Genomic DNA, 56,679 nt, shown 5'->3' with positions numbered 1-56,679 from the left:
TGAAACGACTCCGGTAAAGTACCCTGCACCAAGCGATCCAGCAACGATCCAAACGTAGTAAATCAAGGGCAGGGTGAGGGCCAACAGTGTCAACCTGAGCACTCGGTCTTTTTCGAACCAATGTGGTCGGAGCAGCGGCACTGCGACTGTACAAAATAGCGACAACAGGGCCAGAATCGTCAGTGGTTCGGCCCAGTTCGACTGTTCAGAATTCATGGAAACAGCCCAAGCCCGAATGAAATAAAGGACAGCCGCAGCAAGCGGTATCAAAATAGGAATAGGACGCAGCGCCACAGCAGTGAGCCCCATAGCCAACCCCATCGCACTGAGCCCAAAAAAGGAAACCGCATCCCATCCCGTTGCATTTCCCACCGCAAGCCAACCAAATCCTAAAAGCCCCAAGGCGGCTATGATATCCAGATCGGGGTACTTACTGTCACAAGGAGAAGCGGTACGCGCCCAGCCGTGTGCGGCAAGAACCATGATCGGCAGTACTGTGTTCTGCAGTTTTGCGGCGGCCAGCAGCAAAAAAACCGCGACAACATACACACGGGTCGCATGTTTGCTCAGGCCCAGTTTGGTTCCCACCACGCCAAAACTGGCAAGGGCGGCAAAGAACATGGCGGCCAACAGGGCGAGCTCTGCCAAAGAGCTGAAATAGTGGCCGTTTAGGAAAATCAACAAGCCAAGCGGCAGGAAAAGGTTGTCAAACCCGCGCCAGCTTTGTGCTTCGACCAATGTGCCAAAAGCCGCAACCATAAGGCACAACATCATGATGTTAGATGGCGGGAGTTTCGATAAGAACAAGAAGCAGATGATCGCAACCAATAGCGTTACGACAAAAAACACCACGGACCCTTCTAAGCTCTTGTCGCCATCTTCTACCACGTAGCGTTTGGTTCCATACGTAGTCCCGGCAAGCGCAGCGGCTGCATCCGCCAGTGTTAGAACGGCGATTGGCAGGATGTAGAACAGCGTGTTTTCCCCGGCTAGCAGAAAGCATAGCCCAACTGACAGGGCGAGCAGAAAGTCGCCGTAGGACGTACGATCCACACCATGCAAAGTTGCACCCAGACCCGACGAAAAACGAGGCAGGCGCAGCACCAGCATCACCAGGATTGTGGCCGCAATCAGCATGTAAACCGGCCAGCGATCGGGAAACAACCAGGGCAGCAGCAACGCAAAGAGGCCGGTGCTGACATGCATAAGCTTGCGCTGCACTTCGGGTTTCAGGCCCGCTGTATTGGCCAGATTGCGTATGACCATCATTACGCCGACCAGAGCCAGCACCGACCCCGCCGCCAGCAGAATCTGCCCAATAACAGTCACGGTTGAAACTCTTCGACGACGAAATCCGAATAGAAGAATGCCATGTCGCGGGCCTTCTGCTGTGTTTCGATGTCGGTCAGGGTTTCAACCTTGTTTCTGAATTCCGGCGGAACCCTCCGGGGTGCCATCATGTTCCAATAGACTAGTCGGGCATTTGGCTCCGCAGCGGTCAGGATCGACCCGTAAACCTGATGGAAGGTCTCGGGCGACATGTACTCGAAGATGTCGGACAGGTTGAATCCTCTGGCTTTTTCGTCGGTCGACACAAAAGCCTCAAGCGATCCAAGGCGGATGTCGAGACGATCCAACCGGGATCGGATTGTCTCATAATGCTCGGGACGCCACGCCATTGGCAGCGCGTCGCCATGATCGCCTTTGAGAATCCAGTGCAGATAGGGATTTTGCGAGGGATCGGTGGTGACTCCCGCATGACGGATGCGGCGGGAGACATGTTGGGCCGGGCTACCCTCTACATGGTCGAAAAACGCACTGTCCCGGCCCATGCGACCCATGACGAGGCGAGAGAAGAAGATGTTCAGCAAAAGACGCCATCGCACCGTGTTGAACCGCGTGTCGAAGAATGTCAGTCGCTCTTCGGGCGAGCGGGGAACAAACACTGCGTCGATGGTTCGGCGTGAATGCACAAGAGGCAGTAGCCAAGTTCGAAAGATGCGAAAATAGCGCTCGAACTTGCCGACGCCACCGATGCCGTGTTTTTCGACATCCGTGATCAGAGTCCGCCAGAAAGCGCGCGTTTCGGCATCTGTGGCTTCCAAAACCTGGTTCAGCAATGCGCCCCGTCGGGTACTTCGCCGCGAGCCGGTGAGTTCAATGAATTCGGGATGGGTCAGCATTTTATAGGCCGCGATCCTGAGCTTAAGGCAGGCGATCTGGGCCGGTGAAAGATCCAGAACGACAATGCGCGCGGGATCGAGTGTCAGCATTGCCAGCGCATTATCCCCGGCAGAGCAGATGGAGACCAATGTCTTGCCCGCACAATCACCCAGGGCGGAGGTGAGAACATCCGCGTCTTCCCACAGTTGGGCATAGCGGATATGGTCGAAATCCGCCTTTTTCTCAATCTCACTGCTATCCATCGCACCGCTCCACCGCGCCGCTTGCCCCGTCGACCCGGATCATCTCACCATCTTCGATCCAGTTGGTTGCGCCTTTCAAGCCAACCACGCAGGGGATACCCAGTTCGCGTGCGACAATCGCAGAATGTGACAACAGAGACCCCCGTTCGACGACGATGGCGGATGCGTTCGAGAATACGGCGATCCAGCCCGGATCGGTGTGGCGCGCCACGAGTATATCTCCGGGGTTTAAGGCCTCGGTGCGCGGGTCGCGGATCACGCGCGCGCGCGCCTTGATCTGACCTGCAGAACAACCTGTGCCGTGCTTCATCCGTGCAGGGTCCACCTCGGCTTCTGCGTTCTCGGACCAAACCGGGGCGATGGCGGGGCCACGGATTTCGATGCGTTCCGGCGGATCTGGGCGTCGGGACGAGGCTTCGTCTTCCAGTTTGCGCTGCGCAACGATGCCTTTCAGATCAGGTGACAGGCTATAACCTTCGACTGCTCCGAGAGCTTCATGTGTTGTCAGGAAGAATACATCCTTTGGCGATGAAAGCAGGTCACGCGCAGCGAATTCGCGGCCGATGCCCAGAAACACGCGCCGCGCATAACCAAATATGCGCGTGCGTTCAAAGCGCAGGTTTTCACGGTCGCGCACCCGCGCCTTGGTCCAGCCCAAAATCCATTTGGCGAAGTACCGTTTGAGTGGGTTTGACGGAAACAGAGCCTTCCAGTCCGGTTCATCGCCGTCCTGACGCCCGGAAGGTGGACGTTCAGCGCTGGCTGCAATGGCCAGCAACAGACTGGTCGGGTCGTCGCGCAACGGAACGCTTTCCAGCTTGAGCTCTTCCGTACACCGGTCGCCGAACTTCTCAAGATACGCATCAACCTCGGCTTCGATTTGCCGGTGTCCTGACAAAACCGACAGATGTGCATTGGCCTTCAAAGGAGCGGCAAGCCCTGCCTGCCGAACCAACTCTCCCATCCGGGCGATGCGTTGCGCGGGTTCCGCCGAAACGATATCGCCTTGCCCGATCATGAGGTCGTTGTGCAAGGTCAACCCGGCCTCGCCCAGCCACTTTTGCAGCAGGTTGCGCGAGCCGCCAAAGGCAATCATGCACAGGAAATCGTTGATCAGCGGGGCATCCCACCGATCCAGCAGAGTGCTTTCAATGCGCCGGTATTCCGCAGCCAGTTGGGTCGCGTTAGAGGCATCCACGTTCAGCCCCGTCTGTAATATGTCGTTCAGCCTGCGGTAAAAATCACGCCGGGTCTGCGGTAGGCGGATGGCCTGCCAAATCAGGCCGCCCGCAACCTTGGCCAGTTTCGCGTACTCCACGATCTTGCGCCAGCCGGTGGTGGGGGGTGGGGCAAGAGCATCCGTGACCTCACGCGGCATCGGTTCAGAAACGCCCATCATCGTTTCCATATAGTCGCGGTTCAGTGAAAACCCGGGCAACAGTGCCAGCGCGCAATACCAGTTGATCAGATTGTAATAGGCGCGCCCGTCCACCCGCCCCAGTAAATTGTCAAACACAGTGGGGTTCAGCGCGACCGTGTGCCGGGACACGCCCAGCAGCCTAACGAAAGCGCGATATACCTGAGAATACACGTGCAGGGCAAAGGAATAAGTCAGCGGGCTGACGATGCCCGGATAGCTTTCGACGATATTGGAATTGTCGAAAATGGTAAGCGTCTGATCTTCGAGCGGGGCAGGGCGCAGGGCCGTGGTGATCGGGCGGGCCTGCAGAATATGCAGCCCTTGCGCATCAATGGCCCATTCGATGTCCTGAGGAGAACCGAATAACGCCTCGGCCTTTCGGGCGAGGGCCGCGATGGATCGCGCCTCCGTGACGGTCAAATGTGCAGGGGCGTCAGGAGCGCTTTCCGGTACGCCATCTGCATCAATGACCCAGTCTTCTCCGTCCGCTTCCCCTGACACAAGCTGCTCTGCAAGCCCGTCAATCGCTGAGATCACGACCACATCGCGCCGGCCACTGACCGGATCGGCGGAAAAGGCTACCCCGGCCGCTTTGGCATCGATCATGCGTTGCACGATGATTGCGGGGGCCTCGGCCTCGCCACCGGATTTGACCGCGCGGTAGGTTTCGACCGTTGATGAGAAACCGGATTGCCAAACCTGCTTGGCCGCCGCGATCACACTCTTGCCGGGAACATTCAGGACCGTTGCGAACTGTCCTGCATGGCTGTGGTCCACGCCATCTTCGGACTGGCCAGAACTGCGTACCGCGTACGGCCCGGACCCGAGTGTTTCAAGCGCGGTGGACACAGCCTGTCGCAGGCCTTTTTGCGCGATCGGGCCCGATTGCCCCATACGAAACGCGTCATTTGTGATGACAAAGAATGCGGGCGGGGAAAACCCGTGCTGTGACAGTTGCGACAGGGCTGCCGCTTTGCCTCCAACCACAGAGATGTCGTTGGCATCCATTTGGTCGACGATGAAAGTCATGCTACGGCTCCGATCAGGTAGGGTAGGAAACCAGCCGTGGCATAGCAGAAAAATACCCACAGACCGGAAACAGCGTCCATCCTGTTTTGTGCTTTCACAGTGGGTGCCTGACCGTAGTGGAATGCAGCAACCCCGCAGGAGACCAGCGCCAGCGCGCCGATCAGGGCGCTTGGCCAGCCAACTCCGGTGGCGCGTCCTGTGCCGACGAGAAGCGCGTAGGATAGCAGAACGCAGCCGATCCAGATACGTCCCGCCATACGCGGACCCCATTTGGAGGAATAGGTGTCGACCCCTTCAATCTCGTTTTCGGGCGCCCACAATTTCCGCCCGATCTCAAGGACGCATCCATTCGCAAAGGACAACGCCAGGAACAGCCATAGTGAGGGTGCTGCGCCGCCTGCCGGCAGCCATTCGAGGCCAGTCAGCAATAGATCGATCAAAGGCATGATTGCCATGTGGCTTAGCAGGTACAGAACCGGCCGGGCCTTCAGCCAGGCCGGGACACCGAATTCAGCTGTCATCGCAGCGAGCCAGATCCAAACCGCGCCCAACAGCCACAAAACCGACGGGTGCCAGAACCAGGAAGCCGCAAGAGCAAGTGGAATGGTCAATAAGCCCAAGCTCAAAACTTCGCCTGGTGAGACCAATCCGCGTGGGATTGGCCTGTCGGGCCGGTAACGTCGGTCATCCTCGGCGTCCTTGAACTCGTCACAGACCCGCATCTGGAAGAACAGCGCCATGGCCAGCACAAAACCGGCGGCAAAGGCAGGCCACTCGGGCAAGGGGCGGTCTGCCAGACGGGCAGACACACAAATGCTGGCCGAAGAAAACACCAGCAGCAGGGGGACGGTTTTCTTAAGCGGAAAGCGCTCGGATTGGTAAATCCAAAATCGGTTCTGAAAGCTCATCTGTGGCGGGCCAGACTTTCATGGGCGCGGGTGAAATGACCGGCAGCAATCGCGGCGACAATGGAGATTTCGCCGCATAAGCACGTGGCCGCAGCAACTTCGGCCAAAGCCGTGCCACACCCGCTGCCCCGTAGACCGAGTATGTTCAGCGCTGCTGCCTGGCTTGGCAAACCGGTTCCGCCGCCGACCGAGCCGACAAGGATATTCGGAAGCGTAACCGAGCAGAATAGATCGCCGCCCCTAGGTTCCATACGCGTGACGCCCATTGCACTTTCGGCAACGCAGGCCGCGTCTTGTCCGGTTGCGATATAGAACGCAGCCAGCCCGTTGGCATAATGCGCCTGTGCGCCAAACTGGCCAGACAAATGTGCGCCCAGATTGGCGACACGGCCATAGTCCAGCATCGCCTCGACCGTTGTGCCCAGCGTCTTTTCGACAATCTCAGCAGGAAGCGTAACCGAGGCGCTGACCTTACGCCCGCGGCCCGTCACCAACCCCAGCGCCGAGGCCTTTTTGTCGCCCGAGAAATTACCTTCGACATACCAGTTCTCAATCGCAACAGGACAGCTATCCGCGATTGCGTAGCAAAGGGCGTCGGTGGCGATGGTCACCATGTTCTGACCTGCAGCATCACCAGTGGTATAGCGGCAAATCAGGAAAACGACGTTGGTGTCAATGAAAGGCTCCAGCGATACAAGCTTGCCATGACGGGTCGTCGCTTCGGCCGCAGATTTGAGCCTGTCAACATTGGTCACCACCCAATCCACAAATTGCCCCGCTCTTAGCAGGCTATCGAACACAAAGGCCGGGGTCCGCAGCACGCCTTCGTATAAAACAGCGGTACTGATACCGCCCGACCGAGTGGCGGCGTAGGCGCCCCGGGCATAAGATGCGACCAGCGCTGCCTCGGTTGTTGCGAGGGGGACATGAAAGTCGCCGTTGGCGTTCATTCCGTTCAGGCGCAAGGGGCCAATAACCCCGACTGGAAGCTTAACCGTCCCGATGAAATTCTCGATATTGGCGCCATAGGTTTCGGCATCTTCGATAGCCGCCAAATCTGCAATTTGTGCCTGATCCTTGTCGCTGGCCGTTGGTTTCAACTTTTCCCAGAATCGTGCGACCATCTCCTTGGTCGGCTTGCGAGATGGGCGTAAGGTTGAAAACTCAGCATCGCTTGGCGCCATCTGCTGAGGTATCTGGTCAGCATCAAATCGTGCTTTTATGCGTTGAAGCATTTCCCGGACATGAAACGGAATTACCAATAGCGCGCTCCAATAGATTTTCTGTGCAACGCTGTTGCAACCAAAAACCGCTGCGAGGCAAGTTATCAGTCGTTTGATCGAAATCCAGTCAAATGTTCATCGATCAAGTGTTTGATCCTAAAGGGTCTCGCATTTGTCGCAGTTGAAAGTACCGGTAGGCCTGAGGACGATGATCTTGGCACGACACGCATCGCCAATGCGGGCCCCCAACTCACGCGGGGCCGGCACGTTTAGTGAACATCTCAGTCGCAGCAAAAAGGATGCGGAAAACCTACATTCGCAGCAATTTTAAATAATGTATTTCAATCCTGATAGGGGCCGGATTTGTCAAAAACGAAACAATTCAAAGGATTATCGGAAGCTCAAGCGTAACGCTCGCTCCTCTTTCGACTTGGTTGATTAAGACTGATCCTTCGTGGCGCTGCGCCACCGCAGAGACGATTGACAAACCCAGGCCACTGCCTTCGGAATATTCCAACTGGGAGAACCGACTAAATGCAGCTTCGCTTTGGTCGGGCGAAAGGCCAGCGCCGTCATCAGCGACAGTAAGCCTAACGTTTCCGCCGTCAGAACGCAGGACGACTGAAATGCGGCTTAGTTTAGCGCCACCGTGCTTAACAGCATTGTCTAACAGGTTCTTTAGAGCTTCAGTTAGAAACACCCGATCACCTGATACTATGACCGCCGTCTCGGGCATAGTGACATCAAACTCGATGCCTTTTGCAAGAATGTGAACTCCCATTTCTGCGCAGGCTTCTTCGACAACCGAGCGGAAATCAATTTCAACCATTTGATCTTGGTGCGTCGGTTGCCTGAGCCGTTCAAGTGATAGCAGTTGTTCAGCGACTGTTGCTGAGTTCTTTGCCGCTGCGACAAGCTCGATGATGCGTTTATCGCGGTCTTCATCGGTTTTCGCATCTCGAAGCGCTTCGGCCATCGACTGAACGGCGGCCGCAGGGTTCCGTAGCTGATGTGCGGCTTCGGATATGAACACCTGATGGGCATTGATACTTTTTTCCACCTGTCCAAAGAGTCGGTTCAAGGTTTTGACGACACCTTGAACTTCGACCGGTACAGGGCGTTTGATCTCACTCAGGTCATCTGGGGAGCGCAGGTCGATTGCGTCCTGTAAATCCAGGAGGGGCCGCAGGCCGCGAGCAACTCCGAACCATACCACAAATGCCAGAGTGGCAAGTAGGATTCCCATGAGAATTCCTGCGCGGATTGACAGCTCATTTGCAAACGCGTTGCGATCCGCCATACGTTGCCAAACTGTGACCGTCGCATCTCCTATCAAATTTTCTATGGTCACACGTTCTGTCAGCTTAAGAACTCGCACCGGCTCGTCGCGATAGAGTGCTTCGAAAAACTGCGGCCTGTTCGCCTCTTGTGTAGACGGGTTCGCGGGTGCCGGAGGGTATGCATAGCCAGTCACGTAGATGCCACCCGGGCCCGTAACATGATAAAAGATCTCTCCGCCCGACGCGTCGCGGATCAAGCTGCGCGTGGTGGGCGAAAGTGCGTCACCTCCTGAAATCGCGACATCTCGTGAAATTGCAAGACCGGCAGATAGCAGGCTGTCGTCAAACAGCTCCTGAGCCGTTTCCTGGGCAATCATGAAGCGCCAAAGCCCAAGAAGGATCGCAAGCAACACCAAGGGCGTCAGGATAAGAATGAAGAGTCGTAGCCTGAGGGAGCCGTGCCTGATCACTTCTGCACCTCAAGAAGGTACCCCAGACCGCGCGCTGTCTTGATCTTAATGCCGAGATTCTGAAGGCGTTTTCGTAACCGCGACACATGAGGTTCAACAGCTGAGTCATCGACATCGGCCCCAACGCCATAGACATAATCTGTGAGTTGGCTTTTAGGAACAATTCTGCCCCGACGCTCCAACAGGCATTCAAGCACCGCTATTTCCCGCCGTGGTATATCCATGACTTCGCCCTGAACACTAACCTGACGCGATGCACGGTCGAATTCCAGGCTACCAATGCTCTCCCGCGCTCCGTAGTCAAGCTCTTTGCGCCGAGAAAGCGCTCGGACGCGTGCTTCTAACTCGTCCATTTCGAAGGGTTTGACCAGATAGTCATCTGCGCCCATATCCAAACCGGTCACCCGGTCGCTTGTTTCGGTGCGCGCTGTTAGCAGGATCACGGGCGCACTGTCACCACGTTCGCGAAGCGATCTCAGGATGTCCAACCCTGACCGGCCGGGTAGGTTGATATCCAAAACGATCAAATCCGCGCCTTCTTGTTGAAGGTACAGGTCGGCCGCATCTCCGTCAGTCAGTATATCCGCCGCATGACCTCGGTCACGAAGGCGATAAGCAATGGCATTGGCGAGTGGCTCATTGTCCTCGACTATGACGATCCGCATTAGGTCTCCCGCAAGTTTCGCGCAAGGTTGGCGCTCCATGATTGCCAGATGGGAGGGGGAATCAACCCCACAGTTCTATTTGCGATCACGGTAGCGCCGGGGGCGATGACGTGATTGTCTGGTCAACAGGGAGGAACCAATGACCATTTCCAACTTCACCCGTCGCGCCGTCGTGGGGCTGATCGCCGCCGCCGGTATCGCTGCACCTGCCGCTGCCGAGGTTGATTTCTCTGGCAAGACCATCGAATGGGTCATCCCGTTCTCGGAAACGGGTGGTTCGGCGAAATGGGCCAACTTCTTTGCGCCGCTTCTGTCCGAAGCTCTTCCAGGGCAGCCGACCGTGGTCGTGAAATTCATGCCGGGTGCCGGTTCGACCAAAGGCGCAAACTGGTTCCAGGACCAAAGCCACGATGATGGAACCTTGTTGTTCGGCACTTCCGGTTCAACTCAATTCCCTTATCTGCTGAGCGATCCGCGCGTGCGTTATGAATACAACGACTGGATCCCGGTTATGGCGTCCGGGACGGGAGGTGTCGCCTATCTGAACGCAGAAGATGGTGCCAAGTTTGATGGCTCCGCAAATGCGTTGAAAGACACGAACTTCATCTACGGCTCGCAGGGCGCAACGCGTCTGGATCTCGTGCCGCTGTTGGCATGGCAAATGCTGGGTATGAACGTTGAGCCAGTCTTTGGCATCAAAGGCCGTGGCGATGGTCGTCTGATGTTCGAACGTGGCGAAGCTAACATCGACTATCAGACCTCATCCGGCTACTTGGGTGGATCGGCCCCGCTGGTTGAGGCCGGTCAGGCTGTGCCGATGATGACCTGGGGGGCGCTGGATGCCGATGGAAACATTGTCCGTGATCCGACCTTCCCTGATATTCCAACCTTCAAAGAGGTTTGCGAGGCAACGGATGGCTGTGAAACCAGTGGCGAGGCGTGGGACGCTTGGAAAGCGTTCTTTGTCGCGGGTTTCCCGGTTCAGAAGTTGGCTTTTCTGCCTGGTGATACACCACAGGAAGTGGTCGACGCCTACACCGCAGCGTTTCAGGCTGTGACCGAGCGCGGCGACTTTGCTGATATTTCGTCCAAACGCGTCGGTAAGTACCCGGTATTTGTCGGCGACGGTTCCAAGGCGGCGCTGCAAACCGCGACAAACGTCGACGACAATGCCAAAGGCTACGTTCTGAACTGGCTCAAAGAAGCCTATGGTGTCGAGCTGAACTAAGCCCACACACCACAGCGCGCACCCCAATGTCGGGTGCGCGCTTTTTTAAACACAAGACAGTATATGAAAGGCGGCCGCTATGGAGGTTTTCGCCACCGCTCTTCCTGCGCTCAATGATGCGTGGGGTTTGATCCTGCAACCTATCGTACTGGGATATCTTGTTCTCGGTGTCGTTATGGGACTGGCCGTAGGTGTTTTCCCGGGACTTGGCGGTATTGCCGGTTTGTCCCTGTTGCTGCCTTTCATGTTCGGGATGGACCCAATCCTTGGTTTGGCGCTGATGATCGGGATGGTCGCCGTTGTTCCGACCTCTGACACCTTTGCTTCTGTTCTTATGGGGATCCCCGGCAGTTCCGCCTCTCAGGCAACTGTCCTGGACGGCTTCCCAATGGCGAAGAAGGGTGAGGCTGCGCGGGCGCTATCTGCCGCGTTCGCTTCATCGCTGTTTGGCGGTTTGGTCGGCGCAACCTTCCTAACAATGTTCATTCTGGTCGCGCGGCCCATCGTTCTGGCGTTTGGTCTACCAGAGATGTTGATGATCACCATCCTCGGCCTTTCCATGGTTGCCATTCTGGCTGGGCGCATCCCCTTAAAGGGCGTCGCAGCTGCTGGGCTTGGGTTGATGGTTGGCACAATTGGTGAGGCGGACGCTGGCGGTTCGCTCCGTATGGCAACCTATGACATTCCGTATCTGACAGATGGTTTGAAGCTGGTCATCGTTGGATTGGGCATCTTTGCCGTTCCCGAAATCGTCTCGCTGCTGCGGCAGGATCGATCGATTGCCAAAGGGGCTTCGCTGGGGGCGGGTTGGCTGGACGGCGTCAAAGACTGGGCCGCGAATATCTGGCTGTCTGTTCGCTGCTCGATCATCGGGGTGGTCGTTGGCGTCATTCCCGGCCTAGGCGGTTCGGTCGTCGACTGGATCGCTTACGGCCATTCGGTTCAATCGACCAAAGATAAAAGCAACTTCGGCAAGGGCGAAGTGCGTGGCGTCATCGGGCCGGAAAGCTCAAACAACGCCAAGGAGGGCGGCGGGCTGGTGCCTACGCTACTGTTCGGCATTCCCGGCTCGGGCTCGATGGCGATCTTCATCGGCGCAGTGGCTCTGTTGGGGTCTGGCGACATCGAGGTCGGTCCAAGCATGCTCAAGGACAATCTCGACATCACCTATTCGATCGTTTGGCTTTTGGCGCTTGCTAACGTCGTGGGCACCATCCTGTGCATCGCGGCTTCCGGAGGCATCGCCAAGCTGACAACGATCCGCTTCACCTATCTGGCACCTTTCCTGTTTATGCTGATCAGCTTTGCAGCCTTCCAGTCCGGTCAGAACTTCGAAGACCTTCTGGCGCTGTTCGTGATCGGCCTGATCGGGATCTTCCTGCGCCGGTTCGATTGGTCGCGTCCGGCCTTTCTTATTGGGTTCGTGCTGTCGAACCCGGTTGAGAAGTTTACCAATCAGGCGTTCCAGATCGCCTCATTCCGGTTCCGCAAAAGCTTTGGTGAGGGCATGGAGTATGTCTTCAGCCCGATCGTGATTGTTCTGATCTTGGTCACTGTGGCTTCGGTCATTTTAGGAATTCGGCAGGCTAAGATGATCATGGCCGAAGGTGAAGTCCAGTCTGGCAGCAAGCGCGCGCCGTTGATCTTCCTGCTGGTGATCATGGCCTACCTAATCGCGGCATTGATCAACGCCAACATGATCCCAGACTACAACATGACCGACAAGATCATCCCGTTGGTGATCGGCGGTGTGTCCTTGTTCTGCTGCGTGATCCTGCTGATCCAGATGATGCGGAGACCCGAGGGTGATGCAATCTTTGCCGATAAGGAAATTGCCGGTGAAGATGCGAGCGCTCCGCATGGGCTTTGGTCGACGTTGGCGTGGTTTGCAGGTCTTATCGCGGCAACGTGGGTTGTTGGTTTCATCCTAGCCCTGATCGGGTTTCTGATTGCCTTCTTCCGCATTCGAGCCGGTTCAAGCTGGCAGATGACGCTGATCCTGACAGCCTGCGGCATCGGTTTCATGTGCATCATGGCAGGCGCTCTGAACCGGGATTTCCCACCGGGACTGTTGCAAGACATGGTGAGCCTGCCATGGCCACTGAAATGAATGCTCCACTGAGGTCCGGCCTGCGAAGCAGACAGGTCGGACAAAGCTGAAAACACAACAGTTTTTGACGGTTTGTAGAGGAGGGGTTCGAGATGACCCAGACAGCAATCCCGTATATTTTTATGCGTGGCGGCACTTCGCGGGGGCCCTATTTTCGTCGCTCTGACCTGCCCGTGGATATGGGCACGTTGGCTGATGTGCTGGTCGCTGCCCTAGGGGCTGGGCAGGCGTTTAACATTGACGGAATCGGTGGCGGTACTGCTGTGACGACCAAGGTAGCCATGCTATCTGTCAGCGATGATGAGTGGGCCGATATCGATTATTTCTTCGCGCAGGTTTCGGTTGAGGAAAAGCTGGTCGACTTCAAGCCAACTTGCGGAAACATTCTTTCCGGCGTCGCTCCGGCCGCAATTGAAATGGGTTTGTTTCAGCCTCAAGGCGATGAGACCGTGGTCCGGATACGCGCAGTTAATACGGGTGCGCGAGTGGTTGCCAAAGTGCAGACCCCGGGTGGTGAACTGGCCTATGAGGGCGATGCCGAGATTGCCGGAGTTCCTGGGCAATCTGCACCGGTACAACTGAGTTTTATGGGAGTTGTGGGTTCGGCAACAGGTGCATTTCTGCCCACCGGAAATCTGCGCGATACGGTGCATGGGGTCGAACTGACCTGTATGGATGTCGCGATGCCTATGGCTATGGCCCGCGCCACCGATTTTGGACTAACTGGGTATGAAAGCGCGGAAGAACTGGACGCCAACCGCTCTTTCTTTGCCCGGATGGAGGCAGTTCGGATCGAAGCCGGGGAACTGATGGGTATGGGGGATGTATCGAAATCGGTAACCCCCAAATTCGGGCTGTTGGCACCAGCCAAAGAGGGCGGAACCCTTGCAGTTCGGTATTTCATGCCATGGAAAACTCACCCGACAATGGCCGTTACGGGTGCGCAGTGCATGGCGTCTTGTGCTTTGACGCCCGGAACCGTCGCTGATGGGTTGTTGGACCGACCTAAGGCAAGCCCGGCTGAAGTTGTGCTGGAACACGCTTCTGGGAAGATTGATGTGCTGGTGGACTTCTCGAATGACGGGTACTTCAACGTAAACTCTGCTGGTCTGGTGCGGACTGCGCGAAAGCTTGCAGATGGGCATGTTTACATACCCGGATCTGTGTGGAGCGGCAGTTGAAACTGAGATCTCCGTTATGTATACTAAGGTATACAATATGAAGGTGCCACGATGAACAATTATTCTGAATGCCTCGATATTGCGCGTCAGGAACTAAGGCTGGCGCAGTCGGTCCTGCGGCGGGACATCGCGGAATACCCAACACCGATCGCCGGGTGCGATGAGCAGTTCAACCATTTGCTGGATCAAAGCGAGCGGGTCCGCAATGCGCTTGCAGCACTCGATACGCTGCATTTTGTGCCGACGCCAAGAAAACTGAACACCGGGCAGGGTGTGGAAAGTCGATGAAGGTTCACATTCTGGATGATTGGTTTGATACACTGAATGGCTTGCCTTGTTTTGGGAAGCTATCCGACCACGAAGTGAAGATCTGGACAGATCATGTCGAGGATACCGATGAATTGGCGGCACGGTTGCAGGAGGCCGAAGCGTTGGTTCTGTTTCGCGAACGCACCAAAGTTACCCGCGAGTTGATCGAAAAGCTGCCGAACCTGAGATTGATAAGTCAGCGCAGCGTGTATCCGCACGTTGATGTGCAGGCATGTTCGGACAACGGTGTTCTGCTGTGTTCAAACATGCATGGTGGAACGCCTTCATATGCTGCAGCCGAACTCACTTGGGCGCTGATCATGGCCGGGATGCGCGATTTACCGGCGCAGATGGCCTCGGTCAAAGCGGGGCGGTGGCAGGCCGGAGTTGGCAAGACGCTGAGAGGGCGGCAGCTGGGACTGTACGGCTATGGCCGTATCGCACGCGCTGTCGCGGGCTACGCCGAGGCATTTGGAATGAATGTAGTCTGGTGGTCCTCAGATGAAGGTCGGGTTCGGGCGCAGGCAGATGGTGTTCAGGTCGCCGCGAACCGCGAAGCTTTCTTTGCCAACAGCGATGTTGTCTCGATCCATGTACGCCTAAAGCCAGGCACAAACGGCATCATTACTGCGTCAGACTTCGCGCACATGAAGCCGGGATCACTGTTTGTGAATACATCTCGTGCTGGCCTTATTGCAAAAGGGGCATTGCTTGGGGCGCTGAATGCCGGTCATCCCGGGAAGGCCGCAATCGATGTCTTCGATTCCGAACCCCTCAATGATCCGAAAGACCCCTTGCTTTCGCATCCAAATCTGATTGCGACGCCGCATATCGGCTTTGTGACCGAGGATGAGTTCGATCTGCAATTTTCGGACATTTTCGATCAAGTGAACGCCTACGCTGCAGGCGCTCCGGTTCACATGATCAACCCCGAGGTTTGGACCAGCGCAGGATAAGGTTGGCCGCTATCGGCGCACCGATGATTACCAACACGATCCTTGTCAGATGATGCGTGATCACAAAGCCCAGATCCGCGCCTGAGACGATGGCCAGAACTGTCATTTCTGCCTGCCCGCCGGGGGCAAAGGCCAAAAATGCCTCGACCGGTTGCCCCAGCCCCAAGGTGGTGACAACGGCGGTGAATGCGGCTGCCAGAACGGCGAGGACAATGACATAGGCGAATCCCGCCGCTACCACACGGCGTAGTTCGACCCATGTGACACCTACGAATTTCACGCCGATACCGCAGCCGATAAAGAACTGAGCTGCAAGGATGGCCTCGCGAGGCGGTCGGGTGTGAATGAAGTCGCCCAGTGACAACGCAGCCGTCAGGATCATTGGCCCTAGAATCGACGCCCCGAACAAGCCGATCCGCTCACCGCCTTTCCAGCCGACAAAGGCAGCAAGAACCATCAGCGCCAATTCATGTATCGGCAGGTTGCGCGCGGGCTCTCCGATTGGGTTGGTGAGTTGGGCGTCGTAAAACACCGTAAGAAACAGCGGGGCCAGCGTTACAATAATCAGAACGCGGGTTCCGTGGATCAGGGACAGCGTTCGCGGGTTAGCGCCAGCCTCGGCCCCGAAGATGATCATATCCTGCAATCCGCCGGGCATGGCCGCGTAAAACGCGGTCGTGGTATCAAAGCCCCAGACCTTGCGGAAGAATGGCACTCCGACCAGCGCGATCAGCAGGATAAAGAACGGGATCAGTGCAATCGACGCTGCCATCTTCGGCAGTTCTGCAAATAGGGCTGGGGTAATCGAAGCCCCTACGGCCACGCCGAGTATGGTGCGCGCCGCAATCGAGACCTGACCAAAGCCTTCCATTGGAGCATGAGCCAGAGCCGCGACCAGACACGCGCTCATCGGGCCGAACAGAAAAGGCAATGGCAGATCCAACGCCCAGAATAGCCCTGTGCCAAGAAGTGCCAAGCCCAGTGTTAGGGCCCGCTTTGCGAGGAGAGAAGGTGTTTTGTTCTGGGTGGGCAAAGTGCAGCTTCCGACTATATTGACTCACTATGTATCCAAATGTATACAATTGGACTCAAGAAGACAAGTGAGCACGCGATGACCATTCAGGACGACCCCTTACAGCCTGGCCCGCAAGGCAATTCGGCGTATCAACGCCTGTTGGATGAGATTCGCGAGGGCACCCTTCTGCCCGGCGAGCGCCTGCGCGAGATTGAGCTGTCTGAACGGTTGGGTGTCAGCCGAACACCGGTGCGCGAGGCGATCCGGCAGCTGGAGACCGACGGCCTGGTCACGCATGTACCGCGGCAGGGCGCGACCGTCCGCAGTCTGGATTACGCCGAGGTGATGGAACTCTATGAGATGCGCGCAGTGCTCGAGGGCACTGCGGCGCGTCTAGCAGCGCGTGCGGCGTCGGATGTCGAATTGGACGAGTTGGACGTTTTGAATGATCGCTTGGCCGAGGCTGGCACAGGTCCAGACGCGGCTCGGATCAACCGGATATTTCATGCCACACTTTTGGATGCAGCCAAGAACCGTTTTCTCGCGAAATCCATGTTGTCCTTGCAGAAGGCGCTGCTGATCCTTGGGCCGTCGCAATTGTTGGACGGAGATCGGGCCGAAGCGGCAGTCGCTGAACATCGGCGTATCATGGCCGCGCTGAAGGCACGTGATGGCGCGGCGGCCGAGACAGAAATGCGCGGGCATATTCAGGCCGCACAACGAATGCGTATCCGGGCGTTGCAGGAACGCGATCGGACAACCGACGAAAATCACTAGGTAGACAGGATATGGCCACCCAAAAGGAAGCTTACGATATCGCTGTGATCGGTGGCGGGAACGCTGCTTTATGCGCCGCGATAACCGCCGCCGAAGCCGGTGCCCGCGTTCTGATACTGGAAACCGCGCCAAAACCCTATCGCGGAGGAAACTCGCGCCATACGCGCAATTTTCGCTGCATGCATGGTGGCCCTTTGGGCCCGTTGATCGAAGAGTATAGCGAAGACGAATATCTCGCGGACTTGATGAAGGTCACCGGCGGCAAAACTGACGAGCATCTGGCCCGCCTTGCGATCCGCACTTCCGAGGAATGCCTGCCATGGATGGAAGAGCACGGTGTCAGGTTTCAACCCTCTCTTTCCGGAACACTTTCTTTGGCACGGACAAATGCCTTTTTTATGGGAGGCGGGAAGTCTCTGGTGAATGCTTATTACCGAACTGCGGCGGGTTTGGGTATCGATGTTTTGTATGAAGCCGCCGTCACGCATTTGGAGCTGAACGGGGATCGGATCGAATGGGTCGACTATACCTATGAAGGTCAAAACCACCGGATAATGCCAAAGGCAGTCATCGTCGCCTCGGGCGGGTTTCAGGCCGATACGGATTGGCTGACCCGTGCATGGGGTGAGCCTGCAAAAAACTTTCTGATCCGAGGCACTCCTTATAACCGAGGCGTGGTCCTGGCTGATCTTCTGGATCAAGGCGTCGAGAGTGTTGGCGACCCGACCCAATGCCACGCCGTTGCTATCGATGGGCGTGCACCGAAATTTGACGGTGGTATTGTCACCCGTCTGGATTGTGTGCCGTTTTCGATCGTCGTGAACAAGGATGCCGAGCGCTTCTACGATGAGGGCGAGGATGTCTGGCCCAAGCGCTATGCAATCTGGGGGCGCTTGGTGGCAGCCCAACCAGATCAAGTTGGCTATGTGATCATCGACGCCAATTCGTTGAATCTGTTCATGCCGTCGGTGTTTCCACCGCTGAAGGCAGATACGTTGGAAGAACTGGCCGGGATGATGGGCCTGCCTGCCGAAAAGTTGACCGCAACAATCGCTGAATTCAACGCCGCCTGCGGAGACACCAGCGCCTTTCATCCGACAGAGCTGGACGGCGTTTCAACATCTGGCTTGAACCCGCCCAAGACCAACTGGGCGCGTCCGATCACCGAGCCGCCATTTTACGGTTATTCGCTGCGTACGGGCGTAACCTTCACCTATTTGGGCCTCAAAGTCGACGACGCCGCGCAATGTTCGAGCGCCGACGGCAAGATCAAAAACATGTGGGCGGCTGGCGAAACCATGGCGGGCTCGATCCTTGGGCAAGGCTATCTAGCCGGTTTCGGCATGACCATCGGAACCGTCTTTGGACGCATCGCAGGACGTGAGGCCGCCGCTTATGCAAATTGAATTGATACAGGAAGCCCGCCGTCAGGCTGAAATTTGCAACGCCTGCCGCTATTGCGAGGGCTATTGCTCGGTCTTTCCGTCGCTTCATGCGGAACGCGCGTTCTCGGATGGGGACATCACGCAACTGGCCAACCTGTGCCACAACTGCCGCGGCTGCTACTACGCCTGCCAGTACACAGTCCCGCACGAGTTCGACCTGAATTTGCCGAAGGCTCTGGCCGAGGTGCGGAGGGACAGCTGGGAAAGCTTCGCATGGCCGCAGCCGTTGGCGCGCCGATTTCACACCCATGGCGGGGCGATTGCGCTGGCACTTGTGGTCGGATTTGCCCTGTTGTTCTGGGCAATTCGCGCGATAGGTTCCAGCGGAGGGGACGGGTTTTATGCCGTTCTGTCGCATAATGCGATGGTTGCGATTTTTGCTCCGGCATTCTTGCTGCCACTCTTTAGCATTGCCATCAGCCTAAGGCGCTATTGGGCCGAGGTGGGGGGAAAACCCATCAAAATGGCGGACCTGCTGGCCGCCTTCAAACGAGCGGGTAAAATGCAGGATCTTGCCGCAGGTCATGGTGAAGGCTGTAATTTTGAAGACGAAGACCGGTTCAGTCAGGCGCGACGTCATATTCACCACGCGATCATGTATGGCTTCCTGCTTTGCTTCGCGTCGACCTCGATTGCAACGGTTATGCATTATGGCTTTGGAATGCATGCGCCGTACGGGTTCTGGTCTTTGCCCAAACTATTCGGAATCTCCGGCGGTGTGTTGTTGACAGTGGGTTGCTGCGCCATGGCAATTCTCAAGCAAAGGTCCGATCGCAATCTCGGTGATGCTTCGGCATGGGGCGGCGATATCGGTTTCATCCTGTTGCTGGGATTCGTCGGTTTTAGCGGACTTGCTCTTTACGCTTTCGGATCAACGGCTTTGATGCCCGCGTTGCTTGCTATTCATCTTGGATCGGTCCTGACATTCTTCCTGCTGACGCCCTACACCAAGATGGCCCACGGTTTCTATCGGCTTGCTGCTCTTATCAAGGATGCGCAACGGAGAAGAGATAGTTACTAGGCTGCGGCGACCCTGTCGCCCCTTGGGAAGCGGTGGAAAAGTAAAGTTAAATCGCAGCTTGAGGTCTGACTTTGGGATCAGACAGGGCGGTCCCATCTTGGTGTCGTTGAAGCAAATTGCCCTCCTGTATGTAGAGCGCAATCACGATCATGATTCAGCCTAGCGACCGGCACCTCTAGATCGCGCAGCCCGGGCCGATAATGGCCCGGGCCACCCCCAGTTTGCTTTAGCTGGCCAGGCCGCAGGAGGAAGAGTCGCTGTTGTTGGTGGTGTCTGTCTCCGTCACACCATCGGCCGGATTGGCATTGACGGTGATCTTGAAGGGGATCTGCTCGCCACCTTTGACCTCGTCCGGGAATTCGAGCGATAGCGTGGTCTCATCCCCGTTTGGCCCCAGTGCCGGTGTCGGCAGATCGACCACCACGCCGCTCTGGAAGAAATCGACCCGCGTGGTCGAAGGCCCGGCAGCCCCTGCACCAATGTTACGCACGATGATCCTCAACTTGCGCGGCTCCTCACAATACCAAGCCGGGAAGGGTGGCGGGCCGGGAGGGAAGGGCTGCACCGGGATCAGGTCCGGCTTGTCCTCGGGTGGAGGCGGCGGCGGAGGTGGCGGTGGCGGGGGCAGTACCTTTTTGATCAGCCGAGGCACGACTGGTTCGACATCGATGGTTTCCACTTCGCCTTCACCATGGGCAGCGGTGTATACCGCGACCACGTCCAGCGGTGTTTCGCTGTCGATAAAGACAAACCCTTTCAGGAAACAGCATTCGGCCACCCGCAGGTGTCGTGCCACATCCTCGCAATCGATCTCCATCGATTCCCAGGGACCGAGTTTGTTTTTCGTTCTGGCCGAGACATTGCCCGGTTTTTCGTTTGGCAAGGCCGACGACACCCGTTTACGAAAACGCACAGCATCGCCGCTGCCGTTTCCGATGTTGATTGCTGTGTGATAGCGGCCCTGGGACAAAATGCGGCCCTTGGAACAGCCGCAGACGAACTTGACAGCGTAACGATACGTCATCTTCGGTTCTTCCTCCTCGCAGCAAGGGGTGTCATCTTCGGCGCGGTTCACCTCCATTCGGCGAAGGGCGACGTTGTTGTCACCAAGCGCCAGTCGATCGACAGGCAGACTGCCTGCGATCGTTTCGACATTGCTGCGGTCTTCTGGCGTATCCACGCTGGCAAGAATGTATTCCTCGCACAGGTCCTCGGGGCACCATGGGATCGGGCCGACGATCACTTCGTCGCCACAATGCACTGATTGGCCGATAGGTTCGCCTACGATAAGCGGATCCCAGTCATCCGGCCATGTGGTGCCCTTGCCTTCGGTCGCGCGGGCTAATGACAAAGTCACTGATTGGGCTGGGTAGTTGCCGCGATTGCCGATCCGGACATACAGATAATTCTCGACGCAGCGGTGCGGAGTCTCGTGGTCGGTGCCGCCGTCAGGACGGTGCCGATTCCAGATGCCGGGAGCATTGTTGCCCGGTTGGTGCCAAGGGTATTCACCCTGTCGTCCGTCATCAATGAAGACGTCAACATCAGGCGGGGATCCGTTGTAGAGCGCCTGTTTCTCAAAGCCCCAGCGTACCACTTTGTGTGCCCAGCCTCCGGCTGCACCGTCGAATTGAGCAGTGTTCTCGTCTGATTCCTGCAAGGCGCGGGAAAAACCTTCGACTGTGTTGGGCACGATCCCGGCCAAAAGCGGCACCGCCTGCAGGATCAGATAGATCGTGTAGCGGCTGGCATGCAGCCTGTCGTCCAGTTCTGTGGAATCACCTCCAAGAGATCGATAGATTCGGCCCAAAGTAGTGGCATTGATCTCGGTCGACCGATATCCGCCCACGTCCATCGTGCCACCCCAGCCCCAACCCGAGGCGACCGACCGATCCCATCGCCGGGTGATCAGGTTGCTGAAGGGGAAGGTGCGGAAACGATCTGGCGCGATACCCTGCGGATCGTAAAGTATTGCCGCCAGCGCGTCACCAAAGCCATGACAAAAGCCGAAATTAGGCCAATTGAGATGATCCCACAGCACCGCATGCCCGAATTCATGCGCCGATACGCGCGAGTCTGTGGCCATGCCGACTGTGGAGCCATTTGCCGCAAGCGCATAACGAAAGCGTAGTACACCATTGCCTATGGCATTGCCTGGCGCCTGAGCATTCACCGGTCCTGCAATGGGATTGAACCAGCGGTGATCAACATCCACTGGGAAGGTCACCCCGTCGAAATAGCTGGGCAGATCGAAGCCCAAAGACTGGACGAAGCGATACAGGAAATCATGGTTGTAGTACGCACAGACCGCCGCGAAATCGTCGCTGTCGGCGGGATAATCAAAGATCGATGCGGCACCGGCGTTTTCAGTCGGTGGGGCGATGTTCGGTGTGTCGAGATCCCGTACCGCCACCAATTCGCCGCTTAGTTCCACCGGTGCGCCACCGCCCGGTAATATCAACCGTTCCAGCGCCACCAGTTCGCGCTGCGCATCCAAAAGCGCAACCGGGGCCGTCGGATCAAGCTCTGAATCTCCTGAAAGTGATATCGGGTCGTCTGTGAAGACGTAGCCCGAAACACACCCCACCAATGGCCGGATGTAAAGCACCGCGCCGGTCTCCCAATCAACCAGCGCTCGCCAGTTCAGCTCTCCGTAGTCGGGAATTTTGCAGCCAAAATGTACAAGGCTTACGAAACGCCATTCACCGTCCTTGATGCCCTTTGGTACACGACCGATCTCTGGCAGCGGGGTTAACTCGGCCCCTTCGATCTCGCCTGGTTCTTTGTGTGGCAGGCGATGTTCTGCGTCGTAGCGATAGACAAAGTCCCGGGTGTCATTAACCTTAAATTTTGTGAACTTGGCCCCTTTCACAGCTTCGCGCAGAACCGTGCCAGCTTGTTTGTCGCGGCCAGCAGGCGGAGTAGGGGCGTTGCTGAGTTCGATATCGGCAGCAACACTTGAGGACGAACCGGTGACCACATTGTCTGGGCCGGCCATGCGCAGTGTCAGACCGCGCTCCCAGACCGGAACACCGTGATGGGTCTGACGAAATGTGTAGACCAGAAAAGACTGTACTGCCTTGGCTTCTTCCAGCCGTAGCTTGCTGCCCTCCTCGCGATTGTACTTGCCTGAAACACTCTCGCCGAGCCTGTCAAGAAAATCAGGCTTTATCCGGTAAAGCCCCGCCACTTCGGCGGCATAAGCCTGCGCCACATCCAGCGCACTGGTTCCTGTAGAACGCCCTCCAAGAGGGTCGCCATGATGCTGAAGTCCAATGATCGCGCCGTCTGGCGCGCGTTCAAATACTGTTTCGGGCATGTCTGCCTCCGTTCAAAATCATTCTAAAACGCTGGGCCAGAAGCCCTGGATCGCCCGGCCGAACGGCAGAAAAAAGAACTTGTTGTAATAAAAAAGAATAACGAAGCGCGATGGCCGGAGAGACCCAGCGGCGATCCTGCCAACAAAGCTATCGTAGCATTTATTGCCGATTCCCGCAAAAATCTGCCAGCTAAGCCTGAAGGCACGATCACCTTTGTTTTGCTATCGCCGCTCACCCGAGGCTCTCGGTCAAGGCGGAGCTGTAGCTGCAGGTATGTAACGGTTAGGGCCGTACAACTGGCATCGAATTTGCACCGCCATTGCGGATGTAATCACTGTGTTGCCGAAGAAGAGGGTCATCAGACTAGGAAGCCATGAATATCCTCTACGCGGACATTCACATTGATGGCCTAGAATGGTGCGACCGGATTTTCAGGAAATACCGTCCTATCGCACCGCTGCATTGCCTGACCAGTCGTTCGCGACAACGCTTGGCATTTTGGGCGCTATTAGAAATGGTGGCGCGGAATTGCGAGCGCGGCGAGATGAGTTTTCCGCATTCCTGTTGCATAAGCTACATCAGCTTTGTTTGGGCATACCCAAGCAACCATCTTGGGTTGGTGCACAAAGATGGTAACCTGATCTGCAAGACGATTGCAGGAGAAATGCCATGAACAATTCGTCGCAGCTTTGGGGCACCATGTCAGTGCGCGATCATCTTCGACCGAGCGCTTTCGTCGCCGAGTTGGTGCTTTTCGAGACACTGGTGATCCCCCGGCCACCGCAAGGAGCGACCTGGCCTGCAAAATGGAACCCGGTGCGCCAGGACAAGATACTAAGCTGGATTCCCAGAGATCGTTTGATGGAGGTTTCCTGGGACAACGCGCACCACATGGAGTGGAAAAAACGAAAGATCGCTACGGACGCCGAAATGGATGTGGCCGATCTTCAGCAACAGCCCGGATTCGAAGCAGCGCAAAAGGAAGAGGATTTCGATGCGCCTGCGTTTCACCTAACCCGTCGGGTTCTTCAGGATTTCGTGGATGCCAAACGGAACCGGGCGCTGATCAAGGGAATACCTCTCACCGAGGTCGCAGTTATCCCGGCCTATGATGGCCCTCAGGCTTTCCTTGATGACACTCCAGAGCAGGAACCTTTGCTGCGCGCGTTTGGTTGGGAATTTCTGGTTCCACATCACGAAACTGCTGAGGGCAAGACACGCTCTCATCAAGACCAGATCAAGGCCGCGCTTGATCTTTGCGCAATGCCTGAGGTGCAGGAACACCGCAACGCCTTGCGTGCCTGGACATCGGTCGAAGCTTTGAGAGGAACCAGCAAACAAGAGGCGCGCGAGCGCATGGAGACGCTGGTTAAGGCCTACGCAAAGGCTGTTGCAGCCACCAAAATACCAGTCAGATTGAAATGGGGCGCGGGCATCGCTGAATTCATTGGTGCGATCGCAGCTTTGTCCATCAATCCTGCCTTCGCACTGCTCGGACCGGCGATCAAATTGGGCGAAACAGCAGTCGAGCCCCATGTTGAAAAGGCGGCAGAGATTCCCGATGCCATAAAACCCGCAGGATTAATCCATGCCATGCGAGAAGAGTTCACAAATGCTCAGGTCGCACACCTGAACTTTGACGACGCTCAACGGACCAGGATTGAAGATCACTGGCCCAATGGTTCCCCATATCTGTTCCTTTAGCGGATGATGAGAATCCCATCATCAGCATAAAGGCATACGCATTGGGCGTAATCACTGGTCAGTTGCGATAACTCGAAACAGACGAATTGGACTGGTTGACCAGTTTGAAATGCGACCAATCAAACGTGATATTAAAGACAACGTTCCAAAGCATCGCTGCCAAGGAGAAGAACACCCCAAGCATCAGTGATTTCTGCGCGTCGATATGTGTGATTAGCGGAAGTATTAGGGCAATACTTATAAGCGCAAAGATCTCGAACAACACCGCGTGCACAATCCGACCGGCAAAGCTCATGAAAGTTCTCCTCAATTCATATCGTTGGGCAAGTAACGGACTGTTGTTGCGATCCATAAAGCTGCCTACCATACTGATAATAGATAGATGGAAAGAGGGTTCTGATGCGCGCGTCATTCGAGCAGTTGGCGGCGTTCGTTACTACCCATAACGAAGGTTCCTTTTCCGCCGCAGCCAGAAAACGCAACAAAGCACAATCGGTGATCAGCACTTTGGTCGCCAATCTAGAGGTCGATCTGGATGTCGAGCTTTTCGATCGCAGCCGAAGATATCCCTCGCTTACCAAAGCAGGAGAGGCGTTGATCTCACCGGCCGAAATTCTGTTGGAACAGCGCAGCCGTTTTCTAGCGGTTGCAGATGCCTAGTCCATGACATTGGAAAACCGCGTTACCCTCGCCATGGCGCCGCACATCAAACTGGCCAATCTGGGAGAGATCATTCGCAGCTTCAGTGAAGAATTTCCTTCTGTCGATGTGGAGATACGTGCCTTTACTGCCGCTGAGATTCAGCGATTGATCGTCGATGGTGTGGTGGATTTGGGGGTTATTCTGGAACCTGAGGGCATCCCCCAGGCACTAGACTTTTGCGCATTGGGCACGCTCAGGCTGGTGTGTGTCAGCCATCCCGAAGGTCCGCTTGCTCAAATGTCGTCAGTCTCTTGGGAAGAATTGCGACTACATCTTCAGATATTATTGAAGGAAGCCGATAATCCCAACAGCGCTATCCTTAAGGCATCGTCGTCTATTTGGCAGGTCAGCACTGCATCGGAAGCCATTGATCTTGTGCAGGCCGGCCTAGGGTGGTCGGCGCTGCCATTGCACGCGGTGGACGTCTTTGTTCAGACCGGAGCGTTAAAAATCCTGCCACTGCAATTCGAGACCAAGAACTACGCCGAACGCTCGGTGGATATGATCTGGTCTTTCGAAAGGCCTATAGGTCGAGCGACGGTAAGGCTTAAGGAGTTGCTCGCTGAAAAAGCCGTTATTCAAAATTCCAACGTGACTTAAGCCTCATTTCGAAGCTCCTCGGCGAATGAGGTAATGGTGTGTTTTGGCGCTCCAAAAATCCCACGGGTTTCTCTGTCCACTTGCTCTTCCCGCAACTGTTGCACAAACGTCAAAACGTGTTCGATGAAAACGGCCTGCTCTTCCGGCAGCCCCATTTCATCAAGAGCATCCATGGGTAACTCAACCACCTCCGCCTCGGGGGCGAAAGAAGCGAGGAATTCTTTGGCCGCTTCGGTATACATGACGGCCTGTTGACCCTGCACGGCAAATTCCATGTTTTTGGCAGCATCGTTACCGATGGCATTGTGGACGAGTTCTTCAAGATCGCTGGGATTGGTGAACCAGATTGGATGAATGTGATTTCCGATTACGGCCAATTGATTGTCCATCAATAGCTTGGGCAATGAATCCAAAAAAGAAGGAGCAAAAGAAAAAAGTATTAGGAATGCCAGATGCTTTGATGGCATTGATCCCGCCCGTGCGTATCGCGTTGGTGCCATAGGCCATGCCCTCGGTCGAAAACTGCGGATAAGCGTAGTCGACCCCTGCAATTTGCATGATGTGCTGAACATCGACCTCTTTTGCTGCCGCGATAATGTTAATTACGCCTTCCCGCTCTGTGTGGAATGGTGCGGTGGTGTCCAGAGATTCGGCATTCAGCGTAATGTACAGCGTCTCAGTGCCGTGAAGGGCTGATCTCAGGCTGGCCAAGTCCGACACGTCGCCCTGGATAAGCCGAACCTGCGTGGGAAGCATTGATTTTGCCGCCTCAGGATCACGCACGATGGCAGTTACTTCTGCACCTTTCTCAACAAGTTTCGCGGTCACGCGATGCCCCAAATGGCCTGTGGCACCGATGATTGTGATCTTCTTGGTCATAGTGGCATCTCCTGTGTTCTGCCACGCTTCGACAAGTCAGGATGCGATGTGTTTAGTTATGATCTATCTAGATGATAGATACTATTCACAGGGCGATAAGACGAAACCAGCAGCGCCATCGCGTTAGTATCGGTCACTAAACTCTTGAACATCCGTTCCGACCAATGCAGCGCGCCGGAAGTCAAAAGAAAGACCTCGGGAACAACGATCCATTCCCCAATCCAGACGCCACCGGATCGTTCATGCTCATGATGGGTCAGTTCACCTATTTGTCCGGCCCGTTGGCGTCCCAGCCGAGCGACGGCCTCCCCAAATTCCGATGCGCGTTGATTTCGTTTGTGGGTCATCGCTGAAGACGATCCTTTGCCAGGTTCATGAACTTCGGCGAATTCACCGATGTCGGATGATGACAGTTGATTGACGTTGTGGGCGATTTTGCACAACGTCCCGCAAAGCGAGCCAAGGGCGGTGACGATGTCAGCGATACCGTCACGAGCGTTCTGCCAGTGCGGTTCGACGACGTTCAGACCGAGTGAATGAGCAACATCCTGTTTAATCTGGCGACCAATGCCATTTTCATATCCGCGCAAGTCTCCGACGGGGCCACCAATCTGCACATTCAATCCACGTTTTGCTGCCTCTTGAAGTGCCTCAGACCGCCGACCCAGTTCAGATCTCCAGACTTCAAGCTTCGTCGCAAGGCGAATGGGCACAGCATGCTGACCATTGGTTCTTCCCATCATCATTGTGTCTGGATGGGCGGAAACATGATGAGCGATCGCAGCCATGACATCGCCGAGGGTGCTTTGTATTTGCTCAAGCCCCAGTTTCATCTGCATCGCCAACGCCGTGTCCATCACATCCTGCGTGGTCGTACGATAGTGCACATGGGCCGAGTGTTCTGGCAATAGTTGGCGCAACTGTTTGGCCAGTCCTACGATGGGGCGGCCAACAAACATCATCTCTTTCCGCAATTCTTCATGGTTCAGATCGCAGATCGAAATCTCCTCAATTGCCTCAGCAGCCTCAATCGGGATTAGACCAGCCGCAGCTTGATGCGCCGCAAGAACCTGTTCGACCTTAAGCCAGGCGGATATCGTGGCGTGCTCAGACCAGATCGACCGCATATCGGCGATGGAAAAGCAATCTCGGTAGATACTGTATTCAAGCATCTTCGAGCCCTCCACGAGAGATGCGGCGTTCTTTGACGATACCTCGGATTCGGAACGCCATGGCAGCAAAGCCGACGATGATGAACACAAGAGCTATGGGGCGTTCGACAAATATCAGTGCGCCGCCTTCGGACATCAGTAGGGATTGGCGAAAGGTTTCCTCGGCACCCTTAGCCAGCACAAAGGAAATTACGAACGCTGCAACGTTGAAGTCGTATTTCCGCATCAGCCAGCCGGCGAACCCCGCTACGGTCATGACGGTTACGTCAAACATCGATCCACGGGCTGAATAGGCCGCCACAAACGCGGTTAGGAAGATCAGTGGATACAGCACATTGGTCGGAATCTTCAGGATCAGGCGGGCAACTCGTGTGGCGCCGAAGTAACCGATCAAGCCATAAGCCAGAATACCCAGCATGCCGCATGCAAAAAGTTTGTACACCAGCTCCTTATCCGTCAGGAATAAGGTCGGACCAACCTGAATGCCGTGGATCAGGAAAACGCCCAGCAATATTGCCCCGATGGTCGAACCTGGAATGCCCAGCGTCAGCAATGGAGCCATTGATGGACCGGACACAGCATTATTGGCAGCCTCAGGTGCGGCAACGCCTTCTAGTGCCCCCTTGCCCCACATCTCGGAGTTGTTTGCGCGGCGTTTGCCTTCTCCATAAGAGATGAACGCCGCGATCGCTGATCCCAGGCCGGGCAATACTCCGATGCCTGCGCCGATGAACCCACCACGCAATGCGTGCGGAAGACAGGGTTTGTATTCCGCCCAGGTCAGGCTGTTGCCATCCGCTGTGGTTTCATTCTCTTTGGTCTCTCCGGTAGCCTTGCGGCGGGATTCTAGCTGCGCGAATACTTCGCCCAATACAAAAACACCTATCATCAGGGGTACCAAGCCGATGCCATTGGATAGATCGAACGATCCGAATGTATAGCGCTCTTCGCTCGAAATCGGGTCCAGCCCGACCATGGCGATCAGGATGCCCATCAAGGCCGATACCAGACCCTTGACGATGGAAGTGCCAATGACAGAACCGATTACGACAAAAGCGGCAAAGTAGATGGCGAAAGTCTCAGGCGGGCCGAGTTTCAGTGCGACGGCCGCAATGAAACCTACACCGATGACCAGCAGGACATCCCCCATCAGGTCGCCGATGACGGACGAGATTGTCGCCACTTTCATAGCTTTTCCTGCTTTGCCCGCTCGTGCCAACGGATAGCCATCGATCTGAGTCGCTGCACTGGCCGCTGTTCCGGGTGTGTTGAACAGGATTGCTGCGATCGAGCCGCCGTACCGACCGGACTTGCCGATCACATACAGAAATGCCAACGCAAAGATCGGCGACATATAAAAGGTGATTGGAAGCAACATCGCGATAGCCGCAGAGGCAGTCAGGCCAGGTGTCGCACCAACCACCATCCCAACCGCCGCTGCAAGTACGATGGCAAAGAGCAATGTAGGGTCAGTCACCACCGACAGAAGTGCAGGAAAGATCTCCATGATGTTTTACCCCTGAATCCAGCTGAGAAGGTCGAAAACTTCGCCATAAGGCGGGTACACACCCAGCAGGACAAAAAAGATGAGATGGAAGACCAGCGGGCAAAGAACGATCGACAAAACCAATCCGATCCGACTGCGTACGCCGAAAATGTAGAGGACGATCGGCGTCACGGTCGCAGTCGGCAGCAGGTAGCCGAACCAGCGGAACGACTGCTGGTACAGCATAGCGATGATAAACAGACCTATGATCTGTAAAGTCGCGTTGCTGTCTTGATCGTCACTTGTATCACCCGCCGTCTGGCGCGTTGCGCTCAACACCATAACACCGGACAGAGCAAGTAGAGCGAGAGCGGCGGAGAATGGCACAATCCCGGCCCATGTATCGCCCGGAGATGCGGCCGGTACTTGCCAGGCCCCCCAGATTGCAAAGATTGAGATGAGGGCAAGCACCAGACCTTCTGCATAGGCACGCATGTCTTTCCTCCGAGATATTAACATGAACAAGGGGGTCGGGTGACCATTGTTCACCCGACCATGAGGACATTAGTTGGTCAGGCTTTGGACCAAGGGAGTGGCGTCCTCTTTCATTGCGGATAGGGTTGTTTTTGCGTCCGCTCCATTCTGGTAGACCGGGCCGGTTCCGCGTGAGGCAAGGAGTTCCGCAAATTCTGGCTTGGCGGCAATTTCTTCCAGCGCGGTCTCCAACGCAGCAATCACTTCTACCGGTGTGCCCTTAGGTGCAAAGACGATCACTGGGGATGATACTGCAGCGAATGGAATGCCCAGCTCACCAAACGAGGGGACATCAGTCATGATGCCATCCCGCTCCTGACTGTTGACGGCCAGTGCCCTCAATTGCTCTTGAAAACCAGCAAGTTGCTGAACGCCAAGGAACCCGAAATCAGCCTGCTCGCCGATCAGGGCAGCCCGGGTCGGCCCGCCGCCTTTGAACGGCACATCCTGGGCGTCAATCCCGTTACTGGCCAGAAAGCCCAACCCACCGACGTGGTGGAATCCACCACGCCCAGAGTGTGCCCAACGCAGCTCGCCGGGATTGGCCTTGGCCGCGTCAATTAAATCCTGAACGGTCTGATACGGACTGTTGACTGGCACCATAAGCGACGTCTGCAATTGTCCTACCTGAGCGACAAAATCGAAGCTCTCCAATGCATCAATGTCAGTATCTCGGGTCATCGTCGACAAAAGGAACGATCCTCCGGATGTCATCATCAGAGTATACCCGTCGGGCCGTGCGCCAACCACCGCATTGGCCCCATTCAGGCCGCCCGACCCCGGCTTGTTGACCACAACAACGGGCACATCCAGCGTGCCTTCCGCCGCGGCCGAGATGGCGCGGGCATAGGCGTCAGTACCGCCCCCGGCCTTGTAGGGAACAATCAGGTTGATTGGTCGTTTTGGCCAATCCGCTGCAAAGGTTGCGGTGGCAGTCGTGGTGACGGCTATGGCGGCAATAACAGCACCAAGAAGCGTTCTGCGTTTCATGAGTAACCTCCCAAATTCGCTTGGGATCAAATTACGCGAAAACATCAATTGTAAAAAATGCAAATATGTTATCTACTCTTGCAAAAATTGAAAGTATGGATTGATGAACATCAAGGCCCTACGCGCCTTTCGCGCAACATTGTCCGAAGGCTCGCTAGTTGCCGCATCCGAGATTCTGCACCTTAGCCAGCCTGCGATCAGCCGCTTGATTTCGGGGCTCGAGGCCGAACTCAAGCTGACGCTGTTTGACCGCAGCGGCCGCAATCTGACCCCGACACCCGAAGGGTTGGCGTTCTACCGCGAGGCAGGCCGCATCCTGGACAACCTTGATGAAGTTCCTCGGATCGCTGCCGAAATCCGGGCAGGTCGCACGGAAACTCTGAGGATTGTAACCATGCCCCGAATTGCGCAGTCGCTGTCAGCCCCGGCCGTAGCGCGATTCATGAAGGTCAGCCCCGGCACCAATATCAACCTTGATGTCCGGGCAAGACGTGAAGCGGGGAAATGGTTGGCCGGACGAGAATACGATATCGGTATTGGTGCTTTGCCCGTCGATCATCCGGGCATTGTCACTAAACCTTTGTTGAGAGTGAGAGCACAAGCGGTCTTACCATTGGATCATCCTCTTTCCATCCGAGAAGAAATTACGGCAAGTGATCTCGCGGAAGAAACTATCATACGCTTGATGCACGGTCTGTTGTTGCGCGACCAGTTGGACGATATTTTTCACTCTGCTGGTGTCACACCAAAGCAAACTTGCGAAGTGGCAGCATCTCAACTCGCGTGCTCGCTTGTTGCAGAGGGTGCTGGTGTAACTGTTGCGGACGAGTTGGTCGTCGCCCAAACCAATTCGGACAAACTAGCACTTGTACCGGTGACGCCTGAACGCTGGATGACGTTTGGCCTGCTTTACCCGATCGTGGATGCGAAGTCCGATGCCTTGCTTTCATTCGAAAAAGAGTTGTTTGGCGTGGTCAACGCGTTGGCTCAACTAAGCCCGACGCTTGAACGTGTTCAATGACCCTGTCTGCCGGACTCCATGTTTCGACAGATTGGGACTTACGGGAAAGATGTAATGATTGCAGTTTTCTACCCATTACTTCCCATCAATCAGCTCATTGCTGCCTATCGTGGCGTAACTAAAACTATGACGTGGTTGAACAAATCAGACATTGCTGCAAGGTGCGATACTGTCTGCAAGAAGACTGCGCACATCAAACGAAGGACTGTGAAACTTCGGCGGCACCTGACTTCAGCCGCTCATTTCGACCAGAAAATCGATCATAGCGCGGGTCTTTGCGGGCAGGTTGTCGCGGCTGGCATAGATCACATGGACTCCGATAGAAGGCGGGCTGAAATCGGGTAAGATCGCCACCAATGCCCCGGCATCCAGTTCAGCCTGACAGGAAAGCTGAGGCAGACGTGTAATCCCACGACCAGCAAGGGCTAGCACCTTTTCGGTATGACCATCGTTGCATCGAATACGAGGAGCGATTGGAACCGCGATTGCCTCACCATCTGGTCCTGGGTAGGTCCAGTTTTGGGTGGCCCCGTGAAACGAAAAATCAATTAGTTGATGCCCCTTTAGGTCATCGGGGTGGCGGGGCGTGCCGTTTCGTTTCAGATAGGCGGGGGAAGCCAGTGTAAGGCCTTGTGTGCGAAAAAGTTCGCGTGCAATCAAATCGGACGGAGGCAAATCACCGATGCGCACCAGCAGATCGATACCTTCACCGATCATGTCGGCCCGGCGCTCGGATATGTCAATGTTCAGATCAACTTCGGGGTATCGCTGCAGAAATTCGGGCAACCGATCGTTCAGCCATCCATGTGCAAAAACCACAGGAACGCTCATCCGAAGCTCTCCAAAGGGTCTGTCGCCGATGGAATGCAACCTGTTTTGTACGGCGCGGGCGTCATCCACAATCCGGCGGGCGTTTTCATAGTATATGCGCCCTGATTCCGTCAGGCTGATCCGACGCGTGGTCCGATTCAATAACCGGGCGCCAAGCCGGGCCTCAAGCCGTCCGATTTCTTTACTGACATGGCTAGGCGTATGGCCCAGCAGTTTTGCGGCGGCACTCATGCCTTCCTGTTCCACTACTGTGCAGAACAGAACCATGCCGTCGAACAAATCCTTATTATGATCCATTTGGAACAAATTACCTTCCAGATGAGCTATTAAGCATCAACACAAGTATAGTTACATTGGTTGCAGTGTAATGAAAGGCCAAACCATGTTAGATATAAGAAACTTCGATCACATTGGCATCCGCATCAGCGACCGCGATACATCAGTCGCCTTCTATGAGTTGCTGGGATTCGAGTTGATCGCGGATGGCGGCTATGACCATGGCCATCCGTTGGTGATGCTGCATCCGTCCGGGATCAACATCAACCTGTTAGGCCCCGCTACAGCTAAAGCTGGTGAAAACGTCTTGATGGATGAGGTCGAGAAGTTTCCCGGCATCACGCACCTGGCCGTCAAGTTAAGGGACGCCGAAGCAACCGAGGCCTTTGTTACCGAACGCAGCATAGCCATAACAGGCCGTCGAGAATTTCGCGGTACCAAGACAATTTTCATCCGCGATCCGGATCGTAATGTCCTGGAACTTGTTGGTCCCGGACCATCTGTCGCGCAACTGATCGCCGAGCATGTGCACGGTTGAACCCCCATCATTAATGGAGATGCTCCCATGACCACTTTCATCAAACCGTTCGCCGCAGCCCTGAGCTTGACGATCAGCGCCGTAGCACTCCCAGCAACCGCAGAAATACCTATGATCAAAACAGTGGATGGTGTCGCAACATACCCAGACGGCTATCAAGGCACGCCTGTCCGAGCCGCAGATATTGACCCGTTTCTGTCACCGACCAACTCGGCGCTGATCCTTATTGACTACCAGCCGCCGATTTTGGCTGGGGTTAAGAATATCAACCACGAAGAGCTGATCAACAATACCACGGGTCTGATAAAGACCGCCGTGATCTACGACATCCCGATCATATTCAGCCATGTAGCCGTAGGATTGAACGGCTATGATCCTATGATCGAAGATTTGCGCGAACTGGCCCCGAACGCGGTATTTGTTGACCGGACCAATGTGAACGCTTGGGAAGAGCCTGAATTTGTAGCTGCAGTTGAAGCAACGGGCCGAAAGAAGCTGATAATGGGCGGTCTTTGGACGGATGTATGTCTGGCTTATCCCGCGATTGAGGCCGAGTTGGCCGGATATGACGTCTACGTTCCGGAAGATGCCGTTGGATCGATCACTCAGACCAGCCACGCAAACGGCATGCGCCGCATGATCGAGGCTGGTGTTGAACCTATAACATGGAATGTGGTTCCAGCCGAACTGCAACGCGACCACGCGCGCACCGATAAACTGCAGGCCGTCACTCGCGTTTTTATGGAGCATCTTTTCAAAGTTGACCCGGACTCAACCTGGTAAATTCAACATCTGTCAGGGGCTTCGGTCCCTGACGACGAATTCTGCTTGAAATCAGGCTTTGCCTGTTTGCACTTGAGCAATTTCTAGAAAGCCGGCGTCTGTTACTATGGGGAACCTGATTGGGACAGCTCCCCGCTGCTGATTGCGGTTCAGCAACAACTTGTCCTTCCGGGCGCAAACACCAAAATCGAGAACAGCCCGAACCCACCATTTGCTTGAGGTTGCCATTGTGACGGTTGGGTCCGTCAAATCAGGCATTCGCGACATTGGCAATTTAATGGTCCGAACTCACACCATAGGCAATTTTGCGCACCCTCGGGGCTGTATTCTATATCGGCTGAATGGCGGAAACAGCTGAGCCTTCCACAGTTACTCGATGCATCAGGCGTCGAAATCCGTGATAGTCGTTGATGGCCTTGTGCCATGTCGCTCGGTTGTCCCACATGGTGATGTCTCCAGTCCGCCATCGGACGCGGCATTGGAATTCAGGTTGTTTGCAATGTTCATAGAGCATGGCAAGGATTGCATCGGACTCCTCACGGGAGAGGCCCTCGATATGCGTGGTAAACACCGGGTTCACGAATAATCCGCGACGCCCACTCAAGGGATGCGTGATGACTACTGGGTGGCGTGCGTCTTGAACGGCGTTTTTTGCGTTGCTCAGACGCCCGCTCGTTGCAGCCTCGCTTTCTTGCGCAGCTGCACCAAAGACATGCCGCGATGAATGAATGGCTGTAAGCCCATGCAGAAATTGGCGCACCGGCACGGACAGTGCGTCATAGGCTGCGCCCATTGAAACAAAAAGCGTGTCCCCGCCGTATGGCGGCATTTCGATGGCATGGAGAATAGAACCCATGGCGGGTTCTTGATCGTACGAATGGTCGGTATGCCATCCTTCGCCGACCGCTTCTCTTTGATCCTTTTCCTTAAGCACCATGGCGATCTCAGGATGGCCATCGACAGGTCTGAAGAATCGATTGACATTGATCGGACCGAAGCGACGGGCAAATTCCAGGTGATCGTCTGGGCTGACCTGCTGACCTCTGACGACGATCACTGAGTACTTTGCAAACGCGGCGTGAATATCTTCAAACTGGGTACTGTCGCGGATGTCAGCATCCATGATCTCAGCTCCCAAACCGCCTGTAAGTGGTCTTATGTCCATTGTTCTGCTCCTTGCTCTAGTGGCGGAAGTTTAAGGGTGGCCAATGATCGGAGAAACTGAACTATCTGGACACAGTTTTGTTGGTGCTGCGAAAAACCTGCATTTGAACTGGCTCGATCATTTCGTGTACAGTGCGCTGGTTCAGCATAGGTGCGTTTACGTTGTTCAATCTAAACCTTCGATAACATCAGTCCCCGCATTTCGATCAACCTGCACTACAGATAAGCTTGCCTCTTACCGCAGCGCTAGCACGTTGGTCAGACGAATGCTATTTGCGCGGTCAAATGGACTTTGGCGAGCAAGGATTAGGAAGCTTGCAATTGATGCTCCTTTGCGAAATTTATGGCTGTTTCACTGATCATGGCTGAATGGGTGTGGATCGCTTTGGTGCTGGATCCGGATGATGCCCAGAGGTCTCAAAACTCTGATGTTTCTTATGCAGAAAGGGGTAGGTGATTTGTCGGCAGCGCAAAGGCTCTTTCATGTGCCGTGGTTTTTTGACGGGCTCATTGGGCTTTGAACGGTTTTAAGCTTTCTTGAAACTGTTCGATGAATTCGAGTGTCACCAGTGACGGTTGTTTCAATATTGGGCGCACAAGCGATAGTGTATGTGGAAGCAATGGCTTGAACGGCCTATAGCTCAATCCACGCGTTGAATACTGGATGGCGTCCAACTCGCTTACCACGGAAACTCCGACACCTTTTAGTGCCAACTCACAAGCTGCGGTGAACTGCCTGACTTCGATGTGGGAATTCAACTCTACGTTGGCGCTCTGAAACGCTTTGGAAAGCCGCACAAAAAAGTCGCTGTTGCGTCGTGTATGGATAATTTTAGCATCTTTAATATCCGCTGGTGTCACCTCAGCGAGGCTTTCCAATTCATGTCCGGTGGGAAACACACAAACTGTGCGGACATTGATGTTTCTGCTTTCAACGGCCGGGTGACCGTTAAAGCTGTCTGTGATCCCGAAATCATACTGCTCACCTATCATCCACTCGAGAATCCGTTCCGGTCGGTCTGGTTCAATCGTCAGGGTGACGCCGGGCCGATCCTGCAAAAACTTGGCGACGAAATCGGGAAGATGACTTGTGGCGAATCCCGGTAAGCAAGCGACGCGGATGTGACCCGCTTTGCGCTGTGTGATGTCCTGACTGACATCCGAGATTTGCTTCATCAATTCCAGAACGCGCTCTACGCTGGGTTGCAGATATCGTACCTCCTGCGAGGGCACCAAGCGACCTTCGCGGCGATCAAAAAGCTGAAAGCCAAGTGATTTTTCCAAATCAGAAAGCAGTCTGCTGACTGCGGGCTGACTTATCCCAAGATCCGTTGCCGCAGCAGTGACCGACCCATTGGTGGAAACGGCCATGAGCGCTTCCAATTGCCGGATCCGCAAAGTTTGACTCATTTTTTGAACCTGGTTCATTGTTTGCCTGGCTGGTTTATAATGTAATGTTATGTTTTTCTCAAAAATTAAATGCTTGAATTATAAAATTGTAACGTTAACGTCGTGAAATCGTCATGTGTGCTGATTACGCGTTGCGGTCGGTATTCAACGAAGCATCAACCCCTGATGCATGGGAGGAATCATGAAAAAGAATTTTCTAGGCGCTCTCGCCTTAACAACTGCTCTGTCGCCGGTGGCGGCTATGGCGCAAACCGAAATTCAGTTCTGGCATGCCTTCACCGGTCGACTAGGCGATCTTGTGAAGGCTCAGGTTGAAGAGTTCAATGCCAGCCAAGATGAGTTCACTGTAGTAGAAAGCCATAAAGGCAACTATTCGGAAACCTTGAATGCGGGTATTGCTGCTTTCCGAGCAGGTGAACAACCACATATCCTGATGGTTTTCGAAGTAGGCACGGCAACGATGATGTCGGCCGAAGGGGCTATCAAACCCGTGTATGAAGTGATGGCTGAAAGCGGTGCATCATTCGATCCTGATGCCTACATTGGTGCTGTCAAAGGCTACTATACGACCACTGACGGGGACATGCTGTCGCTGCCCTTCAACTCGTCCACACCCGTTCTCTGGGTCAATCGCGATGCTATGGAAGCGGCGGGTGTTGACCCTGACACGGATTTGTCGACCTGGGAAAAGGTTGGTGACGTTCTTGACCAGCTTAAGGCTGGGGGTGAAGACTGTCCGCTGGTCACTGCTTGGCAAAGCTGGATCCACCTTGAGAACCTTTCGGCCTATCACGACGTCCCATTCGCATCGAAGGACAATGGATTTGCCGGTCTTGATACCGAACTGATGTTGAATGGACCGACGCAGGTGGCGCACCTGACCGCGATGGGTGACTGGGCCAAAGATGGTAAATTCATCTATACCGGCCGCAGAAACGAAGGTGGCGCGAACTTCCGGGCAGGTGAATGCGCGCTATTCACCGAAAGTTCGGCAGGCTATGCCGGCATTAGCTCTGAGGCTGAGTTCGAATTCGACGTGCGCCCATTGCCCTATTGGGAGGCGGTCGTAAGCGAGCCGCAAAACACCATTATTGGTGGCGCTTCGCTTTGGGTGATGGAGGGTCACGATCCTGAAGAATACAAAGGTGTCGGTGAATTCCTGAGCTTCCTGTCGTCTTCGGACGTTCAGGCGAACTGGCACCAGAACACAGGGTATCTTCCAATCACCGCCGAAGCTGGCGTCGCGACCCGAAATGCTGGTTTCTATGAAGAAAACCCAGGTACTGACATTGCTGTCATACAGATGACCGCCAAAGAGCCGACTGCGAATTCGAAGGGTCTGCGTCTGGGGTCGTTTGACCAGATCCGCGGCATCATCGACGAAGAGCTCGAGGCTGTCTGGTCCGGTGAAAAGACCGCTCAGGAAGCAATGGACAGTGCGAAAGAACGCGGCGATGCCCTGCTGCGCCGGTTCGAGTCTGCCAATCAATAAGTCCTAATTCGATGCGGGCCTGTTTCGGGCCCGCATCTTCTTTATTCGGTGGTTTATCGGGATGGAAAAACGCGTCACCTTTCGCGGCTGGCTTCTGCCATTGGCTCTAATCGCCCCTCAGGTCATTATCTCCGCCGTTTTCTTTTTCTATCCGGCCGGGCAGGCGGTGTGGCAGTCCCTGTTCATTCCTGACCCATTTGGGCTGTCGTCCCAATTTGTTGGATTGGGTAACTTCGAGTTTCTGCTGAGCGACAAGTTCTATCGCGCATCTTTCGTGACGACGGCGGTGTTTTCAACGCTCGTAACACTGTGTTCAATGATCCCGGCGTTGTTTCTGGCGGTCATAGCGGACCGCCTGATCAAAGGATCGGGTGTTTACCGGACGCTGCTGATCTGGCCCTACGCCGTTGCCCCCGCTGTTGCAGGCGTGCTGTGGCTGTTCATGTTCAACACGCGTGTTGGTGTCGTGTCGTGGTACCTCGGCCAGCTTGGTTATGACTGGAACCACGTTCTGAACGGCACCGAGGCCATGGGCCTGGTGGTTGTAGCCTCAGCCTGGGGGCGTATCAGCTATAACTTCTTGTTCTTCTTCGCAGCGCTGCAGTCGGTCCCAAGATCGGTGATCGAGGCTGCGGCAATTGACGGCGCGCGCTTCTGGCGCCGGTTCTTCACAATCGTGCTGCCGCTTTTGTCGCCAACCGCGTTCTTCCTGTTAGTGGTGAATGTTGTCTATGCATTCTTTGAGACCTTTGGCGTCATCCACACGATCACTGGCGGTGGCCCACAGCAGGCGACGACCATTCTAGTCTACAAAGTCTTCTCGGATGGGTTCGTTGGACAAGATCTCGGTTCGTCCTCCGCTCAGTCCGTCATCCTGCTTATTGTCGTTGGTCTGCTGACCGTCATCCAATTCAAATACGTGGAAAAAAGGGTGCACTACTGATGGCAGCCCAACAACACGGAATGGTCGAAAAACGTGGCATGGGGATCTGGTTGACCCATGCCATGATGATCCTTGGCGTCTTAATCATCTTTTTCCCGATCTGGCTGGCGTTCGTGGCATCGACTGTGACCCAGCCGGAAATCGTGTCGCCGCCCATGCCCATTCTTCCCGGCGATCAATTCTGGGAAAACTATAAGGCCGCGCTGTTTTCCGGCGTGAACGTCCCGGTCGCCACAATGTTGTTCAACAGTCTCGTGATGGCCATCGGAATCGCAGTGGGCAAGATCATAATTTCGCTGCTGTCAGCTTTTGCGATCGTCTATTTCCGTTTTCCCGGGCGAACGACGTTCTTTTGGCTGATCTTCCTAACGCTGATGCTTCCGGTCGAAGTTCGTATTGTGCCGACGTTCGAAGTTGTCGCCGGGTTCGGCATGCTCAACAGCTACTATGGGCTGATCTTCCCCTTAATCGCCTCGGCCACGGCAACGTTCCTGTTCCGGCAGTTCTTTCTGACGATCCCGGATGAACTGGCCGAAGCTGCACGCGTCGATGGTGCCCGCCCGATGCGGTTCTTCATTGATATCGTGGTCCCCATGAGCCGAACGAATATCGCGGCGCTATTCGTGATCCTTTTTATCTACGGGTGGAATCAATATCTCTGGCCGCTGCTCATCACTACCGATCCTGAAATGAACACCATCGTGATGGGTATCAAACAGATGTTCCCATCCGGCGACGACGTGGCGGAATGGCCGGTCATCATGGCCACTTCGATTTTGGCAATGATCCCGCCGGTCATCGTAGTGGTGTCTATGCAAAAGCTCTTTGTCCGCGGCCTTGTCGATAGCGAGAAATAAAAAATGGCAACAGTAAACTTAGAGAATGTCAAAAAGAGCTTTGGCCCGACGGACGTTATCCATGGCATCGACATAGATATTGCGGACGGTGAGTTCATTGTGATTGTTGGCCCTTCGGGCTGCGGAAAATCCACGCTTTTGCGAATGGTTGCGGGCCTTGAAACCGTAACGTCCGGTGAAATCCGGATTGGAGGAGAACGAGCCAACGACAAAGAGCCGATGGATCGCGATATCGCGATGGTGTTCCAGAATTATGCGCTCTACCCACATATGTCGGTGCGCCAGAACATGGGGTATGGGCTAAAAATCGCGGGGCTTCCAAAAAACCAGATTGACCAGAAGGTGACCGAGGCCGCCAAACTGTTGCAGCTGGAAGCTTTGTTGGACCGCAAACCCCGGCAGCTTTCAGGCGGTCAACGCCAAAGGGTGGCAATGGGGCGGGCAATTGTTCGCGAGCCGGCGGTTTTCCTGTTTGATGAACCACTCTCAAATCTTGATGCCAAGCTGCGTGTTCAGATGCGTTTAGAAATTCGCGAGCTTCAGGAAAAGTTAGGAATTACATCGCTTTACGTGACTCACGATCAGGTCGAAGCGATGACGATGGCAGACAGGATGATCGTGATGAACGGAGGCATCGCTGAGCAGATTGGGACGCCATTGGAGGTATATGAAACACCAGGAACCCTTTTCGCGGCTCAGTTTATTGGTAGCCCTGCAATGAATATCTTTGATGCTCAGCGTGAAAACGGAACGGTTAAGATAGGGGGCTTAGAGATTGGTCCATCCACGGGGCCTGATACCCCACTAAAGCTTGGAATCCGACCAGAGCATCTGTTTCTGGACGACAATGGTCCGTTGGAAGCCGCTATTCAGATGGCGGAACCGCTAGGCGCAAACACCTTATTGCATGGCCAGCTCACGGATGCAGGCGACGCGATTACGATAAGTCTTCCGGGTGTCCACCCAATCGAAGGCCGGCATCCGAGCATGCGGTTCTCAGTTGCCTCAGAGCACATGCATCTGTTTGACCATTCATCCGGCAAGAGGTTGGAAGGCTGATGGTCTTTCCACAGGTTGAAGCCTTTCGTGGTGGCAAAAACCTGATCCGGGTTGTGGGGCATCGAGGTGCGCGGGGTGTGCTGCCCGAAAACAGTATGATTGGCTTTGACTTTTCGCTCTCTATCGGCGTCCCGCTGCTTGAGTTTGATGTTGTCCTGACGGCCGATGACGTACCGGTCATAACCCACAACCATCGGCTGCACGCTCCCAGCTTTCGTGACGCAAATGGCCTGTTTCTGACCGGAGAAGAGCCGAAGGTCTCGTCATTGACGTTCGAGCAAATCCAGCAATTTGACATCGGGCGGTTGGATGGTCATTCGGCTTATGGCCAACGGTTTCCGGACCAAGCTCAACTGGATGGCATCCGTGTTCCAAAGTTGCAGGATTTGCTGGATTTGGTTGATGATCCAAAATACGGCGATGCCTATTTGATGCTCGAACTGAAGTCGGATCCGGATTTGGCTCACGATGCGCTTTATAGGAAGAAATTTGTCGGGCGGGTTCTTCAAGAAGTACGTGACAAAGGATTGTCTTCGCGCGCGGTGCTCCACAGTTTTGATTGGAACCTGTTGGAGGAGTGTCAGCGGCAGGCTCCTGACATGCCGTCTTCCTACCTGACGCAGCTTCCGGAAAACGCGGCGGATGTTGGTGAGGATTCCTCGAAAGCGGTTTGCCCTGACTTTCGTGGTCGTCGTGATGAAATTCCAAATTTGGTCAAGCAAGCGGGCGGTTCGCTTTGGTGCCCATACTACACGGATGTAACGGCTGAAAATGTGGCGCGCGCAAAAGAACTGGGCCTATGTGTTGCCGTGTGGACGGTCAATTCGCACGAAGAAATAGGCAGAATGATCGACCTGCGCGTGGATGCAATTGTATCTGATTATCCTGGGCGGGTTCAAAGGCATCTGTCGGATTTGGGCGTGAGGTGGAGTGTCGATTGCCGGTGAGCACCGCGCCACAAAAGCTGACGCCGTTCATGTTCTTTTCAGTTGCAGTTGGGAAGGATCAGACACATCAACTAGCCTAAATTTGCAAAAGAACCATCGTCTAAAGCACCGTGCAATTGTTAGGTAGCCGCATTGGATCATGCCGAAAGGCTGGCCAATGGATGCGATTAAGATCCGTGTGCAGCAGAAATTGCTTCGCTTGGAGAGGTCGGCGTGAACAGTGTGTTACACTAACAAAAAAACATACCGAGAAAAACAAATCTATCCTTGAAGTGGCGCATTCAACTAGAGGGGCGCAGTTTGTGAAAACTCAGTGTCGTATTGAATTTGCGGTGAATGAGCCGATATCCCCCGCTTCATCGAGATAATAATTTGGACCTGCAACCAACGGAAAACCGGATACTCGGGACAAATGCCCAATCAACGAAGCTTTAGTGTTCAATGTAGGCTGAATGTCCGTCTTGCAACCTGATGAAGCCGTCTTGAGGTTCGTTCAATTCAAATACCTCTTGTGCGGATAGGCCCAGGAATATTCCTCGAAACACGCGGGATGTTAATCCGTGGCCAATAATTATTACTGTTCCTTCGAACGAGCTGCTCGAATACCATGAGGAAACACGATTGTGCACGTCAGCATAGGACTCTCCACCCGGGGGTGGATAATTCCAGCGATCAAAGCATCGCGCTTCCCATTCCTTGGGAAACTGTCGAGTGATCTCTTTTTCAGTCAATCCTTCCCATTGCCCGAAACTGCATTCCACCAAACTGGTCTCGTACTCGATGATTTCTGGCGGCAGACCTAGTTCCTTGATCACGATTGATGCTGTCTGTGCAGCTCGGCCAAGCGGGCTCGAAAATATTGTCAGCGAATGATCGAAAGAAAGGCGGCTTCGTAGTTTACTTGCGTTTGCCAATGCTTGACGAATGCCTCGGTCGGTCAGGGGCGAGTCCCGACGTCCTTGCCTCCGTTTTTGGGAGTTCCATTCGGTCTCGCCGTGACGAAGCAAATAGAAGGTTGGGCTGATGTTCTGGTCTCGCACTTGTTGACTACTTTATTCATCGACGCAAAGCGAAGTAATTCTGATTTTTAGTTTAAGCAGTATCTCGTCTAAGCGGGCAACTATTGTCGAAAAAAGCAACCAATCCTCTGGTTGACACAATTGATAACACGAATGAAGGGCCGCTACACGACCTGTGCGTTAAATGAGGCGTCGCTCATTTTGATCCTTTAAGGGCTCTCCGCCGACTTGGTTTGCGCTTAAATTCGATGACATCTTCTCGGATGCGTGGACATGATGGAAGAACTTATAGGCGAAAATCGCAAAACTTGCGCGTAGTGGGTATTGGGGTCGTATCAAAATCGACGGCTTCGCTAAGGCCGAATGGCTGAATACTGTGTCGCTCGATATTCGTATCGGAGACTGACACTGCTCTGCAAAGCGCGTTCAGAAAAGGGCTCAACTGCGATTGATATATTCCGCGATAGCTGCCCGACTGCCGTGTTTCCAGATCGTAGTTAGCCAGAAGGCAAAAGCTCTGGGAAAGTCTGCGCCGAGGGCGCAAGCATCGCTATAGTGTTGCTGGCCGACCCAGAGTTCTGGATCGTCTTTGGACGCCAGCGAAACTTTCTGTAGACTCTCCCATTGGGGGTCATTGGGGGCGATTTCGGAGCCATCTTCACGGTATCCTGCACACATCCGGCACCAGAAAGCTTCGGCCAGCGCGAGCCCGCTTATGGAAGAGCCTGTCGCAAGTGCATCACGAAGTGACGGCAGCAAGAACCCGGGGTGTCGCGCCGATCCATCGAAAGCAACCCGGCGCGTCGTGTCGTGAATGGCCGTATTTGCAAATCGCGTCTCAACTTGCTCAAGGTATTCATTTGCAGTCGCTCCGGGGACGGCTGCGACATGAGGCAGAATTTCTTCTTCTTGGACCTTTCTGAAAAACGCCAAGATATCCCGGTCCTGCATGCAATCCGAAATTGTCGGGACATTCAGTATCTCGCCGACATTAGCAAGCAACTGGTGACCGCCGTTCAAGATGCGCAGTTTCATCGTCTCATAGCTTTGGACATCACGGGTCAGCGTGACGCCGACCTGTTCCAGGGGTGGGCGCCCGGCGCAGAAATCGTCCTCGATCACCCATTGGCGATAGTTCTCGTGCGATACGGGTGCTTGGTCATCGACGCCAAGTGCGTGGCATTGTGATATCACTTGGTCTGTTGTAGCGGGCACGATGCAATCCACCATTGAATTGGGGAATGCGCCGTTCTGGTCTATCCAGTCGGCCAGAGCAGGGTCAGACAGGCGTGCTAGACCGACAACGCAGTTCCTCAGGATCACGCCATTATCCTTAAGGTTGTCGCAGCTCAGCGCGGTGAAGGGTTTGATGCCCTGCGCCCTGCGCTGCTTGAGCGCCGCAATGATCGCACCGAATACTGTGCACGGCTGGTTTGGATTTGCTGCATCATGAAGAATTTCTTGGTGATCTGTGTCGAGGGCACCCGTGTTGGCATCTCGGTAATATCCACCTTCGGTCACTGTCAAAGACACAATCTTGATGGAAGGCTCGGACATCTTGCGGATCAACGCTGCATTGCCGGCCTCGACCGGAAGATAATCGATCATCGGACCAATTACCTCGGCGGACATCCTTTTCGGGTCCAGTTCGATCAATGTCGTCAAGCAGTCCTGCGCCAGCAGACGCCCTCGCATCTCGGAATCGTAGCTTCGCACACCGGCTCCGATGATTGCCCAGTCGTGGGCCTGACCTTGCTGCATCAACTGGTGGATATACCAAGCCTGATGCGCGCGGTGAAAATTCCCAAGACCGATATGGACAATGCCGGGCGTCAGGTCCGAGCACCTGTAAGATGGGGTCCTGACAGTTGTCGGCAGGTTTGAAAGGTTATCTCGCCTTAGATGTACTGCAGGATTTGCGTTTGCCACAGGGTTCATCAGCTCATCCAGTTTCCGCCATCGACGTTATATGTCTGGGCGACAATGTACCTGGCTTCGTCAGAGGCCAGAAACACAGCCATCCCGGTCAGATCCTCTGCGCGACCCATCCGCCCATAAGGAACAGCTGCCGCCACTTCGCGTTTCTTTTGGCCGAGCGGTTTATCTTCATGTTTTGCAAAGAACGCATCAACGCCGTCCCAATGCTCACCATCAACAACACCCGGAGCAATTGCGTTCACGTTGATCCCATGAGCGATCAGGTTCAGCCCTGCCGATTGGGTCAGCGATATGATCGCCGCCTTGCTGGCGCAGTAAACCGCGACCAAAGGTTCCCCCCTTCGCCCAGCCTGAGATGCCATGTTGATGATCCGACCTTTGGTCCCGTGCTCGATCATGTGCCGGGCGACCGCTTGCATCGTGAACAAAGCACCCGAGACGTTGATGTCAAACACGCGGTTGTAGTCTTCCCGCTCAATCTCAACGATTGGGGCGGCGGTGAAGATTGCCGCATTGTTGATCAGAATGCCGATAGGGCCGAAATGTGTAGCGGCTCTTGCGACGGCCTCATCTATGCTTTCTTGGTTTGTCACGTCCATCTCGATGGCGAATGCAACCTGACCCAATTCTGCGGCGGCGTCTTTCGCACGCTGGATGTCGATGTCGGCGATGGCAACACGCGCGCCTTCTGCAACATAAGCTTTGGCAAAGGCCAATCCGATGCCTCGCGCAGCCCCGGTGATCAGGGCGGTTTTGCCTGCCAAGCGTGTCATTCGATCCGCAAGCCTTTCGCGTCAAACCGATGGATGACATCTGCACGCGGGGTCAGGTGAATTCGATCCCCATGGCGGAAGCCGACCTCACCATCTGCGCGGACGGTAATGGTTTCGGCCAGGCCGGTCTCGTGGACGTGAAAAAAGGTGTCCGATCCCAAGTGTTCTGAAACGCTGACGATCCCGGACCATTCACCTTCAGTCTCCGAAACCGCGATGTGTTCCGGGCGAATACCGATTGTTTGTGCACCGTGTTTCGTCGCCTCTGGTCCTTCGATGAAGTTCATTTTGGGCGAGCCGATGAACCCTGCAACAAATAAGTTGCGCGGCGTCCGATATAATTCAAGCGGGCTGCCGACCTGTTCGATCACACCGGCCTGAAGCACGACGATCTTGTCGGCCATTGTCATGGCTTCAACCTGATCGTGCGTCACGTAAATCATCGTTGTCGCCAGACGTTCGTGCAGTTCGCTGATCTCCAGCCGCATGCCAACGCGCAGCGCCGCGTCTAGGTTTGAAAGGGGCTCGTCGAACAGGAATGCCGCGGGCTCACGAACAATGGCGCGACCAATGGCAACGCGCTGGCGTTGCCCACCTGAAAGCTGCCCTGGGCGGCGGTCGAGATAATCGCTCAGGTTCAGGACGCTTGCCGCGCCTTCGACCCGCTTGTCGATTTCGGCCTGATCCAGCTTGGCCATACGCAAGGGAAAGGCGATGTTCTTGCGCACACTCATATGCGGGTACAGAGCATAAGACTGGAACACCATTGCCAGACCACGTTTGGCGGGTGGTACGTCGGTTGCATCCGCGCCATCAATGTCGATGGAGCCCGAAGTGATGTCCTCTAGCCCCGCAATGAGCCGCAACAGCGTGGACTTGCCACAACCAGAGGGCCCAACGAAGACGGTGAATTCACCGTCCTCGATAGTCAAATCTAGTGGTGGAATGACCTCTACGTCACCGAAGCTTTTGGTCACTGACTTGAGTTGGATACGTCCCATAGTCGTCTTCCTTATTTCACAGCGCCGAAAGTCAGGCCGCGGACAAGTTGTTTCTGGCTGAACCAGCCAAGGATGAGGATTGGTGCGATCGCCATGGTCGATGCCGCGCTGAGCTTGGCGAAGAACAGGCCTTCGGGGCTGGAATAGCTGGCGATGAATGCGGTAAGCGGCGCTGCGTCAACGGCAGTCAGGTTGAGCGTCCAGAATGCCTCGTTCCAGGCAAGAATGAAGTTCAGTAGCACGGTCGAGGCGATGCCGGGCACGGCCATGGGTGTCAACACATAGAGGATTTCCTCTTTCAGCGTGGCACCATCCATCCGGGCGGCTTCCAGAATCTCACCGGGGATTTCACGGAAATAGGTGTAAAGCATCCAGACGATGATCGGCAGGTTGATCAGCATCAGCACCACGACCAGCCCTCCGCGCGTGTCCAGTAGACCCAACCGGATGAACAGCAGATAGATCGGGTAGAGAACACCCACCGCGGGCAGCATCTTGGTGGACAGCATCCACAGCAGGATGTCCTTGGTACGCTTGGACGGCACGAAGGCCATGGCCCATGCTGCGGGCACTGCGATGATCACGCCCAGAATGGTTGATCCACCTGCGATGATCACCGAATTCCACAGGAACCGCATGTAATCCGAGCGTTCCTGTACGATTGCATAGTTCTCGAGCGTCCAATCGAAGTTCAGGAACAGCGGTGGGCTGGCGATCGCCTGAGCTTCGGTTTTGAAGCTGGTCAGGATCGTCCAGAGGATCGGGAAAAAGATCAGCAGACCAACGGCCCAGGCAAGGGCGGTGTTCAGCGATTTACGACGGGATGTGACGGCGCGGGCCATGGTCGTTCCTCCTCACGCGTCCAGGTTTTTGCCGACGATGCGCATCAGGAAGATGGCAACGATATTGGCAAGGATGATGGCGTAGACACCTCCGGCTGATCCAAGGCCGACATTCTGGCTTTCCAGCACGCGCTGGAATATCAGGTAGGTGAGGGTTCGGGTGCCGAAGGCGCCGCCGGTGGTCACGAAGATTTCGGCGAAGATCGACAGAAGAAAGATCGTCTGGATCAGGATCACGATGGTTATCGCGCGGCTCAGATGTGGCAGGACGATGTGATAAAAGCGTTTCAGGACTGGCGCACCATCCATTTCGGCTGCTTCCAGCTGTTCACTGTCCAGTGACTGAATTGCGGTCAGCAGGATCAGTGTCGCGAAGGGTAGCCACTGCCATGAGACGATCATGATGATCGAAGTCATCGAGGCCTCGGATAGCCATGAGATCGGCTCGGCCCCGAAAAAGCGCCATAGATGGGCCAGCAACCCATTCACAGGATCCATGAACATGTTCTTCCACACCAACGCAGACACCGTGGGCATGACAAAGAAGGGAGCGATCACGAGGATACGGACAACGCCCTGACCCCACATGGGTTGATCCAGCAGCATCGCTAGTAGAATGCCTAGAATTACGGTGATCACCAAGACGCCGCCTACGATCATCAACGTCGCTTGCACGGCGGGCCAGAAGGAGCTGGACGAGACGAACCGGACATAGTTGTCGAACCCGACCCAGCCCAAGTCGCCACCGCGAAGGGGCAGATATTTCTTGAAGGAAAAATACAGCGTCATCGTCAGGGGCACGAGCATCCAGCCAAGTAGCAGGACCACTGCGGGTGCCATCATCAGGCGCGCGACGGATCGGGAATGTTGAGTTGCCATGACGCAAACCCTCTCTGTTCAGGCATAACCAAAGCCTGCGAGAAAAACGCGAGTTGTGGAAGGGTAGAGCGGGGGGCAGACCTCTGCCCGCCCGCCGGGGAGGGATGCCTCAGTAGCCTGCGGCTTCCATTTCTTCGGTGGTGAAGGCCTGCGCTTTGGCGAGTGCTTCGTCCACTGACTGCTGTCCGGCATAAACTGCCGAGAACTCCTGACTTACTTGCGTAGCGATGCCGGCAAACTCGGGGATCGCGACGAACTGGATACCCGTGTATGGCGTCGGCTGTGCGCAGCAATTCTGTGGATCGGCCATCAGGATCGACTCTAAGGTCATGTTCGCAAAGGGAACTTCCTTGTAGTTCGGGTTCTCATAGAGCGAGGTTCGCGCGCCCGGCGGCACATTGGCCCAGCCTTCATTTTCGGCCACCAACTCAATGTAGTCTTTCGAGGTCGCCCATTCGATGAATTGCTTTGCCGCGTCCTCTTGCTGCGTGCCCGCTGGGATCGCTAGCGCCCAGGCCCACAACCAATTGGCGCGTTTATCTACGCCTTCCGAGTTCGGTGCCAGTGCAAAACCAACCTTGTCTGCCACTGTCGAGTCGTCAGGGTTGGTCACGAAGGACGCCGCGACGGTTGCGTCGATCCACATGCCACACTTGCCCTGCTGGAACAGCGACAGGTTTTCATTGAACCCATTGGTGGCGAAGCCCGCCGGGCCAGATTCATTCATCATGTCGACGAAGAAAGTGAGCGCTTCTTTCCATTCCGGCTGATCGAACTGGGGCTTCCAATCCTCGTCAAACCAGCGTGCGCCGAAGGAATTGCCTGTCACGGTGATAAAGGCGCCGCCTTCACCCCAACCAGCCTTGCCACGTAGGCAGATGCCGTTGATGTCATTGTCCCGATCCGTCATCGCAGCGGCAGCTTCGCGGATGAATTGCCAGGTCGGCGCGTCGGGCATTTCAAGGCCGGCCTGTTCCATCAGGTCAGTGCGGTACATGATCATCGAGCTTTCACCATAGAATGGCGCTGCGTACAGCGTCCCTTCATGGCTTAGGCCCCCCGCCATTGCGGGCAGAATGTCCCCGACATCGTAGTCTTCGGACAAACCATCCAGCGGAACCAACCAGCCATTCGCGCCCCAGATGGGCGTCTCGTACATGCCGATGGTCATGATGTCGAACTGACCGCCCTTGGTCGTGATGTCGGTGGTGACGCGCTGACGCAGCACGTTCTCTTCCAGCGTTACCCATTCGACGTCGATACCGGTCGCTTCGGTGAATTTGTCAGTATAGCCCTGCATCCGGATCATGTCGCCATTATTCACGGTGGCGATCGTGATAGATTGCGCGTGGGCTGCGGCCGTAGCGACGAATGTCAATGCAGTCGCCGCGCGAAGTGCGTGCTTGAGATACATCCCTGTCCTCCCTGAGCTTGGATGTCGTGCAGAGAGCGTAGAGCGTAAATTGTCGCGCCGTCAATAAAAACTTTACGCGCGTTAAAATTATCGAGTTATGCCGAATTCCTTAATACGAGCCGCGCAGGGAAAAGGGTTTCTGTTCGCGCCTCAAATTCTCCCCCGTTTTCAATGAGTTCGAACAGCGTTTCGACACTTCTTCCGGCCACGTTGTCGTAGTCATGCGCAGCTGTGGTCAGAGAAGGGCAGGTGAATTTTGCGAACGGATGATCGTCATTTGAGGCCACGCGCAGCGTGCAATCGTTCTTGCGTCCGACCCGAATCCCCTGTTCGTAACAGGCCGCAAGAAAGCCAATTGCCAGTCGGTCATTGCTGCATAGAACTGAATTCGTCCTCAATTGACGCTCGTCCAGAACCTTCAACGCGCCCCGGTGACCGATCTCTTCAAATGCCCAGCCTATGCCGTCGACTTTGATGATATGAGGCTCGAAACCGAGACGCTCCATCACCTCAACATAGGCTTTTCGACGTTTGTTGGCGTTCGGATTCGCAGGCGTACGCATTTCAAAGAAAGATGGCGGTTCGCCCGTGCGGGTCATGTATTCGACCGTTTGTGACACAAAACTGAAATTGTCCGATCCAACAAAGGCAGCCCCCAAACCATCCAGGTTACTGTCAAACAAGACCGTTGGCACGTTGGCACAGAATTTCTCGATCGCGGATCGGTCCGAGATACGCCCCAAAGGGGCTAGCAAAACTCCGGCGGGTTTCAGGGATTGCAGGCCGTCCAGAATTTCGTTCTCGAGCTTTTGCTCGCCATGTGAGCTGAAGAGAGACGGTCGATAGCCCGCCGCGATGCAGGATTGTTCCAGATACCGTGCGATTTCTGCAAAGAAAGGGTCAGACAAATAGGGTACGACGATGCCGATATTCTTGGTCAGCTTTCGGTTCTGGTTCACCGCATAAATGTTAGGGCGGTAATCAAACCGTTCGAGCGCTTCTTCGATGCGCGCCCTTGTCGTCGGGCGAACACTTTCGGGATCATGGAAATATTTGGATACTGTGGGCCGCGAAATGCCGCTGAGGGCTGCGAACTCTTCCATGTTCTTAATCTTGGTCATGCTAGTCTGCCTGCGGATCATAGCCGCCTTGATCTTATCGTATCTTTACATATTCTTTGCGCGCGCTAAAAAATCAATAGCCAGACGGTCTCCGAGTAGTCGAATTGGGCGAGGGGTTTGAATGTATCTCGGGATCGATATCGGAACTTCGGCTGTCAAGCTTGCCTACTCGGATAGGGACCGGATTCTCGCGACATCTTCGGTGGGGATACAGACATCTTCACCCCAACCCGGCTGGTCTGAGCAGCACCCGGACCTCTGGTGGAAGGCGACAGTAGACGCTTTGAACCAACTTGTGGGCCGAATTGAGTTGTCCGAAATCAAGGCCGTCGGATTGTCCGGTCAAATGCATGGAGCCGTTTTGCTGGACCGCGATCTGCGTCCGATCCGCCCGGCGATCCTTTGGAATGACAGCAGATCAGCACGCGAGTGTGATGAACTGCGTGCGGCCGAACCAAAGATTGGACAGATTGCGGGTGTCCTGCCCTTGCCAGGCTTTACCGCACCTAAGATTGCATGGCTTAGACAACATGAGCCCGAACATTACGGTCGACTTGCCCATATCCTGCTGCCCAAAGACTACATCGGCTTATGCCTGCATGGAGAATTGGCAACCGATACGTCCGATGCGGCCGGAACAATGTGGCTCGATCAGGCGTCGCGCAAATGGAATGCCGCTGTCACCGAAGCCACATTTGTAAAGCCCGACTGGTTACCGCCAGTATTCGACGGTCAAACGGTTGTTGGGAAAGTGACCGCACGTGCTGCGGCAGAGACAGGGCTGAAACCCGGTATTCCCGTCGTGGCTGGAGGAGGGGACGCGGCAACAGGGGCGGTGTCATTGGGTGCTACCGAGCCAGGGCGTGGGTTCATCTCACTTGGGACATCCGGTCAGCTATTTGTGGCTAATCGAAGTTATAAGCCTAACCCTGAACGCTATGTTCATGCTTTTGCACACACGCTGCCCGATCGTTGGTATCAAATGGCTGCGATGCTGAACGGGGCAAGGCCCATTTCATGGATTGGGGATCAGTTGGGGCTGACTTCTACCGAAGTTGTCGCGCTTGCTGAAACGGTCAACGGTGATCGCGTTCCTATTTTTCTGCCCTATCTGACGGGTGAACGCAGCCCGCACGGAGACCCACGTATTCGGGCCAGTTTCTTTGGACTGGAGGATTCAACAACACGTGCTGACATCTGCCGCTCTGTAGTTGAGGCAATTGCGTTTAGCTTTGCCGATGCAGCGCTCAGTTTTGGTGACACAATTGACGACCTGCCCGAATTGGCCGCCATAGGAGGCGGCAGCCGATCAGAATTGTTGCTTGGTTTGATCGCAACGGTGATTGGAAAACCCATTGTACGATCTGATGGGGCGGATTCCGGTCCGGCATATGGCGCAGCCCGGCTCGCGGCGTGTGGTCTCGGCGCGTTGACGAAAGCCGATTTGGCATATCAGCCGCCCACAACCGAAAGGTTTGAGCCCGTTGAAATAGCTGCACTTTCCGAGCGGTTGATGAAATTCCGCCGACTTTATTCTGCGGTTAAAGGTGTAAATTGATCGCACTAATAATCTTCAGTATTTAGATCGTCCCCCGCGCTAGATGGACCTGCGTTGGTGAAGCAATAGGCATGACATGGATCGACGTATGGGTGATAACTAGGTCTGAGAGGTGCAGATCATGCCGTCAATTTTCGTTAGGATTAGGTGCTGCGGATCTGAGTTTTGGGCTGAGCTATGGCTATCTTGACCACAATGAAATGCGTGATGTCAGCGACCCAGAGCCCCTCAGGAACAAATCTGCACCATTAAAGCAAGAGCGAAAGGGGTTGCGAAGCAAAAACTCGTTATCGGCATAGCCATAGATTAATCCATGTTTCTTGGCGGTTGTCGATAGATACTCGTGGCCTTCAATCTTGTGCTCAGGCGGTAGCACATACTCCCTACCTGCGCGATCCGCTTGCCGTGATTGGTAGTCTTTTCGGGCGCTCGGAAGAACTCTTTCCAACACTTTTGACTGCGAAGCATTTTTTTCGATAGGCAGATTCAATTACTCGACCGAAACGTGTTTCGCACCACAATCAGCGAATCCGCGAATTAGTCTTGCCGCGTCTTCTTCGTTGTCCGGTACAAGCGGCTGCAGCCTCGCCGAGACGGGAATCCCCAGCCTCACGAGTTCAGCCATCGCACTGAGTCGCTCGGAGACCGCCGGAAAGCAACACTTCTCTGCAGCTAGTGGTGATCGAGGTCTTTCGGGACCCGTCGTGTGAAGTAGAAGACCTCTGCATTCACAAATGAGAAGGGAACGGTTTTGTTCTCCAGCATGTACTACGCCCTTGGTCAGCTCCAGTTAAAGCTGTAGGGAAACAGTAGCTTACCTGAGGAAATGGTGCCCGGGGGCGGAATCGAACCACCGACACGAGGATTTTCAATCCACTGCTCTACCCCTGAGCTACCCGGGCACGGGAATGGCGTTTGCCATTGGGTGGAGGCCTTCTATGACTTGCCACAGGCGGTGTCCAGAGGCTTTTTGACATTTTTTCAATGCGGGAGGGACGTGGGGCTTTCGGTTGGTTCCGAGGTCGTGTCGGCGTCTTCTTCACGTTGCGATGGCACCGCATAAGAACCGTTTAGCCATTTTGCCAGATCGATATCCGCGCAGCGTTTGGAGCAGAATGGTCGAAAGGCCTGCTGGGTATCTTCTCCGCAGATCGGGCAGCTCATTTCAGGATCTCCGTCAATGGGATACGACCACGTTTGCGCTGTAGTTCGAAATGGCCAAGCGGGGTCCAACCGGCCAGGATCGTCTCGTCAGGATCGGACTTGAATGCCGACCGCAAGGCCGATTCGAAACCCCTCCGGTCTTTCTTGGGCATCGGTGCAAGGTCCAGAGTGATCTGCCCCCCCAACCCGCGCACGCGCAGGGCGCGCGGCAGGGCTTTGGCGCAGGCGAAGTTAGCTTTGGTTCCCGCTGCGAGAGATGTGTCGGCGCCGGTGTTCACATCCACCGCAACCAGCGCGCGGGTCGGTTGGATATAGAGGTGTCCTCCACCGGGAAGCGTTTCGGAAATCCCCTTTGCTGTATCGAGCGCATCAACGACACCGTGGTCCTCAAATCCACCGGATGCGGTCACGACCTCTGCCGGGTCCGTCCAATCACGCCAGGCCAGGATATGCGGACCATCGCCCTCGCTCAGCAATTCTGGTTCACTGCCCGTATCAACCAATACCTGCTCGGCAAGTGCCAACATGGCTGTGATATCTTCAGCGATTTCATCTGCATCCGCCGTCTGACAGCACGAGCGCAGGATCAGGCCGTGCGTGCTGTTTCCCATTTGCTCATGCGCGATTTCGAGAAGTTGGTCGCGCGTATCTTCATCACGGATACGGCGCGAGATGTTCAGGCCGGGCGCGTCAGGTGTCACGATCGCAAAGCGGCTTTTGAACAAAATACGGTTCGAGACGGGTATGGCTTTGCCGGGCTCGGCATATCCAGTCACCTGCACCAGTAGCAAAGCACCGGGCGCCAACCCTTTGACTTGCCTCAGAAAAGCCGGGCCGTCGGGTGTGGTGAGAAACATGCCGCCCTGACCTTTGACCGGGCGATCGGCGCGGGCGCGGTAGATCGTACCTGGCGCAGGGGCATCTGTGGCGATCAGGAAATCGTCGAGAACACCATCCACCATCAGAGCTGCAGCTTCGCGTCCCTGAATATGATCCAGAATGATGGTACGACCCTTCATGAAACCTCGCGATATAAGGGATAGCCGATGCCTTGCAGCAGTGCAGCAGTTTCGGACAGGGGTAGGCCGACGATACCGGTGAACGAGCCTGAAATCCACGGGATGAACGCACCGGCAGGACCTTGTATTGCATAGGCTCCGGCCTTGCCCTGCCAGTCATCCGTCGCAAGATAGGCATTGATTTCGCTGTCGGACAGACGTTTCACTTTTACCAGAGAAACCACATCACGCTGGAGGATTTTAGCCCCGCGCCGCACAGCGACCGAAGTGATCACCCGATGGCGTCGGCCGGACAGGGCGTGCAGAAACTCAGCAGCTTGTCCCGCGTCTTCGGGTTTGCCAAGAATGCGGCGACCCAGTGCGACCGTAGTGTCAGCACATAAGGTGATATCATCGCTATCAGCTTGAACAGCCTGAACTTTTTTCCGGGTAATGCGGCTGCAATAGGGGGTCGGCAGTTCGCCATTCAGCGGGGTTTCATCGATATCCGGCGGACGGATCGCATCGGGCTGAACGCCAAGCTGCGCCAGCAGGTCCAGCCGCCGCGGGCTGCCCGATCCGAGGATAAACGCCATGTACGAAGCGTTACTTGAAGCGATAGTTGATCCGACCCTTGGTCAGATCATATGGGGTCATTTCGACCTGAACTTTGTCGCCGGCCAGAACACGGATGCGGTTCTTGCGCATCTTGCCTGCCGTATGTGCGATGATCTCATGGCCGTTTTCCAGCTCGACCCGAAACGTCGCATTAGGCAGGAGTTCCTTCACGACACCGGGAAATTCGAGCGTATCTTCCTTGGCCATGTTGTCTCCATCATTAGGTTGCACCTGCAGAATCTGCAGATCGTGCGCTTAAATGAGCCTATTTCGGCCTTATTTCAAGGGCGAAGTCACCTAAAGGGGTGATATTGTGACTGAATCGACCCGAGCGTCTTGCTCGGTCCAGTGCGTGCGGTTCAACACCCACCCGTCTGCGCGGACGTTTGCAATTGTGGACAGGTCGGCCTCGGCATAGGTCCAGCCGGCGGTATTCAGCGTGCCCTCGGCAAGCACTCCCGTCGGTGGGAACCCGATATCGGGCGGGCCAAACACGCCACCCATGCCGGTATTCATGTCGACTGCTTCGGACCATTCATTGCCGCCAACTAACGATGACATTACCGTAACGCATTGATTTTCAAGGGCACGAGACATGGCGCCGATCCGCACACGCCAATACCCGGACAGGGCTTCGGTGCAGGATGGTACGAGGATCAAATCGGCCTCGCTCAGGGCCCGGCCCAAGAGAGGGAACTCACTGTCATAGCAGATCAGAACGCCGATTTTACCCAATGCGGTATCAAACAGTTTCAACGAACCGCCCGGGGCGATGTCCCAGGCCTCGCGTTCAAACCGTGTCATGATCTGCTTGTCCTGATGATCGAGACGACCGTCAGGAGCGTAGAACATTGCGCGGTTCACCGGGCGCCCTGGTCCGTCGATGACCGGGGCGGAAGCCCCCAGAATGTATGTGTTATACATCTTTGCAAGGCGCGAATGCACAACTTGTACATCTTCCATCCGGTCGGAAACCGCCCGGATTGAGCGTTCGAGATCGCCGGCCACCTTAGGGCCGTCGAGCGTCGACAACTCCATTGCGCCATATTCGGGAAAGACCAGAAGGTCGGCACCTTGTCCTGCGGCCTCGGAAACCCATGCCTCAAGCTTGTCTTCATATTGAGCCCAACTATCGAGCCAATCGAGGTCGTAGGCGGCGGTGGCGATTTTCATTCCCAAGTCC

54 protein-coding genes and 1 tRNA gene (2 of these 55 running past the window's edge) are annotated in these 56,679 nt (G+C 55.3%); 21 read left to right on the top strand and 34 right to left on the bottom strand.

The features are described 5' to 3' along the window. Window position 1: a 1-nt sliver of a hypothetical protein gene (locus tag ACR0EN_RS16150; protein ID WP_170818928.1), read on the bottom strand. Its footprint begins 845 nt before the window's first position; a 1-nt sliver of its 846-nt coding sequence is all that appears in the window; its start codon straddles the left edge of the window (only 1 of its three bases is visible, at window position 1); its stop codon lies beyond the left edge, outside the window. Beyond that, a protein-coding gene (locus ACR0EN_RS16145; protein WP_170818927.1) for a hypothetical protein crosses the window boundary here: on the bottom strand, window positions 1–1,329 show its 5' portion. Its footprint begins 3 nt before the window's first position; 1,329 of the gene's 1,332 nt are visible here — the first part of the coding sequence; the start codon lies at window positions 1,327–1,329; its stop codon lies beyond the left edge, outside the window. The genes ACR0EN_RS16150 and ACR0EN_RS16145 overlap by 4 nt, the downstream gene beginning before the upstream one ends. Next, window positions 1,326–2,426, bottom strand: a complete 1,101-nt coding sequence (locus ACR0EN_RS16140; protein WP_170733690.1) for a DUF3419 family protein — start codon at window positions 2,424–2,426, stop codon at window positions 1,326–1,328. The genes ACR0EN_RS16145 and ACR0EN_RS16140 overlap by 4 nt, the downstream gene beginning before the upstream one ends. After that, entirely contained in the window at window positions 2,419–4,875 is a 2,457-nt protein-coding gene (locus ACR0EN_RS16135; RefSeq protein ID WP_480587754.1) for a PEP/pyruvate-binding domain-containing protein, read from the bottom strand. Before ACR0EN_RS16135 ends, ACR0EN_RS16140 begins: the two co-directional genes overlap by 8 nt. Beyond that, on the bottom strand, window positions 4,872–5,783 hold the full coding sequence (locus ACR0EN_RS16130; protein ID WP_170818925.1) for a UbiA family prenyltransferase: 912 nt from the start codon (window positions 5,781–5,783) through the stop codon (window positions 4,872–4,874). Before ACR0EN_RS16130 ends, ACR0EN_RS16135 begins: the two co-directional genes overlap by 4 nt. After that, window positions 5,780–7,018 carry a hydroxymethylglutaryl-CoA reductase gene (locus ACR0EN_RS16125; RefSeq protein ID WP_480587750.1) on the bottom strand — a complete coding sequence of 413 codons (1,239 nt, stop codon included), beginning with the start codon at window positions 7,016–7,018 and terminating at the stop codon, window positions 5,780–5,782. Before ACR0EN_RS16125 ends, ACR0EN_RS16130 begins: the two co-directional genes overlap by 4 nt. A 370-nt stretch (window positions 7,019–7,388) precedes the next feature. Continuing rightward, window positions 7,389–8,699 carry a sensor histidine kinase gene (locus ACR0EN_RS16120; protein ID WP_480587747.1) on the bottom strand — a complete coding sequence of 437 codons (1,311 nt, stop codon included), beginning with the start codon at window positions 8,697–8,699 and terminating at the stop codon, window positions 7,389–7,391. Window positions 8,700–8,752: 53 nt separating this feature from the next. Next, window positions 8,753–9,421 carry a response regulator transcription factor gene (locus tag ACR0EN_RS16115; protein ID WP_170424968.1) on the bottom strand — a complete coding sequence of 223 codons (669 nt, stop codon included), beginning with the start codon at window positions 9,419–9,421 and terminating at the stop codon, window positions 8,753–8,755. A 139-nt stretch (window positions 9,422–9,560) separates the two neighbouring features. On the opposite strand from ACR0EN_RS16115, the gene ACR0EN_RS16110 reads away from it, so the two are divergent. The 5 genes from ACR0EN_RS16110 (at window position 9,561) to ACR0EN_RS16090 (ending at window position 15,205) form a co-directional block, all read left to right on the top strand. Then, a complete protein-coding gene (locus ACR0EN_RS16110) occupies window positions 9,561–10,649 on the top strand; it encodes a type 2 periplasmic-binding domain-containing protein (protein WP_170818923.1) in 1,089 nt (362 codons plus the stop codon). Between the two features lie 79 nt (window positions 10,650–10,728). Then, window positions 10,729–12,759, top strand: coding sequence for a tripartite tricarboxylate transporter permease (locus ACR0EN_RS16105; protein ID WP_170513284.1), 2,031 nt, complete (start codon window positions 10,729–10,731; stop codon window positions 12,757–12,759). A gap of 92 nt (window positions 12,760–12,851) precedes the next feature. Next, window positions 12,852–13,940, top strand: a complete 1,089-nt coding sequence (locus ACR0EN_RS16100; protein ID WP_170818922.1) for a 4-oxalomesaconate tautomerase — start codon at window positions 12,852–12,854, stop codon at window positions 13,938–13,940. 51 nt (window positions 13,941–13,991) lie between these two features. Next, the gene (locus tag ACR0EN_RS16095) at window positions 13,992–14,228 is read left to right on the top strand and encodes a hypothetical protein (RefSeq protein ID WP_170391780.1); all 237 of its coding nucleotides are present in this window, start codon (window positions 13,992–13,994) and stop codon (window positions 14,226–14,228) included. Further along, a complete protein-coding gene (locus ACR0EN_RS16090; RefSeq protein ID WP_170508599.1) occupies window positions 14,225–15,205 on the top strand; it encodes a D-2-hydroxyacid dehydrogenase family protein in 981 nt (326 codons plus the stop codon). The genes ACR0EN_RS16095 and ACR0EN_RS16090 overlap by 4 nt, the downstream gene beginning before the upstream one ends. Here the strand turns inward: ACR0EN_RS16090 and ACR0EN_RS16085 are convergent. Continuing rightward, window positions 15,174–16,238 (bottom strand): AbrB family transcriptional regulator, encoded by a 1,065-nt coding sequence (locus ACR0EN_RS16085; RefSeq protein ID WP_170818921.1) that lies wholly within the window; start codon window positions 16,236–16,238, stop codon window positions 15,174–15,176. The two genes, ACR0EN_RS16090 and ACR0EN_RS16085, sit on opposite strands and share 32 nt — an antisense overlap. A 78-nt stretch (window positions 16,239–16,316) precedes the next feature. Here ACR0EN_RS16085 and ACR0EN_RS16080 point away from each other — a divergent pair, with 78 nt between their 5' ends. Genes ACR0EN_RS16080 through tcuB form a run of 3 tightly spaced genes read left to right on the top strand, consistent with a single transcriptional unit; the run spans window position 16,317 to window position 19,463 of the window. Beyond that, a complete protein-coding gene (locus tag ACR0EN_RS16080; protein ID WP_170392730.1) occupies window positions 16,317–16,997 on the top strand; it encodes a GntR family transcriptional regulator in 681 nt (226 codons plus the stop codon). Between the two features lie 11 nt (window positions 16,998–17,008). After that, entirely contained in the window at window positions 17,009–18,403 is a 1,395-nt protein-coding gene (gene tcuA / locus ACR0EN_RS16075) for an FAD-dependent tricarballylate dehydrogenase TcuA (RefSeq protein ID WP_170818920.1), read from the top strand. Further along, on the top strand, window positions 18,393–19,463 hold the full coding sequence (gene tcuB, locus ACR0EN_RS16070) for a tricarballylate utilization 4Fe-4S protein TcuB (protein ID WP_480587742.1): 1,071 nt from the start codon (window positions 18,393–18,395) through the stop codon (window positions 19,461–19,463). The genes tcuA and tcuB overlap by 11 nt, the downstream gene beginning before the upstream one ends. A gap of 226 nt (window positions 19,464–19,689) precedes the next feature. On the opposite strand, the gene ACR0EN_RS16065 is transcribed toward tcuB, so the two are convergent. Beyond that, window positions 19,690–22,782 (bottom strand): hypothetical protein, encoded by a 3,093-nt coding sequence (locus ACR0EN_RS16065; protein WP_480587739.1) that lies wholly within the window; start codon window positions 22,780–22,782, stop codon window positions 19,690–19,692. Window positions 22,783–23,156: 374 nt separating this feature from the next. On the opposite strand from ACR0EN_RS16065, the gene ACR0EN_RS16060 reads away from it, so the two are divergent. Further along, window positions 23,157–23,456, top strand: a complete 300-nt coding sequence (locus tag ACR0EN_RS16060) for a hypothetical protein (RefSeq protein ID WP_480587736.1) — start codon at window positions 23,157–23,159, stop codon at window positions 23,454–23,456. Beyond that, window positions 23,453–24,487, top strand: a complete 1,035-nt coding sequence (locus ACR0EN_RS16055) for a hypothetical protein (RefSeq protein ID WP_480587731.1) — start codon at window positions 23,453–23,455, stop codon at window positions 24,485–24,487. Before ACR0EN_RS16060 ends, ACR0EN_RS16055 begins: the two co-directional genes overlap by 4 nt. Window positions 24,488–24,545: 58 nt before the next feature. Here ACR0EN_RS16055 and ACR0EN_RS16050 read toward each other — a convergent pair whose 3' ends face one another. Next, window positions 24,546–24,782 carry a PACE efflux transporter gene (locus tag ACR0EN_RS16050; RefSeq protein ID WP_170597533.1) on the bottom strand — a complete coding sequence of 79 codons (237 nt, stop codon included), beginning with the start codon at window positions 24,780–24,782 and terminating at the stop codon, window positions 24,546–24,548. A 104-nt stretch (window positions 24,783–24,886) separates the two neighbouring features. On the opposite strand from ACR0EN_RS16050, the gene ACR0EN_RS16045 reads away from it, so the two are divergent. Both ACR0EN_RS16045 and ACR0EN_RS16040 read left to right on the top strand, forming a co-directional pair. Continuing rightward, entirely contained in the window at window positions 24,887–25,147 is a 261-nt protein-coding gene (locus ACR0EN_RS16045) for a helix-turn-helix domain-containing protein (RefSeq protein WP_170424995.1), read from the top strand. A 3-nt stretch (window positions 25,148–25,150) separates the two neighbouring features. After that, complete coding sequence (locus tag ACR0EN_RS16040) at window positions 25,151–25,789, top strand: substrate-binding domain-containing protein (RefSeq protein WP_480587727.1); 639 nt, start codon at window positions 25,151–25,153, stop codon at window positions 25,787–25,789. Here the strand turns inward: ACR0EN_RS16040 and ACR0EN_RS16035 are convergent. The 6 genes from ACR0EN_RS16035 to ACR0EN_RS16010 all read right to left on the bottom strand — a co-directional run bounded on the left by ACR0EN_RS16035 (window position 25,786) and on the right by ACR0EN_RS16010 (window position 30,850). Then, window positions 25,786–26,166, bottom strand: a complete 381-nt coding sequence (locus ACR0EN_RS16035; protein ID WP_480587724.1) for a hypothetical protein — start codon at window positions 26,164–26,166, stop codon at window positions 25,786–25,788. The two genes, ACR0EN_RS16040 and ACR0EN_RS16035, sit on opposite strands and share 4 nt — an antisense overlap. Further along, on the bottom strand, window positions 26,108–26,668 hold the full coding sequence (locus tag ACR0EN_RS16030; RefSeq protein WP_480587721.1) for an SDR family oxidoreductase: 561 nt from the start codon (window positions 26,666–26,668) through the stop codon (window positions 26,108–26,110). Before ACR0EN_RS16030 ends, ACR0EN_RS16035 begins: the two co-directional genes overlap by 59 nt. Window positions 26,669–26,724: 56 nt before the next feature. Then, on the bottom strand, window positions 26,725–27,840 hold the full coding sequence (locus ACR0EN_RS16025) for a lyase family protein (RefSeq protein WP_480587719.1): 1,116 nt from the start codon (window positions 27,838–27,840) through the stop codon (window positions 26,725–26,727). Then, window positions 27,833–29,347, bottom strand: a complete 1,515-nt coding sequence (locus tag ACR0EN_RS16020) for a tripartite tricarboxylate transporter permease (RefSeq protein ID WP_480587716.1) — start codon at window positions 29,345–29,347, stop codon at window positions 27,833–27,835. The genes ACR0EN_RS16025 and ACR0EN_RS16020 overlap by 8 nt, the downstream gene beginning before the upstream one ends. Before the next feature lie 6 nt (window positions 29,348–29,353). Beyond that, the gene (locus ACR0EN_RS16015) at window positions 29,354–29,821 is read right to left on the bottom strand and encodes a tripartite tricarboxylate transporter TctB family protein (RefSeq protein ID WP_480587713.1); all 468 of its coding nucleotides are present in this window, start codon (window positions 29,819–29,821) and stop codon (window positions 29,354–29,356) included. Window positions 29,822–29,890: 69 nt separating this feature from the next. After that, complete coding sequence (locus ACR0EN_RS16010) at window positions 29,891–30,850, bottom strand: tripartite tricarboxylate transporter substrate binding protein (RefSeq protein ID WP_480587710.1); 960 nt, start codon at window positions 30,848–30,850, stop codon at window positions 29,891–29,893. Window positions 30,851–30,953: 103 nt separating this feature from the next. On the opposite strand from ACR0EN_RS16010, the gene ACR0EN_RS16005 reads away from it, so the two are divergent. Further along, window positions 30,954–31,871, top strand: coding sequence for a LysR family transcriptional regulator (locus tag ACR0EN_RS16005; protein WP_480587707.1), 918 nt, complete (start codon window positions 30,954–30,956; stop codon window positions 31,869–31,871). Window positions 31,872–32,102: 231 nt separating this feature from the next. Here ACR0EN_RS16005 and ACR0EN_RS16000 read toward each other — a convergent pair whose 3' ends face one another. Further along, complete coding sequence (locus ACR0EN_RS16000; RefSeq protein ID WP_480587704.1) at window positions 32,103–32,999, bottom strand: LysR family transcriptional regulator; 897 nt, start codon at window positions 32,997–32,999, stop codon at window positions 32,103–32,105. Between the two features lie 85 nt (window positions 33,000–33,084). Between ACR0EN_RS16000 and ACR0EN_RS15995 the strand changes: the two genes are divergently transcribed. Both ACR0EN_RS15995 and ACR0EN_RS15990 read left to right on the top strand, forming a co-directional pair. Continuing rightward, complete coding sequence (locus ACR0EN_RS15995; RefSeq protein ID WP_480587701.1) at window positions 33,085–33,516, top strand: VOC family protein; 432 nt, start codon at window positions 33,085–33,087, stop codon at window positions 33,514–33,516. A 27-nt stretch (window positions 33,517–33,543) separates the two neighbouring features. Then, window positions 33,544–34,299, top strand: a complete 756-nt coding sequence (locus ACR0EN_RS15990) for an isochorismatase family protein (RefSeq protein WP_170425027.1) — start codon at window positions 33,544–33,546, stop codon at window positions 34,297–34,299. Window positions 34,300–34,627: 328 nt separating this feature from the next. Here ACR0EN_RS15990 and ACR0EN_RS15985 read toward each other — a convergent pair whose 3' ends face one another. Further along, a complete protein-coding gene (locus tag ACR0EN_RS15985; RefSeq protein WP_480587698.1) occupies window positions 34,628–35,464 on the bottom strand; it encodes a TauD/TfdA dioxygenase family protein in 837 nt (278 codons plus the stop codon). Between the two features lie 506 nt (window positions 35,465–35,970). After that, entirely contained in the window at window positions 35,971–36,873 is a 903-nt protein-coding gene (locus ACR0EN_RS15980) for a LysR substrate-binding domain-containing protein (RefSeq protein WP_170819055.1), read from the bottom strand. A gap of 181 nt (window positions 36,874–37,054) precedes the next feature. Here ACR0EN_RS15980 and ugpB point away from each other — a divergent pair, with 181 nt between their 5' ends. The 5 genes from ugpB (at window position 37,055) to ACR0EN_RS15955 (ending at window position 42,171) form a co-directional block, all read left to right on the top strand. Further along, on the top strand, window positions 37,055–38,365 hold the full coding sequence (gene ugpB / locus ACR0EN_RS15975; protein WP_170392713.1) for a sn-glycerol-3-phosphate ABC transporter substrate-binding protein UgpB: 1,311 nt from the start codon (window positions 37,055–37,057) through the stop codon (window positions 38,363–38,365). A gap of 61 nt (window positions 38,366–38,426) precedes the next feature. Continuing rightward, entirely contained in the window at window positions 38,427–39,308 is an 882-nt protein-coding gene (ugpA, locus tag ACR0EN_RS15970; RefSeq protein ID WP_155150415.1) for a sn-glycerol-3-phosphate ABC transporter permease UgpA, read from the top strand. A 20-nt stretch (window positions 39,309–39,328) separates the two neighbouring features. Next, window positions 39,329–40,165, top strand: coding sequence for a sn-glycerol-3-phosphate ABC transporter permease UgpE (gene ugpE, locus ACR0EN_RS15965; RefSeq protein WP_170392936.1), 837 nt, complete (start codon window positions 39,329–39,331; stop codon window positions 40,163–40,165). Between the two features lie 3 nt (window positions 40,166–40,168). Then, window positions 40,169–41,224, top strand: a complete 1,056-nt coding sequence (gene ugpC, locus ACR0EN_RS15960; protein ID WP_170425030.1) for a sn-glycerol-3-phosphate ABC transporter ATP-binding protein UgpC — start codon at window positions 40,169–40,171, stop codon at window positions 41,222–41,224. Next, complete coding sequence (locus ACR0EN_RS15955) at window positions 41,224–42,171, top strand: glycerophosphodiester phosphodiesterase family protein (RefSeq protein WP_480562543.1); 948 nt, start codon at window positions 41,224–41,226, stop codon at window positions 42,169–42,171. Before ugpC ends, ACR0EN_RS15955 begins: the two co-directional genes overlap by 1 nt. Window positions 42,172–42,602: 431 nt before the next feature. On the opposite strand, the gene ACR0EN_RS15950 is transcribed toward ACR0EN_RS15955, so the two are convergent. From ACR0EN_RS15950 to ACR0EN_RS15915, 8 genes are all read right to left on the bottom strand, one after another. Then, complete coding sequence (locus ACR0EN_RS15950; protein ID WP_480587695.1) at window positions 42,603–43,211, bottom strand: histidine phosphatase family protein; 609 nt, start codon at window positions 43,209–43,211, stop codon at window positions 42,603–42,605. A gap of 417 nt (window positions 43,212–43,628) precedes the next feature. Beyond that, window positions 43,629–45,128 (bottom strand): mannitol dehydrogenase family protein, encoded by a 1,500-nt coding sequence (locus ACR0EN_RS15945; RefSeq protein ID WP_480587692.1) that lies wholly within the window; start codon window positions 45,126–45,128, stop codon window positions 43,629–43,631. Further along, window positions 45,128–45,901 (bottom strand): L-iditol 2-dehydrogenase, encoded by a 774-nt coding sequence (locus ACR0EN_RS15940; protein WP_480587689.1) that lies wholly within the window; start codon window positions 45,899–45,901, stop codon window positions 45,128–45,130. Before ACR0EN_RS15940 ends, ACR0EN_RS15945 begins: the two co-directional genes overlap by 1 nt. After that, window positions 45,898–46,902: an ABC transporter ATP-binding protein gene (locus tag ACR0EN_RS15935; protein ID WP_170425039.1), complete on the bottom strand. Its 1,005-nt coding sequence runs from the start codon at window positions 46,900–46,902 to the stop codon at window positions 45,898–45,900. The genes ACR0EN_RS15940 and ACR0EN_RS15935 overlap by 4 nt, the downstream gene beginning before the upstream one ends. Window positions 46,903–46,913: 11 nt before the next feature. Further along, window positions 46,914–47,744: a carbohydrate ABC transporter permease gene (locus ACR0EN_RS15930; protein ID WP_010443328.1), complete on the bottom strand. Its 831-nt coding sequence runs from the start codon at window positions 47,742–47,744 to the stop codon at window positions 46,914–46,916. A 12-nt stretch (window positions 47,745–47,756) separates the two neighbouring features. Then, entirely contained in the window at window positions 47,757–48,623 is an 867-nt protein-coding gene (locus ACR0EN_RS15925) for a carbohydrate ABC transporter permease (RefSeq protein ID WP_170392706.1), read from the bottom strand. A 109-nt stretch (window positions 48,624–48,732) separates the two neighbouring features. After that, window positions 48,733–50,037, bottom strand: a complete 1,305-nt coding sequence (locus tag ACR0EN_RS15920; protein WP_170392705.1) for an ABC transporter substrate-binding protein — start codon at window positions 50,035–50,037, stop codon at window positions 48,733–48,735. Between the two features lie 95 nt (window positions 50,038–50,132). After that, window positions 50,133–51,158, bottom strand: a complete 1,026-nt coding sequence (locus ACR0EN_RS15915; RefSeq protein WP_170392704.1) for a LacI family DNA-binding transcriptional regulator — start codon at window positions 51,156–51,158, stop codon at window positions 50,133–50,135. Window positions 51,159–51,279: 121 nt separating this feature from the next. On the opposite strand from ACR0EN_RS15915, the gene xylB reads away from it, so the two are divergent. After that, window positions 51,280–52,716 (top strand): xylulokinase, encoded by a 1,437-nt coding sequence (xylB, locus tag ACR0EN_RS15910; RefSeq protein ID WP_480587686.1) that lies wholly within the window; start codon window positions 51,280–51,282, stop codon window positions 52,714–52,716. 827 nt (window positions 52,717–53,543) lie between these two features. On the opposite strand, the gene ACR0EN_RS15905 is transcribed toward xylB, so the two are convergent. From ACR0EN_RS15905 to ACR0EN_RS15880, 6 genes are all read right to left on the bottom strand, one after another. Next, window positions 53,544–53,618: transfer RNA gene (locus tag ACR0EN_RS15905), tRNA-Phe, on the bottom strand. A 79-nt stretch (window positions 53,619–53,697) separates the two neighbouring features. Then, window positions 53,698–53,880, bottom strand: a complete 183-nt coding sequence (locus ACR0EN_RS15900; RefSeq protein ID WP_170818905.1) for a DNA gyrase inhibitor YacG — start codon at window positions 53,878–53,880, stop codon at window positions 53,698–53,700. After that, window positions 53,877–54,899, bottom strand: coding sequence for a ribonuclease E/G (locus ACR0EN_RS15895; RefSeq protein ID WP_170818904.1), 1,023 nt, complete (start codon window positions 54,897–54,899; stop codon window positions 53,877–53,879). The genes ACR0EN_RS15900 and ACR0EN_RS15895 overlap by 4 nt, the downstream gene beginning before the upstream one ends. Then, window positions 54,896–55,474, bottom strand: coding sequence for a Maf family protein (locus tag ACR0EN_RS15890; RefSeq protein WP_170818903.1), 579 nt, complete (start codon window positions 55,472–55,474; stop codon window positions 54,896–54,898). The genes ACR0EN_RS15895 and ACR0EN_RS15890 overlap by 4 nt, the downstream gene beginning before the upstream one ends. A 10-nt stretch (window positions 55,475–55,484) precedes the next feature. Continuing rightward, complete coding sequence (infA, locus tag ACR0EN_RS15885) at window positions 55,485–55,703, bottom strand: translation initiation factor IF-1 (RefSeq protein WP_005978431.1); 219 nt, start codon at window positions 55,701–55,703, stop codon at window positions 55,485–55,487. A gap of 90 nt (window positions 55,704–55,793) precedes the next feature. Beyond that, window positions 55,794–56,669 carry a carbon-nitrogen hydrolase family protein gene (locus ACR0EN_RS15880; RefSeq protein ID WP_170625068.1) on the bottom strand — a complete coding sequence of 292 codons (876 nt, stop codon included), beginning with the start codon at window positions 56,667–56,669 and terminating at the stop codon, window positions 55,794–55,796. Window positions 56,670–56,679: the final 10 nt, after the last annotated feature.

It is taken from the genome of Ruegeria sp. AB7 (assembly GCF_056542625.1).
This window is presented reverse-complemented; position numbering and strand designations above follow the sequence as displayed.

Bases quoted from the DNA above. Each gene is read 5' to 3' on its own strand.
- ACR0EN_RS16140 (WP_170733690.1), bottom strand. From the start codon at position 2,426: ATGGATAGCAGTGAGATTGAGAAAAAGGCGGATTTCGACCATATCCGC.
- ACR0EN_RS16135 (WP_480587754.1), bottom strand. From the start codon at position 4,875: ATGACTTTCATCGTCGACCAAATGGATGCCAACGACATCTCTGTGGTT.
- ACR0EN_RS16130 (WP_170818925.1), bottom strand. From the start codon at position 5,783: ATGAGCTTTCAGAACCGATTTTGGATTTACCAATCCGAGCGCTTTCCG.
- ACR0EN_RS16125 (WP_480587750.1), bottom strand. From the start codon at position 7,018: ATGCTTCAACGCATAAAAGCACGATTTGATGCTGACCAGATACCTCAG.
- ACR0EN_RS16115 (WP_170424968.1), bottom strand. From the start codon at position 9,421: ATGCGGATCGTCATAGTCGAGGACAATGAGCCACTCGCCAATGCCATT.
- ACR0EN_RS16110 (WP_170818923.1), top strand. From the start codon at position 9,561: ATGACCATTTCCAACTTCACCCGTCGCGCCGTCGTGGGGCTGATCGCC.
- ACR0EN_RS16105 (WP_170513284.1), top strand. From the start codon at position 10,729: ATGGAGGTTTTCGCCACCGCTCTTCCTGCGCTCAATGATGCGTGGGGT.
- ACR0EN_RS16100 (WP_170818922.1), top strand. From the start codon at position 12,852: ATGACCCAGACAGCAATCCCGTATATTTTTATGCGTGGCGGCACTTCG.
- ACR0EN_RS16095 (WP_170391780.1), top strand. From the start codon at position 13,992: ATGAACAATTATTCTGAATGCCTCGATATTGCGCGTCAGGAACTAAGG.
- ACR0EN_RS16090 (WP_170508599.1), top strand. From the start codon at position 14,225: ATGAAGGTTCACATTCTGGATGATTGGTTTGATACACTGAATGGCTTG.
- ACR0EN_RS16080 (WP_170392730.1), top strand. From the start codon at position 16,317: ATGACCATTCAGGACGACCCCTTACAGCCTGGCCCGCAAGGCAATTCG.
- tcuA (WP_170818920.1), top strand. From the start codon at position 17,009: ATGGCCACCCAAAAGGAAGCTTACGATATCGCTGTGATCGGTGGCGGG.
- tcuB (WP_480587742.1), top strand. From the start codon at position 18,393: ATGCAAATTGAATTGATACAGGAAGCCCGCCGTCAGGCTGAAATTTGC.
- ACR0EN_RS16065 (WP_480587739.1), bottom strand. From the start codon at position 22,782: ATGCCCGAAACAGTATTTGAACGCGCGCCAGACGGCGCGATCATTGGA.
- ACR0EN_RS16060 (WP_480587736.1), top strand. From the start codon at position 23,157: ATGAATATCCTCTACGCGGACATTCACATTGATGGCCTAGAATGGTGC.
- ACR0EN_RS16055 (WP_480587731.1), top strand. From the start codon at position 23,453: ATGAACAATTCGTCGCAGCTTTGGGGCACCATGTCAGTGCGCGATCAT.
- ACR0EN_RS16050 (WP_170597533.1), bottom strand. From the start codon at position 24,782: ATGAGCTTTGCCGGTCGGATTGTGCACGCGGTGTTGTTCGAGATCTTT.
- ACR0EN_RS16045 (WP_170424995.1), top strand. From the start codon at position 24,887: ATGCGCGCGTCATTCGAGCAGTTGGCGGCGTTCGTTACTACCCATAAC.
- ACR0EN_RS16040 (WP_480587727.1), top strand. From the start codon at position 25,151: ATGACATTGGAAAACCGCGTTACCCTCGCCATGGCGCCGCACATCAAA.
- ACR0EN_RS16030 (WP_480587721.1), bottom strand. From the start codon at position 26,668: ATGACCAAGAAGATCACAATCATCGGTGCCACAGGCCATTTGGGGCAT.
- ACR0EN_RS16025 (WP_480587719.1), bottom strand. From the start codon at position 27,840: ATGCTTGAATACAGTATCTACCGAGATTGCTTTTCCATCGCCGATATG.
- ACR0EN_RS16020 (WP_480587716.1), bottom strand. From the start codon at position 29,347: ATGGAGATCTTTCCTGCACTTCTGTCGGTGGTGACTGACCCTACATTG.
- ACR0EN_RS16015 (WP_480587713.1), bottom strand. From the start codon at position 29,821: ATGCGTGCCTATGCAGAAGGTCTGGTGCTTGCCCTCATCTCAATCTTT.
- ACR0EN_RS16010 (WP_480587710.1), bottom strand. From the start codon at position 30,850: ATGAAACGCAGAACGCTTCTTGGTGCTGTTATTGCCGCCATAGCCGTC.
- ACR0EN_RS16005 (WP_480587707.1), top strand. From the start codon at position 30,954: ATGAACATCAAGGCCCTACGCGCCTTTCGCGCAACATTGTCCGAAGGC.
- ACR0EN_RS16000 (WP_480587704.1), bottom strand. From the start codon at position 32,999: ATGGATCATAATAAGGATTTGTTCGACGGCATGGTTCTGTTCTGCACA.
- ACR0EN_RS15995 (WP_480587701.1), top strand. From the start codon at position 33,085: ATGTTAGATATAAGAAACTTCGATCACATTGGCATCCGCATCAGCGAC.
- ACR0EN_RS15990 (WP_170425027.1), top strand. From the start codon at position 33,544: ATGACCACTTTCATCAAACCGTTCGCCGCAGCCCTGAGCTTGACGATC.
- ACR0EN_RS15985 (WP_480587698.1), bottom strand. From the start codon at position 35,464: ATGGACATAAGACCACTTACAGGCGGTTTGGGAGCTGAGATCATGGAT.
- ACR0EN_RS15980 (WP_170819055.1), bottom strand. From the start codon at position 36,873: ATGAGTCAAACTTTGCGGATCCGGCAATTGGAAGCGCTCATGGCCGTT.
- ugpB (WP_170392713.1), top strand. From the start codon at position 37,055: ATGAAAAAGAATTTTCTAGGCGCTCTCGCCTTAACAACTGCTCTGTCG.
- ugpA (WP_155150415.1), top strand. From the start codon at position 38,427: ATGGAAAAACGCGTCACCTTTCGCGGCTGGCTTCTGCCATTGGCTCTA.
- ugpE (WP_170392936.1), top strand. From the start codon at position 39,329: ATGGTCGAAAAACGTGGCATGGGGATCTGGTTGACCCATGCCATGATG.
- ugpC (WP_170425030.1), top strand. From the start codon at position 40,169: ATGGCAACAGTAAACTTAGAGAATGTCAAAAAGAGCTTTGGCCCGACG.
- ACR0EN_RS15955 (WP_480562543.1), top strand. From the start codon at position 41,224: ATGGTCTTTCCACAGGTTGAAGCCTTTCGTGGTGGCAAAAACCTGATC.
- ACR0EN_RS15945 (WP_480587692.1), bottom strand. From the start codon at position 45,128: ATGAACCCTGTGGCAAACGCAAATCCTGCAGTACATCTAAGGCGAGAT.
- ACR0EN_RS15940 (WP_480587689.1), bottom strand. From the start codon at position 45,901: ATGACACGCTTGGCAGGCAAAACCGCCCTGATCACCGGGGCTGCGCGA.
- ACR0EN_RS15935 (WP_170425039.1), bottom strand. From the start codon at position 46,902: ATGGGACGTATCCAACTCAAGTCAGTGACCAAAAGCTTCGGTGACGTA.
- ACR0EN_RS15930 (WP_010443328.1), bottom strand. From the start codon at position 47,744: ATGGCCCGCGCCGTCACATCCCGTCGTAAATCGCTGAACACCGCCCTT.
- ACR0EN_RS15925 (WP_170392706.1), bottom strand. From the start codon at position 48,623: ATGGCAACTCAACATTCCCGATCCGTCGCGCGCCTGATGATGGCACCC.
- ACR0EN_RS15920 (WP_170392705.1), bottom strand. From the start codon at position 50,037: ATGTATCTCAAGCACGCACTTCGCGCGGCGACTGCATTGACATTCGTC.
- ACR0EN_RS15915 (WP_170392704.1), bottom strand. From the start codon at position 51,158: ATGACCAAGATTAAGAACATGGAAGAGTTCGCAGCCCTCAGCGGCATT.
- xylB (WP_480587686.1), top strand. From the start codon at position 51,280: ATGTATCTCGGGATCGATATCGGAACTTCGGCTGTCAAGCTTGCCTAC.
- ACR0EN_RS15900 (WP_170818905.1), bottom strand. From the start codon at position 53,880: ATGAGCTGCCCGATCTGCGGAGAAGATACCCAGCAGGCCTTTCGACCA.
- ACR0EN_RS15895 (WP_170818904.1), bottom strand. From the start codon at position 54,899: ATGAAGGGTCGTACCATCATTCTGGATCATATTCAGGGACGCGAAGCT.
- ACR0EN_RS15890 (WP_170818903.1), bottom strand. From the start codon at position 55,474: ATGGCGTTTATCCTCGGATCGGGCAGCCCGCGGCGGCTGGACCTGCTG.
- infA (WP_005978431.1), bottom strand. From the start codon at position 55,703: ATGGCCAAGGAAGATACGCTCGAATTTCCCGGTGTCGTGAAGGAACTC.
- ACR0EN_RS15880 (WP_170625068.1), bottom strand. From the start codon at position 56,669: ATGAAAATCGCCACCGCCGCCTACGACCTCGATTGGCTCGATAGTTGG.